Source organism: Aequorivita sp. IT1282, assembly GCF_058068205.1.
In genome coordinates this window covers 403,700-461,370 of record NZ_JBYRHR010000002.1, presented here as the reverse complement: position 1 = coordinate 461,370, position 57,671 = coordinate 403,700, and the positions used below count along the sequence as shown (strand labels likewise).

At 37.4% G+C, this 57,671-nt stretch carries 57 protein-coding genes (2 of these 57 running past the window's edge); 28 read left to right on the top strand and 29 right to left on the bottom strand.

Features of this window, described 5'->3' with window-relative positions:
- Window positions 1–833: the 5' portion of a tryptophan--tRNA ligase gene (gene trpS / locus AC3RVG_RS05995; protein ID WP_489690531.1), read on the bottom strand. It extends 136 nt beyond the left edge of the window; the window shows 833 of its 969 coding nt (coding positions 1–833); it begins with the start codon at window positions 831–833; its stop codon lies off the left edge, out of view.
- Between the two features lie 74 nt (window positions 834–907).
- Here trpS and AC3RVG_RS05990 point away from each other — a divergent pair, with 74 nt between their 5' ends.
- Window positions 908–1,648 carry a lysophospholipid acyltransferase family protein gene (locus AC3RVG_RS05990; protein ID WP_489690530.1) on the top strand — a complete coding sequence of 247 codons (741 nt, stop codon included), beginning with the start codon at window positions 908–910 and terminating at the stop codon, window positions 1,646–1,648.
- A 212-nt stretch (window positions 1,649–1,860) separates the two neighbouring features.
- Here AC3RVG_RS05990 and AC3RVG_RS05985 read toward each other — a convergent pair whose 3' ends face one another.
- The 5 genes from AC3RVG_RS05985 to AC3RVG_RS05965 form a co-directional block, all read right to left on the bottom strand.
- Complete coding sequence (locus tag AC3RVG_RS05985; protein ID WP_489690529.1) at window positions 1,861–3,423, bottom strand: outer membrane beta-barrel protein; 1,563 nt, start codon at window positions 3,421–3,423, stop codon at window positions 1,861–1,863.
- Window positions 3,424–3,513: 90 nt separating this feature from the next.
- Window positions 3,514–4,053: an RNA polymerase sigma factor gene (locus AC3RVG_RS05980; protein WP_489690528.1), complete on the bottom strand. Its 540-nt coding sequence runs from the start codon at window positions 4,051–4,053 to the stop codon at window positions 3,514–3,516.
- Between the two features lie 126 nt (window positions 4,054–4,179).
- The gene (gene recA, locus AC3RVG_RS05975; protein WP_489690527.1) at window positions 4,180–5,187 is read right to left on the bottom strand and encodes a recombinase RecA; all 1,008 of its coding nucleotides are present in this window, start codon (window positions 5,185–5,187) and stop codon (window positions 4,180–4,182) included.
- Between the two features lie 376 nt (window positions 5,188–5,563).
- Window positions 5,564–6,433, bottom strand: a complete 870-nt coding sequence (locus tag AC3RVG_RS05970; protein WP_489690526.1) for a T9SS type A sorting domain-containing protein — start codon at window positions 6,431–6,433, stop codon at window positions 5,564–5,566.
- Window positions 6,434–6,550 (bottom strand): T9SS type A sorting domain-containing protein, encoded by a 117-nt coding sequence (locus AC3RVG_RS05965; RefSeq protein WP_489690525.1) that lies wholly within the window; start codon window positions 6,548–6,550, stop codon window positions 6,434–6,436.
- Window positions 6,551–6,876: 326 nt separating this feature from the next.
- On the opposite strand from AC3RVG_RS05965, the gene trhO reads away from it, so the two are divergent.
- The 6 genes from trhO (at window position 6,877) to AC3RVG_RS05935 (ending at window position 13,624) form a co-directional block, all read left to right on the top strand.
- Window positions 6,877–7,908, top strand: a complete 1,032-nt coding sequence (trhO, locus tag AC3RVG_RS05960) for an oxygen-dependent tRNA uridine(34) hydroxylase TrhO (RefSeq protein ID WP_489690524.1) — start codon at window positions 6,877–6,879, stop codon at window positions 7,906–7,908.
- A gap of 202 nt (window positions 7,909–8,110) precedes the next feature.
- Window positions 8,111–9,370 (top strand): PSP1 domain-containing protein, encoded by a 1,260-nt coding sequence (locus AC3RVG_RS05955; protein ID WP_489690523.1) that lies wholly within the window; start codon window positions 8,111–8,113, stop codon window positions 9,368–9,370.
- Complete coding sequence (locus AC3RVG_RS05950) at window positions 9,363–9,845, top strand: gliding motility lipoprotein GldH (RefSeq protein WP_489690522.1); 483 nt, start codon at window positions 9,363–9,365, stop codon at window positions 9,843–9,845. The genes AC3RVG_RS05955 and AC3RVG_RS05950 overlap by 8 nt, the downstream gene beginning before the upstream one ends.
- Window positions 9,846–9,854: 9 nt before the next feature.
- Window positions 9,855–12,167 carry a penicillin-binding protein 1A gene (locus AC3RVG_RS05945; protein WP_489690521.1) on the top strand — a complete coding sequence of 771 codons (2,313 nt, stop codon included), beginning with the start codon at window positions 9,855–9,857 and terminating at the stop codon, window positions 12,165–12,167.
- Between the two features lie 99 nt (window positions 12,168–12,266).
- Complete coding sequence (locus AC3RVG_RS05940) at window positions 12,267–12,968, top strand: CoA transferase subunit A (RefSeq protein ID WP_489690520.1); 702 nt, start codon at window positions 12,267–12,269, stop codon at window positions 12,966–12,968.
- Window positions 12,968–13,624 carry a CoA transferase subunit B gene (locus AC3RVG_RS05935; RefSeq protein ID WP_489690519.1) on the top strand — a complete coding sequence of 219 codons (657 nt, stop codon included), beginning with the start codon at window positions 12,968–12,970 and terminating at the stop codon, window positions 13,622–13,624. The genes AC3RVG_RS05940 and AC3RVG_RS05935 overlap by 1 nt, the downstream gene beginning before the upstream one ends.
- A gap of 904 nt (window positions 13,625–14,528) precedes the next feature.
- Here the strand turns inward: AC3RVG_RS05935 and AC3RVG_RS05930 are convergent.
- Entirely contained in the window at window positions 14,529–16,217 is a 1,689-nt protein-coding gene (locus tag AC3RVG_RS05930; RefSeq protein ID WP_489690518.1) for an ABC transporter ATP-binding protein, read from the bottom strand.
- Window positions 16,218–16,360: 143 nt separating this feature from the next.
- On the opposite strand from AC3RVG_RS05930, the gene AC3RVG_RS05925 reads away from it, so the two are divergent.
- On the top strand, window positions 16,361–19,405 hold the full coding sequence (locus AC3RVG_RS05925) for a M4 family metallopeptidase (RefSeq protein WP_489690517.1): 3,045 nt from the start codon (window positions 16,361–16,363) through the stop codon (window positions 19,403–19,405).
- 72 nt (window positions 19,406–19,477) lie between these two features.
- Here AC3RVG_RS05925 and AC3RVG_RS05920 read toward each other — a convergent pair whose 3' ends face one another.
- The 16 genes from AC3RVG_RS05920 to hemA all read right to left on the bottom strand — a co-directional run bounded on the left by AC3RVG_RS05920 (window position 19,478) and on the right by hemA (window position 32,338).
- Window positions 19,478–19,888, bottom strand: a complete 411-nt coding sequence (locus tag AC3RVG_RS05920) for a hypothetical protein (protein WP_489690516.1) — start codon at window positions 19,886–19,888, stop codon at window positions 19,478–19,480.
- An 83-nt stretch (window positions 19,889–19,971) separates the two neighbouring features.
- Window positions 19,972–20,685, bottom strand: coding sequence for a 3'-5' exonuclease (locus AC3RVG_RS05915; protein ID WP_489690515.1), 714 nt, complete (start codon window positions 20,683–20,685; stop codon window positions 19,972–19,974).
- Between the two features lie 44 nt (window positions 20,686–20,729).
- Entirely contained in the window at window positions 20,730–21,887 is a 1,158-nt protein-coding gene (locus tag AC3RVG_RS05910) for a serine hydrolase domain-containing protein (RefSeq protein WP_489690514.1), read from the bottom strand.
- Window positions 21,888–22,364 (bottom strand): methylated-DNA--[protein]-cysteine S-methyltransferase, encoded by a 477-nt coding sequence (locus AC3RVG_RS05905; RefSeq protein ID WP_489690513.1) that lies wholly within the window; start codon window positions 22,362–22,364, stop codon window positions 21,888–21,890. It abuts the gene before it with no gap.
- Window positions 22,364–23,464, bottom strand: coding sequence for a CNNM domain-containing protein (locus AC3RVG_RS05900; protein ID WP_489690512.1), 1,101 nt, complete (start codon window positions 23,462–23,464; stop codon window positions 22,364–22,366). The genes AC3RVG_RS05905 and AC3RVG_RS05900 overlap by 1 nt, the downstream gene beginning before the upstream one ends.
- Before the next feature lie 120 nt (window positions 23,465–23,584).
- Complete coding sequence (locus tag AC3RVG_RS05895; protein ID WP_489690511.1) at window positions 23,585–24,055, bottom strand: hypothetical protein; 471 nt, start codon at window positions 24,053–24,055, stop codon at window positions 23,585–23,587.
- Between the two features lie 84 nt (window positions 24,056–24,139).
- Entirely contained in the window at window positions 24,140–24,517 is a 378-nt protein-coding gene (locus AC3RVG_RS05890) for a hypothetical protein (RefSeq protein WP_489690510.1), read from the bottom strand.
- A gap of 48 nt (window positions 24,518–24,565) precedes the next feature.
- Complete coding sequence (locus AC3RVG_RS05885; RefSeq protein WP_489690509.1) at window positions 24,566–25,069, bottom strand: DinB family protein; 504 nt, start codon at window positions 25,067–25,069, stop codon at window positions 24,566–24,568.
- A 7-nt stretch (window positions 25,070–25,076) separates the two neighbouring features.
- Complete coding sequence (gene hemB / locus AC3RVG_RS05880; RefSeq protein ID WP_489690508.1) at window positions 25,077–26,066, bottom strand: porphobilinogen synthase; 990 nt, start codon at window positions 26,064–26,066, stop codon at window positions 25,077–25,079.
- Window positions 26,067–26,162: 96 nt separating this feature from the next.
- Complete coding sequence (hemF, locus tag AC3RVG_RS05875) at window positions 26,163–27,065, bottom strand: oxygen-dependent coproporphyrinogen oxidase (RefSeq protein ID WP_489690507.1); 903 nt, start codon at window positions 27,063–27,065, stop codon at window positions 26,163–26,165.
- A 27-nt stretch (window positions 27,066–27,092) separates the two neighbouring features.
- A complete protein-coding gene (locus tag AC3RVG_RS05870) occupies window positions 27,093–27,863 on the bottom strand; it encodes an EI24 domain-containing protein (protein ID WP_489690506.1) in 771 nt (256 codons plus the stop codon).
- 35 nt (window positions 27,864–27,898) lie between these two features.
- The gene (locus AC3RVG_RS05865) at window positions 27,899–28,384 is read right to left on the bottom strand and encodes a DUF6973 domain-containing protein (protein WP_489690505.1); all 486 of its coding nucleotides are present in this window, start codon (window positions 28,382–28,384) and stop codon (window positions 27,899–27,901) included.
- On the bottom strand, window positions 28,385–29,413 hold the full coding sequence (gene hemE, locus AC3RVG_RS05860) for a uroporphyrinogen decarboxylase (protein ID WP_489690709.1): 1,029 nt from the start codon (window positions 29,411–29,413) through the stop codon (window positions 28,385–28,387).
- Between the two features lie 47 nt (window positions 29,414–29,460).
- On the bottom strand, window positions 29,461–30,114 hold the full coding sequence (locus tag AC3RVG_RS05855; RefSeq protein WP_489690504.1) for a uroporphyrinogen-III synthase: 654 nt from the start codon (window positions 30,112–30,114) through the stop codon (window positions 29,461–29,463).
- A gap of 11 nt (window positions 30,115–30,125) precedes the next feature.
- Window positions 30,126–31,073 carry a hydroxymethylbilane synthase gene (gene hemC / locus AC3RVG_RS05850; RefSeq protein ID WP_489690503.1) on the bottom strand — a complete coding sequence of 316 codons (948 nt, stop codon included), beginning with the start codon at window positions 31,071–31,073 and terminating at the stop codon, window positions 30,126–30,128.
- A gap of 2 nt (window positions 31,074–31,075) precedes the next feature.
- Complete coding sequence (gene hemA, locus AC3RVG_RS05845) at window positions 31,076–32,338, bottom strand: glutamyl-tRNA reductase (RefSeq protein WP_489690502.1); 1,263 nt, start codon at window positions 32,336–32,338, stop codon at window positions 31,076–31,078.
- 299 nt (window positions 32,339–32,637) lie between these two features.
- On the opposite strand from hemA, the gene AC3RVG_RS05840 reads away from it, so the two are divergent.
- The 17 genes from AC3RVG_RS05840 to AC3RVG_RS05760 all read left to right on the top strand — a co-directional run bounded on the left by AC3RVG_RS05840 (window position 32,638) and on the right by AC3RVG_RS05760 (window position 51,658).
- A complete protein-coding gene (locus AC3RVG_RS05840) occupies window positions 32,638–33,528 on the top strand; it encodes an AraC family transcriptional regulator (protein ID WP_489690501.1) in 891 nt (296 codons plus the stop codon).
- A gap of 68 nt (window positions 33,529–33,596) precedes the next feature.
- Window positions 33,597–34,181, top strand: coding sequence for a Crp/Fnr family transcriptional regulator (locus AC3RVG_RS05835; protein WP_489690500.1), 585 nt, complete (start codon window positions 33,597–33,599; stop codon window positions 34,179–34,181).
- 127 nt (window positions 34,182–34,308) lie between these two features.
- The gene (locus AC3RVG_RS05830; RefSeq protein ID WP_489690499.1) at window positions 34,309–35,115 is read left to right on the top strand and encodes a type 1 glutamine amidotransferase domain-containing protein; all 807 of its coding nucleotides are present in this window, start codon (window positions 34,309–34,311) and stop codon (window positions 35,113–35,115) included.
- 11 nt (window positions 35,116–35,126) lie between these two features.
- Entirely contained in the window at window positions 35,127–35,759 is a 633-nt protein-coding gene (locus AC3RVG_RS05825) for a nitroreductase family protein (protein WP_489690498.1), read from the top strand.
- Between the two features lie 263 nt (window positions 35,760–36,022).
- Window positions 36,023–37,060, top strand: coding sequence for a ferrochelatase (hemH, locus tag AC3RVG_RS05820; RefSeq protein WP_489690497.1), 1,038 nt, complete (start codon window positions 36,023–36,025; stop codon window positions 37,058–37,060).
- Window positions 37,061–37,136: 76 nt separating this feature from the next.
- A complete protein-coding gene (locus AC3RVG_RS05815; RefSeq protein ID WP_489690496.1) occupies window positions 37,137–38,474 on the top strand; it encodes an MATE family efflux transporter in 1,338 nt (445 codons plus the stop codon).
- A gap of 125 nt (window positions 38,475–38,599) precedes the next feature.
- Window positions 38,600–39,499, top strand: a complete 900-nt coding sequence (locus tag AC3RVG_RS05810) for a DUF6252 domain-containing protein (protein ID WP_489690495.1) — start codon at window positions 38,600–38,602, stop codon at window positions 39,497–39,499.
- A gap of 141 nt (window positions 39,500–39,640) precedes the next feature.
- On the top strand, window positions 39,641–40,723 hold the full coding sequence (locus AC3RVG_RS05805) for a T9SS type A sorting domain-containing protein (protein WP_489690494.1): 1,083 nt from the start codon (window positions 39,641–39,643) through the stop codon (window positions 40,721–40,723).
- A gap of 29 nt (window positions 40,724–40,752) precedes the next feature.
- Window positions 40,753–41,037: a hypothetical protein gene (locus AC3RVG_RS05800; RefSeq protein ID WP_489690493.1), complete on the top strand. Its 285-nt coding sequence runs from the start codon at window positions 40,753–40,755 to the stop codon at window positions 41,035–41,037.
- Complete coding sequence (locus AC3RVG_RS05795; protein WP_489690492.1) at window positions 40,982–41,317, top strand: type II toxin-antitoxin system RelE/ParE family toxin; 336 nt, start codon at window positions 40,982–40,984, stop codon at window positions 41,315–41,317. The genes AC3RVG_RS05800 and AC3RVG_RS05795 overlap by 56 nt, the downstream gene beginning before the upstream one ends.
- A gap of 17 nt (window positions 41,318–41,334) precedes the next feature.
- Window positions 41,335–41,883: a CopD family protein gene (locus tag AC3RVG_RS05790; protein WP_489690491.1), complete on the top strand. Its 549-nt coding sequence runs from the start codon at window positions 41,335–41,337 to the stop codon at window positions 41,881–41,883.
- Between the two features lie 69 nt (window positions 41,884–41,952).
- On the top strand, window positions 41,953–43,410 hold the full coding sequence (locus AC3RVG_RS05785) for a sensor histidine kinase (RefSeq protein WP_489690490.1): 1,458 nt from the start codon (window positions 41,953–41,955) through the stop codon (window positions 43,408–43,410).
- Between the two features lie 159 nt (window positions 43,411–43,569).
- Window positions 43,570–44,352 (top strand): enoyl-CoA hydratase/isomerase family protein, encoded by a 783-nt coding sequence (locus tag AC3RVG_RS05780; RefSeq protein WP_489690489.1) that lies wholly within the window; start codon window positions 43,570–43,572, stop codon window positions 44,350–44,352.
- Between the two features lie 67 nt (window positions 44,353–44,419).
- Entirely contained in the window at window positions 44,420–45,997 is a 1,578-nt protein-coding gene (locus AC3RVG_RS05775) for a hypothetical protein (protein WP_489690488.1), read from the top strand.
- Between the two features lie 236 nt (window positions 45,998–46,233).
- Window positions 46,234–48,057: a Xaa-Pro dipeptidyl-peptidase gene (locus tag AC3RVG_RS05770; RefSeq protein ID WP_489690487.1), complete on the top strand. Its 1,824-nt coding sequence runs from the start codon at window positions 46,234–46,236 to the stop codon at window positions 48,055–48,057.
- A gap of 80 nt (window positions 48,058–48,137) precedes the next feature.
- Entirely contained in the window at window positions 48,138–49,208 is a 1,071-nt protein-coding gene (locus tag AC3RVG_RS05765; RefSeq protein ID WP_489690486.1) for a PA0069 family radical SAM protein, read from the top strand.
- 152 nt (window positions 49,209–49,360) lie between these two features.
- Window positions 49,361–51,658, top strand: a complete 2,298-nt coding sequence (locus AC3RVG_RS05760) for a S9 family peptidase (protein ID WP_489690485.1) — start codon at window positions 49,361–49,363, stop codon at window positions 51,656–51,658.
- Between the two features lie 77 nt (window positions 51,659–51,735).
- Here the strand turns inward: AC3RVG_RS05760 and AC3RVG_RS05755 are convergent, their stop codons facing one another.
- The 6 genes from AC3RVG_RS05755 to AC3RVG_RS05730 form a co-directional block, all read right to left on the bottom strand.
- A complete protein-coding gene (locus AC3RVG_RS05755; protein WP_489690484.1) occupies window positions 51,736–52,914 on the bottom strand; it encodes an RDD family protein in 1,179 nt (392 codons plus the stop codon).
- A 68-nt stretch (window positions 52,915–52,982) separates the two neighbouring features.
- A complete protein-coding gene (locus tag AC3RVG_RS05750; protein WP_489690483.1) occupies window positions 52,983–53,450 on the bottom strand; it encodes a toll/interleukin-1 receptor domain-containing protein in 468 nt (155 codons plus the stop codon).
- 224 nt (window positions 53,451–53,674) lie between these two features.
- Entirely contained in the window at window positions 53,675–54,355 is a 681-nt protein-coding gene (locus AC3RVG_RS05745) for an HD domain-containing protein (protein WP_489690482.1), read from the bottom strand.
- Window positions 54,355–55,098: a lysophospholipid acyltransferase family protein gene (locus AC3RVG_RS05740; RefSeq protein ID WP_489690481.1), complete on the bottom strand. Its 744-nt coding sequence runs from the start codon at window positions 55,096–55,098 to the stop codon at window positions 54,355–54,357. Before AC3RVG_RS05740 ends, AC3RVG_RS05745 begins: the two co-directional genes overlap by 1 nt.
- A 79-nt stretch (window positions 55,099–55,177) precedes the next feature.
- Entirely contained in the window at window positions 55,178–55,417 is a 240-nt protein-coding gene (locus AC3RVG_RS05735; RefSeq protein ID WP_489690480.1) for a hypothetical protein, read from the bottom strand.
- A 19-nt stretch (window positions 55,418–55,436) separates the two neighbouring features.
- On the bottom strand, window positions 55,437–55,847 hold the full coding sequence (locus AC3RVG_RS05730) for a BrxA/BrxB family bacilliredoxin (RefSeq protein ID WP_489690479.1): 411 nt from the start codon (window positions 55,845–55,847) through the stop codon (window positions 55,437–55,439).
- Between the two features lie 202 nt (window positions 55,848–56,049).
- Between AC3RVG_RS05730 and AC3RVG_RS05725 the strand changes: the two genes are divergently transcribed.
- The 3 genes from AC3RVG_RS05725 to AC3RVG_RS05715 form a co-directional block, all read left to right on the top strand.
- Window positions 56,050–56,781 (top strand): TerB family tellurite resistance protein, encoded by a 732-nt coding sequence (locus AC3RVG_RS05725; RefSeq protein WP_489690478.1) that lies wholly within the window; start codon window positions 56,050–56,052, stop codon window positions 56,779–56,781.
- Between the two features lie 170 nt (window positions 56,782–56,951).
- Window positions 56,952–57,608, top strand: a complete 657-nt coding sequence (locus AC3RVG_RS05720; RefSeq protein ID WP_489690477.1) for a metal-dependent transcriptional regulator — start codon at window positions 56,952–56,954, stop codon at window positions 57,606–57,608.
- Window positions 57,609–57,648: 40 nt separating this feature from the next.
- Window positions 57,649–57,671, top strand: partial view of a metal ABC transporter solute-binding protein, Zn/Mn family gene (locus AC3RVG_RS05715; RefSeq protein ID WP_489690476.1) — the 5' portion only. Its footprint extends 883 nt past the window's final position; the window shows 23 of its 906 coding nt (coding positions 1–23); the start codon lies at window positions 57,649–57,651; the stop codon falls past the right edge of the window.

Sequence of the window (57,671 nt, the reverse complement as noted above, 5' to 3'; positions counted from 1 at the left end):
GAATATTTTTCGACTATTAATTCAAATAAAGCTTGTTTTGCATGGCCGTAGCCGTAATTTCCAGCTTCGTAGTTTTTTCGCATTTGCGCAATTTCTTCTTTTGAAGCCAGTAATTTATAAATACCAAAAACATTGCAAGTATCTGGATTTTTTGGTTCTTCGAGCGGTGTGCTATCGGTTTCAATACTCAAGACTTGCTTCCGTAGCTGTTTGTCGTTCAAAAATAAATTAATAATATTCCCTTTCGATTTACTCATTTTGGCACCATCTGTTCCAGGAATATACATAGTTTCTTCCTGAACTTTTCCAGAAGGCAAAACGAAAGTTTCGCCCATCTGCGCGTGAAAACGAGAGGCGACATCGCGGGTTATTTCAATATGCTGCATTTGATCTTTCCCGACGGGAACAATTTCGGCATCATACAAAAGTATATCCGCAGCCATCAACATGGGATACGAAAAAAGTCCTGCGTTTACATCTTCCAAACGATCTGCTTTATCCTTAAAGGAATGTGCCAACGTTAATCGCTGAAACGGGAAAAAGCAACTTAAATACCAAGAAAGCTCCGCTGTTTGTGGCACATCACTTTGGCGGTAGAAAACAGCACGTTTAATATCTAATCCGAATGCTAACCAAGTGGCAGCAACACTATAGGTATTTGCGCGAAGGGTTTCTGCATTCTTTATTTGCGTTAGCGAGTGCATATCTGCAATAAAAAGAAAAGAATCGTTCTTTGCGTTGTTTGCCATCTCAATGGCGGGAACGATTGCCCCTAAAAGGTTTCCGAGGTGTGGGGTTCCGGTGCTTTGTATTCCTGTAAGTATTCTGGACATTGTTCTAAAAAATTTCAGCAAAGGTACTTTATTTGATTTATTTGCATCGTTCAAATCGTTACTTTTGACCCTCAATGAAACTATTTCAACAAATTTTCGCGACCTTTTATCGCATCTGGTTCTATTTAATAATAGCCTTGGCAACCATATTGCTTTTCCCCTTTCTTATTATCAGTATTTTAAAACGTTCATGGTATCCCCTTTTCTTTAAGGTTGCACGAACTTGGTCTGTATTTATAATCTACGGAATTGGTTGCTACCCAATAATTAAACACGAAGTTGAATACGAAAAAGGCAAGAGTTATATGTTTGTGGCTAATCACACTTCGATGACCGATATTATGTTGATGTTTTATGCAACCAAAAATCCCTTCGTTTTTGTCGGAAAAAAGGAATTAGCGAAAATTCCGCTTTTCGGATATATTTATAAACGCACTTGTATTTTGGTAGATCGCGGCAACACAAAAAGTCGCGTTGAAGCTTTCCGTCGAGCCGAAATACGTTTGAGCGAAGGTTTGAGTGTTTGCATTTTTCCGGAAGGTGGTGTGCCCGAAGATCTTTCGATGATTTTAGACGAATTTAAAGATGGTGCTTTTAGGCTTGCAATTGAGCATAAAATACCGATTGCTCCTATGACATTTCACGACAATAAAAAACGTTTTCCATATTCATTTTTTAGGGGCAGGCCTGGAAAAATGCGGGTGAAGATTCATAAACTAATCCCGACTGAAGGTTTAACTTTAGAAAACCGAAAGGAGTTAAAAAAGGAAACGAGAGAAGTGATTTTGAATGAATTGTTGGAACCAACGGTTTGAAATAGTTCATTGCCTCATCCTAATGGACTGCGCAATACTACGCTGTTTTTTGAAGTTAAATTTCCAGCCATTAGTTTACCATTAGTTCTGAAACAGACTCTTGAGATTCCTGCCTTCGCAGCAATAAAAAAACCGTCCTATGGCGCAGAACGGTTTCTTCTCTCAATCATTTTGTCTGAAGTATAATCAAACAAGTTCAACTAAAAACTAACCTAAAATTTAAAACTCAATCCGCTATAAACACCCAAGTAATAGGGTTTGAAATCTACAGACGAATCGGTATAAGGGTTGAGCTGGTATTTAAACATGGGTTCAATATTAAACGTAAATTTTTTGGACAATTTGTAGTCCAAACCCAGCCCAACGTTAGTTGAAAAACTTACTGTGGAGAGATTATTAGCTTCTCCCAACACACTATTAAAATCATCAGCTTTTACTGAAATTTCGTTATTGCCTAAAAACAGAGTACTTACACCGCCAATTACATTTACCCCAAATTTACTGTCAATTACCGCGTATTTAAGTTCCACCGGCACTTCGTAATAATTTATATTTTGAATAAGTCTTGCATCTCCTTGGGTAGATTTCAGCCTAATATCTCCGAAACCATTAGACGGACTAGCATTTGCCAGCGCCCCTTTGTCTACCGCAGTAATTACTATAGCTCTACCGCCATAATCTACAGATTGCAGCGCTAAAGCTACTGGCCCTGTTCCCACATCTATACCTGCAGTGCTGTAACTTAAATCTACATTATTTACACCAGTACGAACACTCAATCGATTGTTTAAAGCATAACTAACCTGCACTCCATAACTCATATTTACATCGCCTTCCTGCGGATTATCGCCAAAATTTGGGTCTATAGAAGAACCATTGCCAAGACTGCTATAATATACTGGCGCTATATTTGGCGCTACATTCCAGCGGTGCTCTGGTTTTTGTTTTATTTTCTTTTCGGAAACTGTTTCATCCTCATTTTCTGCTATAGCTTCGAAAATTGATTTTTTATTTTTGTTTTCTTTAGCTATTTGCTCCTCGGTTTTAACCAAGCTTTTTTCAGAATTTTCCTTTTTTGAATTTTCATTTATAGCAACGCTCTCCTTTTTGGAGTCGAAAATAGTTGCGTCCTTATTTATAATATTCTCGTTGGTTTTTTCTTCGTTATTATTCGAAATAATCTTTTCAGATATATTTTTCGAAGTAGCTACACCTTCTTTTAAAGTATTCTTTGAAGTTTTTTCTTGAATCAAATTTTTATTCGAATTCGCATTCGATTGTGAAGCCTTCTTTTCAGTACTATTGGAAGCAACAACAGAATTATTTACGTTTTCAGAAGAATTTTTGAAAGCTTTATTTGAGGTTTTTGTTTCACCTTTATTATTTGAAGATTGATCTTCAGAGGTATTTGAAACCTGTGTAGCATCATTCTGAAGCATTTTATCTTCCGAAGCTACTTTAATATCGTTCGATTGATTTTCAATTTCAGATTTATTTTCTTGAAGTTGCTTTTCAGCTCCTTCAATATTCTGATCAGTAATTTCAGTGCCAACAATGGTATTGGAAGAATTGTGAAGTGAATTACCAACCGTCAATAACAAAGCAACTAACGCAGCAACACCGCCAAGTTTAATCCACAGTGGAATAACCTTACGATCTTTTTTCTCCTCTTTCAACGACGCTTGGATATTTTCCCAAATGCGCGGCGAAGGAGTAGCTTCAAAATTCTTGAAACCTTCGTTAAAAATGTTGTCTATGTTTTTCTTTTCTTTCATTCGTATTCCTATAAAAGGAAAATTTTTTGAAAATCCCCTACCCTAAAGCAGGGGGTTTTCTTTTTTCAATCTAAACAATCATACAATGCTTTAAGTGTTATAATTTGTAGCATTATAATCTTCAATTTTATTTTTCAAAATCGTTCTGGCGCGTGCCAGGTTTGACTTAGACGTACCATCGCTGATTCCTAACAATTCTGCTATTTCTTTGTGCTGATAGCCATCCATAACATACATACTAAAAACTAATCTGTATCTTTCTGGCAGCTCTTGCACAATTTTCAGTAAAAAATCCAGCGGAATTTCTTCGCTTTCAATTTCAACCTCAGCTTCATCTTCAATTTGGCCCTCATCAACTATTTGAAAAGTGCGTTGTTTTCGGTATTTCTGAAGAACGGTATTTACGGTAACCCGTTTCATCCAACCTTCAAAAGAACCTTTGCCATTATACTGCTCAATCTTTTTAAAAATTGTTATAAAAGCATCCTGCAAATTGTCTTCCGCCTCTGAGTAATTAGGCGAATAGCGAAGACAAATAGCGAAAAGAACTCCGTTGTACTTTTTGTACAATTCGCCCTGCGCCGTTGCATTCTGCTTTTTGCATTCTATTATGAGCTCGTCTAATGTCAAATGCGGTACCTTGAGTTATCGTTCCGTTGTAAATACCTCTTTATTTAGAGGGCAACCGTACTAATCAAGGTTCCTACATTTTGTAGATACCAGAGTATCAAAAGGGTTGCGTGGTTGGCTGAAAAATTATTGATTTAACGCTGCAATGGCGTCCTTAATTTTCTTTTCCAGTTCGTCCATTAATTCTGGATTGTCTAGAAGAAGTGCTTTTACAGCGTCGCGACCCTGACCAAGTTTTGTATCGTCGTAGCTAAACCATGAACCTGCTTTTTTGATGATTTCAAAATCGACACCCAAGTCAATTATTTCGCCAACTTTAGAAATTCCTTCGCCGTACATTATGTCGAATTCAACTTGTTTGAAAGGTGGCGCTACTTTATTCTTTACAACCTTTACTCGGGTTTTGTTACCCATTGCGTTGCTATTGGTGTCTTTTATCTGTGTGGAACGACGAATATCTAAACGTACCGAAGCGTAAAATTTTAATGCGTTACCACCCGTTGTAGTTTCCGGATTTCCGAACATCACCCCAATTTTTTCACGCAATTGGTTAATAAAGATTACCGTACATTTTGTTTTGCTGATTGAACCCGTAAGTTTTCTAAGTGCTTGACTCATTAAACGTGCGTGAAGCCCCATTTTGCTATCACCCATTTCGCCTTCAATTTCGCTTTTTGGCGTTAAGGCAGCAACAGAGTCAATTACAACGATGTCTATTGCCCCACTGCGTATTAAGTTATCGGCAATTTCTAGCGCTTGTTCCCCATTGTCGGGTTGCGAAATAATAAGGTTTTCTACATCTACGCCAAGTTTTTCAGCATAGCCACGGTCAAAAGCGTGTTCTGCGTCAATAAATGCCGCAATTCCACCTTTTTTCTGCGCTTCAGCCATGGCGTGAAGCGTAAGAGTAGTTTTACCCGAAGATTCTGGGCCGTATATTTCAATAACTCTTCCGCGCGGATAACCGCCAACGCCGAGTGCTACATCTAAGCCAAGTGAACCGGACGGAATTACTTCTACATCTTCAACAGCGCGATCGCCCATTTTCATTACAGTTCCCTTCCCGTATGTCTTGTCTAATTTATCGAGAGTAAGCTTTAAAGCTTTCAGTTTTGCGTCTTTTTCAGTGCTCATTTTCAGTGTGTTTTATAATAGAATTTTAGTTAGCTAAGATACTATTTCTTTGCGCTTGAGGCAAAATTTAAATCTAAAGGGGGAAGGATTTTTGTTAACAAAAATGACGGCTTGAACCATAGCTTGTCCCGACACTTTATCGGGAACGGTTTGAAACACGACTTTTTGAAATATGATGTTTTGAGGTTCTATACTAAATTTGACAAAGATGCGAAAAGTAAAAGAAGCTTTCTAAAAAGTAGTTTTGATGGTCAGTTCGAGCGCAGTCGAGAACTTAAAGTTTCTGACTTATAATTAGGACTCGACTGCGCTCGACCAGACAAAACGATCGATTTTACTTTTCAGACAGCCTCTTCCTTGTCTTTTGTTATCGCTTTTATTCCTTTATAAATTTTTTAATTGTTGAATTACCGCTTCCATCTTCAATATCCAAAAAATAAATTCCACTGGAAAGATTGGAAACATCGACAGAAACCTGTTTTTCAAACTCCAAGGTTTGGGTGCTTAACAGTTTGCCTTCTATATTGAAGATTTTTACTTTTAGGTTTCCTGTGCTGCTTTTTGAAGTTAAAAACAGTTCGTTTTTGGCGGGGTTGGGATGGATTAAAAAAACACTTTCTTCTTCGGTAGAAATACCCAATATGCAATCTTCTGAATAAACAAAATCTGCAGCTATGACCCAGCTATCGTAAGGAGGTGCGTGATTTGTTGCAGCCGTCTCATCATCTACTTTTACACAATCCAGCTCTGTAAGTTCGCAGGGCTCCCCTTCAAACTCACAAGGGAGGGTTATATTGAGTATGGCATTGTTGCCGTTTTTTGCATCGAGGGTTTCCAAAAAGATTAAATTTTCACCAAATAATATTTCTAAAAGGCTATTATTGGATAAGTTTAAAGAGCTAATAAGCATATTAAAACCTGCCGAATCACTACTACAGTAGAGTTCTTTTAGCTGAAGATTATCACTAACATCCAAAACCGATAAGTAGTTTCCCGTGACATCTAAAATTTCCAATGCAACAAAGTCTTCAATACCGGTAATGTCATTTATCCCTTTGTGATTAAGATTAAGGGATATGACCATTGCTACATCACTCGTCAAAACTTGTCCATTTACAATGCCGTCACTGTCAATGCCTAAATCAATCAGAGCTTGTTCAAAATTGGGGTCTGGGATATTTGTGGTTTGTGCAAAAGATATTGAGCTGATGCTGAAAAGCAGAATGTATAGCAGTTTTATCATCATCTATTGTTTTACAAATTTTTTAATTGTTGAATTGCCGTTTCCATCTTCAATATCCAAAAAATAAATACCGCTGGAAAGATTGGAAACATCGACAGAAACCTGTTTTTCAGAATCCAAGTTTTGGGCGGTGTTCCACAAAAATCATCTGTCTGGGAAAATCCCTTTCCATAAAATATAATAAAGAACAATAAAATAACCCAATAAAATTTAAAGGCGTGTGGGCGTGTGGGCGTGTGGGCGTGTGGGCGTGTATTTTCATATTTTGGTCGATTAAAGCTAGTCGATCTGTTAAATCTAGCCTAATATTTTATGATATAAAACAGGATTTTTCCTGTTTTTTTAAGGGGATTTTCCCTGTTTTTGCATGGGATTTCCCCTATTCCCCAAAAACCTGTACTTTTGCAACTTTAAAAATCAAATCTTTTCACCTAAAAAAGTATAGCATGCAACTGTACAATAAATTAAGTGCAAAAGAGAGGGAAACACTTTTGGAACAGGCCGGCGAAGAACGGCTTACCCTTTCTTTTTATCAATATGCCAAGATTGGCAATCCACATCTTTTTAGAAATCATCTTTTTGTAACCTGGCACGAGCAGGATGTTTTGGGTCGCATTTATGTGGCGCACGAAGGTATTAATGCCCAACTATCCGTTCCGGCGAAACGTTTTAAGGAATTTAAGGAATTTCTGGACGGAATTTATTTTCTGAAAGATGTGCGTTTGAACATTGCTATTGAGCAGGATTTAAAATCGTTTTTAAAACTGAAAGTAAAAGTGCGCGATAAGATTGTGGCGGATGGTTTGAACGATGAAACTTTTGATGTTACAAATAAAGGAATACACGTTGACGCCCTAAAATTCAACGAGCTTATTGAAGATCCAAACGTTGTTTTGGTAGATATGCGAAACCATTACGAAAGTGAGATTGGTCATTTTAAAAACGCTGTTACGCCAGATGTGGATACGTTTCGTGATTCTTTAGATATTATTGAAGCAGATTTAAAAGACCATAAAGAAGATAAAAAACTGGTTATGTATTGTACCGGAGGCATTCGTTGCGAAAAAGCTAGCGCTTACTACAAACACAAAGGTTTTAAAAATGTGTTTCAGCTTGAGGGCGGTATTATTGAATATGCACGCCAAGTAGAAAACCAAGGTTTGGAAAATAAATTCATCGGGAAAAATTTCGTTTTCGATCACCGTCGTGGCGAACGAATTACCGAAGACGTTATTTCGCACTGCCACCAATGCGGCGAGGCCTGCGACGAGCATACAAACTGTGCAAACGAAGCCTGCCACTTGCTTTTTATTCAGTGCAAAAAGTGTGCGATAGCCATGGAAAACTGTTGTTCCGAAGAATGTGTTTCAATAATTCAATTATCAGAAGAAGAACAAAAAAGACTGCGTCAGGGCATCCCGAACAGCAACAAAATTTTTAAGAAGGGAAGATCGGAGAAGTTGAAGTTCAAAAAGTGAGACGGAAGACAGATGACGGATGCGATTATGCCAAGCTTCAAAACGTCCTGTTTCCTTTTAGTCTTGGTTCCAATCGTCCTGTTTCAAAAATCTAAAATCGTCAATCTAAAATCGAAAATTTTATTGGTATCTTTACTGATTCATTTATTTGTTTAATTTTCGTCCCTTTTCAATTGGAAAAAGGGCTTTATATATAAAAAATATGGGCTGTACCAGCTGTGCCACGGGTGCCAACGGACAGCCAAAGGGATGCAAGAACAATGGTACTTGCGGAACCGATGGCTGTAATAAACTGACGGTGTTCGATTGGCTTTCAAATATGCAACTTCCTGCCAATATGGAACCGTTTAATGCGGTGGAAGTACGCTTTAAAAACGGAAGAAAAGAATTTTTCCAAAATCCTGAAAATCTTACTCTCAGCATTGGCGATGTTATTGCTACTGAAGCTTCACCCGGCCACGATATAGGCATTGTAACGCTTACCGGTGAATTGGTTCGGGTGCAAATGAAGAAGAAAAGGGTGCCAATAAAAATTGAAACACTCTTAAAAGTTTACCGAAAAGCTTCGCAAAAAGATATTGATATCTGGCAAGGCGTTCGCGACAAAGAGGCCGATGTACAAAAACGTTCGCGCGAAATTGCTATCCGCCACGGGTTGCATATGAAAATTAGCGATGTAGAATTTCAGGGCGATGCTTCAAAAGTTATTTTTTATTACACCGCCGAAGAACGCGTAGATTTCCGTGAATTGATAAAAGAATTCGCTCGTACTTTCAACACGCGTATTGAAATGAAACAAGTTGGTTTTCGTCAGGAAGCTGCTCGTTTGGGTGGAATTGGAAGTTGTGGCCGCGAACTTTGCTGTTCTACTTGGTTAACAGATTTTCGTTCGGTAAATACTTCCGCAGCGCGTTATCAGCAGCTTTCACTAAATCCGCAAAAACTTGCCGGACAATGTGGTAAGTTGAAGTGTTGCTTAAATTATGAGTTAGACACTTATATGGAAGCGTTGGATTCTTTCCCAAGTACAGAAATAAAACTTCAGACTGAAAAAGGAACTGCGACTTGCCAGAAGATAGATATTTTCAAAGGCTTGCTATGGTATGCCTATGAAAAGGAGTTTATGAATTGGCACGAATTAACTGCAGAAAAGGCCAATGAAATAATAGAACTCAACAAAAAAGGTAATAAACCTTTGGCACTAGAGGAATTTATTATTGAAGTGCCAAAAGAGGAAAAAGAACCATACAGCAACGTTGTAGGTCAAGATAGTTTGACCCGTTTTGACAAACCTAAACAAACAACTAAAAAACGCCGAAATAAAAGCAGGAACAAGAAAGAGAAGACTGAAGCTACTACCGGCAATGCTCCTAAAACCAACCAAAGAAATAAACCTACAAAAAAACCAGGAAATAGACCGAGCAATAAAAACAGAAATTCCAAGCCAAAAAAAGATGAATAAATTACTGGCTATTTTATTGACTGTTGTTCTTTTCGCTTCTTGCGAGTCTGACACGGTTTTTAGTGAAATCCGCGCTATGGACGATCATTGGGGCGCTAATGAAGTGGTGGCATTTACGCTACCACAGATGGATTCACTAAAGCAGTATAATCTCTTTGTAAATATTAGAAACACGAACGAATATAAATTCAATAATATATTTTTGATTGTTTCAATAAATTTTCCCCACGGAAAAACGGTTACCGACACCCTTGAATACCGCATGGCAAATCCCGATGGTTCGTGGATGGGCCAAGGAATTGGCAATGTGAAAGAAAACAAATTATTGTACAAAGAACACGTACAGTTTTCTGAAGAAGGCAATTATACAGTAGATATTGCCCAAGCAATGCGCAATAATGGCGAAGTGGAAGGCGTTACAAAACTCGAAGGCATTACAGATGTTGGTTTCAGCATTGAAGAAGCTATCAAATAGTAAACAAATATGGCAACAAAAAAGGCAAGTCCTAAAAAAAAGAAACAGAACGATGTAGGTCGTCACATTAAAACTTTTTGGAAAATTTTCGCAGGGTTTATACTCGTGATTATATTGTTCTTCTTATTTGCATCTTGGGGGCTTTTTGGAAGCATTCCTGATGAAACCAGCCTCGAAAATCCAGAAAAAAATCTCGCTACGGAGATTATTTCTTCAGACGGAAAAACAATCGGTAAGTTTTATAAAGAAAACAGAACACCAGTTCCGTTCGATTCTTTGCCCGATCATTTAATAAAGGCTTTAATAGCTACTGAAGATGTTCGTTTTTACGACCATTCCGGTATTGACGGAAGAGGAACTGTTCGCGCCTTTGCATTTTTGGGTACTCGTGGTGGTGCAAGTACTATCACCCAACAATTGGCAAAATTATTTTTTACAGACCAAAGAGCATCTAATAAACTAGAAAGAGTTCTTCAAAAAATAAAAGAATGGATTATTGCTACCCGTTTAGAGCGTCGTTATACCAAAGAGGAAATAATTACAATGTACTTTAACGAGTACGATTTCCTAAATCAAGCCGTAGGAATTGAAAGTGCATCACATATTTATTTTGATAAGCCACCTTCGCAATTATCAACTGCAGAAGCTGCAATGTTAGTTGGAATGTTCAAAAATTCCTCTCTTTTTAATCCTAACCGACGTCCAGAAATGGTTCTCGAAAGAAGAAATGTTGTTTTGGCTCAAATGGAGAAATACAGTTATATTTCTGAAAAGGTAATGGATTCGCTGCAAGCCCTTCCGCTAAACCTAAAGTTTACACCACAAGGTCACGATGAAGGAAGTGCAACTTATTTCCGCGAATATGCGCGTCAATTTATGGAAGACTGGATAAAGGAGCATCCAAAAGCAGACGGCACCAAATACAATATTTATGAAGATGGTTTAAAGGTTTATGTAACGATAGACAGCAAAATGCAGGAATATGCAGAACAGGCAGTAAAAACCCATATGGCGCGACTGCAAGAAACTTTTGACGAGCAAAACATAAAGAACAAAACGGCACCATTTCGCGATATTACTGAAGAAGAAACCGAAAGCATTTTAAATTCCGCAATGCGAAAAAGCGATCGTTGGCGCGAAATGAAAAAGCAAGGAAAAGATGAAAAAGAAATCATAAAAAGCTTTAAAAAGAAAGTCGCGATGCGCGTTTTTTCCTGGAAAGGCGATATTGATACTATTATGACGCCGCTGGATTCCATCCGTTATCACAAATCATTTTTGCAAGCAGCAATGATGTCCATGACTCCACAAACTGGCGAAGTAAAAGCCTGGGTTGGTGGCATTGATTACAAACATTATAAATACGATATGGTGAAAAAAGGAAAACGCCAAATAGGTTCCACCTTTAAACCTTTTGTTTATGCTACTGCAATGGACCAAATGCATATGTCTCCATGCGATACTTTGCCAAATACCATTTATACTATTCCAGCAGGTAAACACCATTTATTACAATCGTGGACCCCTAAAAACGCAGGTGGCGGATATGGTGGAATGGTGACACTTAAATACGCACTAGCAAATTCCATAAATACAATTTCAGCAAGATTAATAGACCGTGTTGGTCCAGAAACCGTGATAGATTTGGTGAAAAAGATGGGTGTAGATACATCAAACATGCCCGCTGTACCTTCAATAGCACTGGGAACTCCAGACGTTTCAGTATATGAAATGGTGGGTGCATATAGCACTTTTGCAAATGAAGGGGTCTATATAGAACCTATATTAATTCAAAGAATTGAAGATAAAAACGGAACAGTATTATATCAAAACGTACCAAAAACGAAAGACGTTATTAGTAATGAAACGGCATATGTAACTGTTAGTTTAATGGAAGGTGTAACGCAATCTGGAACCGGCGCCCGTTTACGAGGCACTTGGGCAAAAGACAACGCCTATTATAAAAGTGTAATAACAGGATATCCGTATGATTTCAAAAACCCTATAGCCGGTAAAACTGGTACAACCCAAAACAATAGTGATGGTTGGTTTATGGGAATGGTTCCAAACCTCGTTACAGGCGTTTGGGTTGGTGGAGACGACCGAGCAACACACTTTAGCTCCACACGTTATGGCCAAGGCGCAACTATGGCATTGCCTATTTGGGGAAGCTATATGAAAAGCTGCTATGCAGATGAAGATTTGGGCGTTTCAACGGGCGATTTTAAACGTCCTGCGAATCTCTCTATTGAAACCAATTGTTCCAAATGGCGCGAAGGAGACCCAGACGTAGAAGAAATTCCAGATGAATTCGATTTCTAGAAAAATATCTCTTTAATAAACTGAAACCTCGCATGTATTTGAAAACCTGTGAGGTTTTTTTATAGAATGGAATTTCGTAATTTTCAGAAAATTTTAAAAATGATAAAAAAGACAGTTTCAAACGTTCGCGAAGCCTGTGAAGGCATTCAGGACGGAATGACTTTTATGCTCGGTGGCTTCGGTCTATGCGGCATTCCCGAAAATATTATTTCTGAATTGGTTCGAAAGAATATCCAAAATGTTACCTGTATTTCAAACAATGCTGGCGTGGATGATTTTGGACTCGGCCTCTTACTGAAAAAACATCAAATAAAGAAAATGATTTCTTCCTATGTGGGTGAAAACGCTGAATTTGAGCGACAAATGCTCAGTGGCGAAATGGAAGTTGAGCTGTTGCCGCAAGGCACTTTGGCGCAACGATGCGAAGCTGCGCGAAGCGGAATTCCTGCGTTTTATACTCCCGCAGGTTACGGAACCGAAGTTGCCGAAGGAAAAGAAACTCGCGAATTCCACGGAAAAATGTATGTAATGGAAAAAGCATTTGAAGCAGATTTCTCCTTTGTTAAAGCTTGGAAAGGCGACGAAGCCGGAAATCTTATCTTTAAAGGAACCGCCAGAAATTTCAACCCTGCAATGTGCGGTGCTGGAAAAATTACTGTCGCCGAAGTGGAGGAATTGGTTCCTGCTGGCGAATTAGATCCAAATCATATTCATATTCCAGGAATATTTGTCCAACGTATTTTTCAAGGAGAGAAGTACGAAAAAAGAATTGAGCAACTAACGGTTAGAAAAAGAAACTAATGGCACTTTCAAAAGAACAAATAGCACAACGAATTGCAAAAGAGGTTAAAGACGGCTACTATGTAAACTTAGGAATCGGTATCCCGACACTCGTAGCCAACTTTGTACGAGACGACATTAATGTAGAGTTTCAAAGCGAAAACGGAATATTAGGCATGGGACCTTTCCCTTTTGAAGGAGAAGAAGATCCAGATTTAATTAATGCGGGAAAACAAACCATTACTGCCCTACCCGGCGCTTCGTTTTTCGATTCTGCGATGAGTTTTGGAATGATACGCGGGCAACATGTTGATTTAACAATCCTAGGTGCAATGGAAGTTTCGCAAACTGGAGACATCGCAAACTGGAAAATTCCAGGGAAAATGGTGAAAGGAATGGGCGGCGCTATGGATTTAGTTGCATCTGCAGAAAACATTATTGTGGCAATGATGCATACTAATCGCGAAGGTGAATCTAAACTATTAAAGGAATGCAGTTTGCCACTCACTGGTGTAAAATGTGTGAAAAAAATAGTGACCAATCTTGCAGTACTCGAAATAATTGACGGACAATTTCATTTACTTGAACGTGCTCCAGGAGTTTCTGTTGAGGAAATTCAAAATGCAACTGAGGGAGATTTAATTATAAAAGGAGATATTTCAGAGATGAAATTTTAAGAATTAAACGATTCTTTGCTTTCCTAAAACCATGATTTTCATGGTTTTTTTACGTCAAAAAAACACGAAAAAGCTGTTAAATGTTAAAATATAGTGCACTTCATCGAGTTTATATGCTTTTAGTCGTTTTAATCAAACATTGTATCTATATTCGTCATCCCAAATCTTACCAACTTAACCTCACATGGAGAAAGTAATCAGATCATTAAATAGCACTAAAGAATTGTTACGCAATGTGCTTTTCATTTTAAAAAAAGTGTTTTTATTGAACTGATCTTTTTCTTATGGTTTTTGCCCCAAATCTGTCATAGGCAGAGATATAATTAAACCCGTTCCTTCGTGAGGTTAGAACGGGTTTTTTGTTTTTAAGATTTTCTTCTAAATAGCTTTTTGCTTTCAAAGGCCTAAAAATTCCAGATTTTATTAATTCGAAAAACATCCAAACAATATTGTGTGTGATGCCTACATAATATTTCACCGGAAACCATAATATTTCAAAATTCTACAAAAAGGAAATTTAGCTAAGCAAGTAGATTTAAAGGAAAACAGAGTTCAGTAAATCTAAATTTTCACATATATTTTGGATAACGAACCACCAAATTATAAGCAAAAGTTAAAGTTTTATGCGCTTTATCGATTAATTGTGCATTTAGTCGTTTTGTATTGATAAAGTTCTCATATTTGAAGTCCCAAATCTTACCAACTTAACCTCATATGGAGAAAGTAATCAGATCATTAAAAAGCACCAACGAATTGTTACACAATGTGCTTTTCATTTTCAAAAAAGTGTATTTATTGATCTGATCTTTTTCTTATGGTTTTTGCCCCAAATCTGTCATAGACAGATACTATTAAACCCGTTCCATCGTAAGATTAGAACGGGTTTTTTTTTAAAGATTTTCTTCTAAATGCCTTTCGGAATAGCAGCAATTAATTTTTTTGAATATTCAGTTTGCGGATTTTCATAAATCTCATCGGCATCGCCCAATTCTTCTATTTTGCCTTTATTCATAACCAAAAGTTGGTCCGACATATATTTTACCACCGCCAAATCATGTGATATAAAAATATAGGTAAATCCAAAATCGGTTTTTAGCTCATTCAACAGGTTTAAAACCTGGGCTTGTACCGAAATATCTAAAGCAGAGACAGACTCATCGCAAATAACAAGTTTAGGTTCCACAACGATGGTACGTGCAATGCCAACACGCTGTCGCTGCCCACCGGAAAGTTCATGTGGATAACGATAAAAGTAGGTTTCATCCAACCCAACCCTTTCAAGCAATGTAAGCACCCGCTCCTTTCTTTCCTTTTTAGATTTGCCCAAGCCGTGAACCTCCATGGGTTCCATTAATGCTTGACCAATCATCAATCGTGGATTTAATGACGAGTATGGATCCTGAAAAATAATCTGTATTTCCTTCCGAAGGTTTCGAATTTCTGTTTTGGAAAGTGTAGTGAGCTCCTTTCCTCTATATTTTATGCTGCCCGCTGTGGCTTTTTCGAGCTGGAGAATAGCTCTTCCCAAAGTAGATTTTCCACAACCAGATTCACCAACAAGCCCCAGAGTTTCACCTTCAAAAACTGAAAAGCTAATATTGTCAACTGCTTTTATCGTTTTCTTTTTAGAAAAGAATCCAACGCTGCTAAAATAATATTTATCTAAATTGGAAACCTCTAAAATTGGTTTCTGAGTATAAATTTGTTTGTGTCTTTTGGCGCGTTCCACCGGTTTTACTTCCCTAGGTTTAAAACTTTTATCGGCGATGGAGGCGATGGTTGGTAATTTTGCTAAACGAACATTTAACGAAGGTCGCGATGCCAAAAGCGCCTTGGTATATTCCGCCTTCGGGTTTTTGAAAATTTCAATAGTCGTTGCTTTTTCAACAATGGCACCTTTATACATTACCACTACGCTGTCAGCAATTTCGGAAACCAAACTTAAATCGTGCGAAATAAAGAGCATCGCCATTTTAGTTTCCTTTTGAATACTTTTTAATAGTGAAAGTATTTCCTTTTGAACCGTTACATCAAGCGCCGTAGTAGGTTCATCTGCAATTAGTAGTTTAGGTTTGCAGGCAATGGCCATTGCAATCATAACCCGTTGCATTTGTCCGCCACTTATTTGGTGCGGATAGCTATTAAATATTTCCGTTGGTCGCGGTAGTTTAACCTTTTCAAAAAGTGAAATGGTTTCCTTTTTTGCTTCCGAAGAATTCATTTTTAAATGAAGTTGGAGTATTTCAGCAACTTGAACACCGCATTGCAGCGATGGATTTAAAGCACTCATGGGTTCTTGAAAAATCATTGCAATTTCACTACCTCTTATTTTTCTCAAATCCTTTTCTGAATTTTTCAATAAATCTTTTCCATTAAAAAGTATACTCCCAGTAAGTGTAGTTTGCTTTTTGGGTAGCAACCCCATAATGGAAAGGGAGGTAACAGATTTCCCCGAACCAGATTCACCCACAATCCCGACAATTTCATTTTCAGAAATGTTGAAAGATATGTTATGTAAAACAGCAACGTTTTTGTCTTTATTTCCGAATGAAACAGATAAATCTTGAACTGAAAGTAGGGGTGAAATTTTCATAGTTTTCAAAGATAGGACAAACGAAAGAAATAAAACTTTAACTGCAGTTCGTCGAATAAAATTGCATTTCATCAATTATTGTTGTTCTTTTAAATGTTTTTAATAATAAATCGAACCTTTTTATTCACTTAATTTATATTATTATGAAAAAAATTAACAAGTTCGTTTTTCTTTTCACACTAGCAATTTTTGCCTTTTCTACGGTGGTTACCGCTCAAGACAAAAAAGATGAGAAGAGGAACGTTAAGCAACCACCAAGTCTAATAGTTTTTGACGCTTCACAATCGTACTCGCTTCAAAATTCTACTCAAATTTTTAAAGAAGTTTTAAATCCCTCACCACAAACTTCGTTCACATCGCTAAAACAAGAAAACGATCCTTTAGGATTTACGCACCAAAAAATGCAACAGTATTATAATGGTGTAAAAGTAGAATTCGCAACGGTAACACTTAGCAGCAAAAACGGAACGGTACAAGCATTAAATTCTGCGTATTCCCCAATTGCTGAAGATTTTAATGTAACTCCTTCAATTAACAAATCGCAAGCTTTTAACAGTGCTATGGCACATGTTGGAGCTTCAAAATACTTATGGCAAAATACTGCCGAAGCAACTTTGGCAGATTACCAAGAACCAACGGGCGAATTAGTAATATTTCCTAAAATGGAAAATATTACTGAAACTAATCGTCTTGCCTACAAATTCGATATTTATGCCACCGCGCCTCTTTACAGAGCCGATGTTTATATTGATGCCAAAACAGGGCAGTTTATTATGGAAAACAAAAAAATCCACCACGCAAATGTGCCAGCAACCGGAACCAGCCTTTATAATGGTAACGTTTCCTTTACAGCAGATAATGCCTCTGGACCTTACCGTCTGCGCCAAACGGCCGATGGGAGTGGAATCCAAACTTTTGATTTAAATAATGGTACCAACTATAACAACGCTTCTGATGTTACTAGCGGTTCAACTAATTTCACATCGAACGCAACGGGTGTTCAGGCTCACTTTGGTGCTGAACGCACACATAAATATTTCAGCCAAAAGCACGGCAGAAATTCTTACAACAACGCTGGAGCGGTTATAAAATCGTACGTTAGCTACTCTTCTAATTATGTGAATGCTTTCTGGGATGGAAGCCGCATGACTTATGGCGATGGCGATGGTACCAACTACGGACCATTAGTATCATTAGATATTTGCGGTCATGAAATTTCACACGGTGTAACTGAATATTCTGCAAATCTTGTGTACAGCTACCAATCTGGCGCATTAAACGAATCATTTTCTGACATTTTCGGAGAATCTATTGAAAAATTTGCTTCAGGAACTAACGACTGGTTAATGGGAGATGACATTGGTGCTGGCGGTAGCGGTGGAGCTTTACGTTCTATGAGCAATCCAAATGCATATGGCGACCCAGACACCTATCAAGGAACAAATTGGTATGCCGGTTCTGGAGATTCTGGAGGAGTTCACACAAATTCTGGGGTGCAAAACTTTTGGTTTTATATTCTGAGTGTTGGTAAAACCGGCACTAATGATAAAGGAGACAGCTACAACGTTACCGGTTTAGGGATGGATAAAGCAGCTGCAATTGCTTACAGAAATCTTACCGTTTATTTAAATACTAACTCGCAATACAGCGATGCCCGAAATGGTGCTATTCAAGCAGCAAAAGATTTATATGGTGCAGATAGCCCAGAAGAAATAGCAACTACAAATGCGTGGTACGCAGTAGGTGTTGGTGCAGCATACGGTGGTGGTGGCGGAAGCGGTTATTGTGCTTCACAAGGAAACAGTGTTAGCGACGAATATATTAGCCATGTACAATTAAACACTATTAACAATGCTTCGGGCGCGCAGCTTTATTCAGACTTTACAAGTATTTCTACTTCATTGAATGAAAGCGCTACTTACACTATTACTGTTACTCCAACTTGGACCGGAACAGTTTACAGCGAAGGTTACGCAGTATGGATTGACTATAACGGTGATGGCGATTTTAACGATGCAGGTGAATTGGTTTGGTCTAAAGCCGCATCAACAAATACCCCAAATAGCGGAACGTTCACAGTACCTTCGGGAACAATGGGCGGAGAAACTAGAATGCGGGTTTCTATGAAGTACAACGGAATTCCAACTTCTTGTGAAACCTTTAGTTATGGTGAAGTGGAAGACTATACAATCAATTTAGGAGGTGCAGGACCAGATACTCAGGCTCCGACAGCACCATCAAGTTTGGTTGCATCAAACGTTGCAAAAACTACACTTACACTTTCGTGGAATGCTTCCACAGATAATATAGGAGTTACAGGTTATGAAGTTTTCCAAGGTAGCACAAGCTTAGGAACTGTAACAGGGACATCGGCTAATATTACTGGACTTACCGCTTCAACTGCATATTCATTTAAAGTTCGTGCAAAAGATGCGGCTGGCAATAATTCGCCTTATAGCAATACCGTAAATGTAACAACACTTTCAAACACGGTAACATATTGCTCATCGCAAGGAAACAATACAAACGACGAATATATAGATCGAGTTCAACTAGGAAGTATTAATAATCTTTCTGGCAACAATGGAGGTTATGCAAATTTCACGAGCATTTCTACTACCTTAACAAAAGGAAGCAGTAACACGATTACCATTACTCCAAAATGGACTGGAAGAACATATAATGAGGCATACAGAGTATGGATTGACTATAACCAAGATGGTGATTTTGATGATTCAGGAGAACAGGTTTATTCACGTTCAAAAACTACAGCTTCTTCTATCTCTGGAAGTTTTACAGTACCGTCATCTGCACTTTCGGGAGCAACAAGAATGCGTATTTCTATGAAATACAATGCAAACTCTTCTCCTTGTGAAACATTCACCTATGGCGAAGTGGAGGATTATACTGTAAATATTAGCAGCTCTGTTAATCAAGGTATTACTGGAGAAACTAGATTTAACAGTACGGATATGTCTATCTATCCAAACCCTGTTAAACACACGCTAAACGTTGCGTTGATTGACGCATTAGGTACAGATTACGTAATTTACAATGTAATAGGCCAGATTGTTAGCAAAGGAATGTTTACTGAAAGTTTAGATGTTACATCATTGCAAAGCGGTGTTTACATCATTGAAGTAAATACTGAAAACAATAAACTTATGAAACGATTTGTAAAAGAATAAGTATAGTTAGTTGAATGTAAAACGGCCCGCTTCTTAGTTGAAACGGGCCGTTTTTTTAGTGTGGAATATTTTTTAAAGTGGGTCGCCTACTTTAATATCGCATCTGTGTCCCGGTTGTCCGTGAGCTGGATTTATGCCATTTCCAGAACCTGTAATTGGCACAGCATTCGTATTATTTATTACTGGTGCTTCGTTAGTACTTCCCGCAGCAGCGTTCAATGGCGCACCTACAGGAATATCACAACGGTGACCAGGCTGACCGTGAGCTGGATTTATTCCGTCTGCGGTAGTTGTAGTTGTATTATTTGAATTTGGAACTACATTTTGTAGCGCCTGTTTCTTTTGGTCTAGTGTTGCTTCCTGCACTGTGGCAGCTGCATTTTCTTCAGTGGTGGTCTTTTTGTCATTACATGAAATAGAGAACATTGAAACAGCGAACATCGGGATCAAAAATAATTTTGTGTTGAATCTTAGAATTTTCATAGAAGTATATTTTGAATATGGCTGGTAAAGCTACTAAATTTTCGATAGAACTCCCACCGAAAGGTTTAGCTTCAAAAAAAAATCTAAACAGAAAGTATTTCGTCCTGTACTAGAAGCGCTTCATTCCGAAGTTTTAAGAAGATTTGTGCAACGGTAATGGTGTCTTTTTCGCAGTATAAAATAATTCTGTCAATATCCTTTTCTACATAAAACACACTGCGCACTTGGCTCCCGTCAATATCGTCTTTTGGCGAAGGAATGCCTAAAACGTGCGCCATCAATTTAAGAGAAGTAAAGGTTTTGTAATCACCAAATTTCCAAAGTTCTAGCGTATCTAAATGCGGAACCTCCCAAGGCTTTTTCCCGAAAAGATCAAGTTTAAAGGGAATATCTACACCATTAATAATCATCCTTCGGGCAATGTAGGGAAAGTCAAATTCCTTCCCGTTGTGTGCACAAAGTAAATGATGCGGCTTGTTGAAATGTGTTTCGAGCAGGGTTTTAAAATCCTTCAGTATTTTTACTTCATCGCCGTGAAAACTGGTTACACGAAAATTACGAATATCGCCTTTCATCACAAAGTAGCCTACCGAAATGCAGACTATTAAACCAAACTCTGCCCAAATACCTGCACGTTCGTAAAAGTCTTCGGCAGAAATATCATCTTTTCGTTGATATTTGCTTTTCAACTCCCAAAGTGTTTTTGAAGTGTCGTCCAATTCGGCATAATGTTCGTACTGCGGAACTGTTTCAATATCCAGGAAAAGGATATGTTCCAAATTTATACGCTTAATCATAATTCGAAAATTTCAATCGGGGAGAAGTTTAAAGCTACGGAAAATTATTGATTTTCACCAAGCATTTTATATACCTCATCAACGTAAACATAAAAATCGGAACTAAAAGGCATTCCAGTTTTACCTCCACGCTGATGCCCCAACCTTACAATAATCAAATCATCCTCGGGAATTACAATTACATATTGCCCGAGAATTCCTCGCATCACAAAAATATCTTTCCCCAAAAAGTCGCTTAACCAAAACCCATAACCGTATTCGGGGCTTTTCGCAAAACGAGGCTTTATTGATTTCGCCACAAAAGCAGAATCCAAAATTTGCTGGCCGTTCCATTTACCGTAATCTTTATACAATTTTCCGAAACGCGCAAAATCCCTCGCGTTGCTGCCAATACAGCAATAGGCCTTAACCAACCTGTTCTTTTCATCATCAATTTGCCACAGTGCTGGTTGTTCAAAACCCATCGGTTTCCAAAAACTTTCGTGTAAATAGTCACTCAAATCAACACCTTCGTTTTGAAGCGATTTTTGAATCACCATCGCCAAAAGTTGTGTGTTTCCGCTTAAATATTTAAAACTTTCGCCTGGTTTTTCAACAACTTTTAATTTCAAAATGATTTCTGCCAAATCAGCGTCATAATACGCCCGTGCGGTCATTCCAAAGGGATTGGAATACGATTCATCCCAATCTAAGCCCGAAGCCATAGAAGAGAGATCGCCAACTGTCAAACCCGTTTCGGCGTATTGTGGGTAAAAATCGCTAACGGGTTGATCCAAAGCTTTTATAAATCCATCGTCAATGGCTTTCCCCAGCAATGCAGAAGTAATACTTTTCGCCATTGAAAAAGAATTAGTCTGCGAGTTTTTTCCAAAGCCATCAAAATACTTTTCAAACCAAATACTATCATTCTTAATAACTAAAAAAGCAATTGTCCCCAACGTATCGTTCCTTTCAGAAAGCGTTTCGGTAGCTTCTACGGAGTTATAATTTTTATGAATAGGCCAAGGCTGCAGTTTGGTACTCGCAGGAATTTCTTCGTTTTCGAAAAATCCAAAGTCATTAATATAGGCAGTGGTGTGCCCGTGCAGATAAACCACCCAAACGCCTTTCAAAATATAGCCGTAGCCCGAAATATAAAGCCCGATTACCGAAACGATTAGCAGTATAAAGATCCATTTGAAAAATTTCGCAAGTCTTTTCATCTAAAACAAAGATTGCTGCGGCGAAGGATTTTCGTGCTCCAACAACCACTTTTTTCGGTGTAAGCCACCGGCATAACCCGTGAGTGATCCATCGCTACCAATAACGCGATGACAGGGAATGATAATTGAAATTGGGTTTTTTCCATTAGCAGATGCTGCAGCGCGAATTACTTTTGGATCGCCCAATTGGTTCGCCATTTGCTGATAGCTAGTAGTTTTTCCAAAAGGAATTTCCTGTAATTGGTTCCAAACTCGTTTCTGAAAATCGGTTCCATTCGGTGAAAGTTTTAAATTGAATTCCTTCCGCTTCCCCTCAAAATATTCATTAAGTTGGGTAACCGCATCTTTCAACTCTTCCGGAATTATTTCAGAAATAGTATCCGTTTCAGCATCCTTAAAAAGCACGGATGAAAGTCCTTCCGCATCTCCTTTTAGTTCCAAAACACCTACTGGAGTTTGTATAAAAATTGTTTCCATTATTCATTATTCTCGTTAGGTTCGGAGTCTTCATTTATTTGAATTCCCATGCGTTTTGCACGTTTTTCCCAGTTTTTACGGGCTTGCAGTTGCATATCTTCAACATTATCACTCTCGTCCATTATTTCGAGGCCTAATAATGTTTCAATAATATCTTCCATTGTAACTACTCCAATGGTATTTCCAAAATCATCAACAACAGAGGCAATATGCATTCTATGTTTTATAAAAGTCTCAAAGAGTTCCGGAATAGGTTTTTCGGCAGAAACAACAAAAATTTCTCGTCTAATATCGCTCAAAAGTTTATCTCCTCGTTCTTCTATAATTTCTTCCAAAACATCATCGCGTAACACAAAACCGGTAATATTATGTGTTTTGCCTTTATAAACAGGAATACGTGAAAATCGTAGATTTTTATGCAATTGATGAAATTCTTGCAGGCTTGTGCTCTCATCTTCTTGGGTAACCACAGTAAAGGGTGTCATTACATCCATCGCTTTTACAGATTTAAAGACGAGTAGATTTTTAATTACCGTTGTTTCGTTTTCCTCAAAAACCCCTTCCTCTTCCGCAGCATCGGTTATAGCCATAAACTCTTCGCGACTCATGGAACTTACATGCGCAGATTTACCAACCATGCGCGTAACGAGCATCAATACCCAAATTATACCTGTATATTTTAAAGGGAAAATTATAATTTTTAAAAAAAGTGCGGTAAAGGATCCTAATTTTTTCCAATAGGTAGCACCTATTGTTTTAGGTATAATTTCTGAAATCACTAAAATAAGCATCGTCATTATGGCTGAAACAACCCCAACGATATTCATCCCAAAAAATTCAACTTTATAAGGCAATTTTTCGGCTTCAACACCTACCAGTATCGCACCAACTGTGTGTGCCACTGTGTTTAGCGTTAATATTGCGATTAATGGTTTGTCAATGTCTTTTTTAAAGTTGGTAAGTGTTTTTGCGTAGCTTTTACCTTCTTGGGTTTTCATCCGCAAATAAGTGGGCGTGAAGCTTAGCAGCGCCGCTTCCATTATAGAGCATAAAAACGAGACAAATATTGAAATAAACGCATAGACTAATAGTAAGGTCATAGTTGGTTTTAATTTTCAACTAAAATAAAGATTTATAATACGCTCTACGTGTAACACTTTGTTAATACATAAAAAAAACCGCCAAGTGTGGCGGTTTTTCAATTTTCATTGCGAATTTAATTATGAAGCTTTCAACAACGGTTTTAGCGTACTTTCCCAACGCTTGGCGTCTTGCAGGCATACAAACGGGTCTCTAGTGTACTCTTCGTCATTAGACTCTATGTAAAATGGTATTTCACGACGACCCGTTTTTTCTACAAATTCTAGTCCCACCCAATCAAGTGTTTTTTTGTTTTGATTAATACTTTTAGCGCGACAATCCTGCACTTCTTCCATATTAATAATCTTAAAATCGCCAGTGGGATTTGTCTTTGAAGAATAGACCAGTTTTTTTGAAACCTCATCTACTGCTATAATGCAGTTACCAATAAAGTCGATATTTTTTAATTGAATTCCGTTGTTTTGAGAAAGTTGCGAAATAGTTTTTCGTATTTTCTTTTCTTTGCCACCTGCAGTTATTATTAAATAAATTACAGGCACAACTATTAATAGCATTAGGACTACCCCAACAAGGGTTATGTTTATTTCCATGATGAAAAAATTTTTAGGTGAAATATTTGATTGAAAAAATGGCTTGAAAATCAATTCAAACGAGCTGAATAAATTAATTCAGAATCACCAAAAAAAATGGAAAGGAAATATATGACGGAAGATAAGCTCCCGTTTGTCTTTTGAAGAATAAAAGCTATTATCAGTTGAAGAAACACTGGCTAAAGAAAAATTTTGATTCGAGACATATCCTCGTACAAAATCCAAGCCCAAGTATTCATTCTGCGAAACAGTTTGTGAAACCTCACCTGTGGCTAAATCATTAAAAACAAAAGGCTTGCCGTGATTTTTTTCCTGAAGACCAGACACAACTGCCGACTTATCGCTGAGGTGTAAATTTTCTCCAGCAGTTGCAACATTGCCGAAAACCAAAAATATGGCAGCGGCAACCAACAAATTATTTATATGTTTTTCAACATGTTTCACGGGGCAAATGTATGTCAATTTTGAATTGACAAAGCTAAAATTTTGCTAATTATTTATTCTTAAATATTACCAACCTACATACTTAGGTGGTTCTATGTTTTTAAGATTTAGATAAACTATTAATTGCCCACGATGGTGCGTAACGTGATCTTGCAGAAGATTCAAAATTTGAAGTTTGCTTTTGGAACCCGCAAAAAATTCGACGGTTTCTTTCAACTCAGAAACATCTGTTTTTTCAAATGCTTGATAGGCGTTGTTAAATGAATTTTTTAAGTTCTGGATAATTCGCTGTTTTTCATTTTCAAATGTTGAGATTTCAGCTTCTTCCTTTTTAAAATATGTAGCTGCCAGCCAATCTATATTACTTTGAATATGGATTAGCTGTTCCGCAAAACTCATTTGACGCTCTGTAGGTTTAAAAGCATAATCCTCTTCGGGCATTGCCTCGGCAATAGCTACCAGATAATCTCTTGAGTTTTGCCATTTTTCAAGAAAAGCTTCTTTCACATCACTTTGCTGCGAAAAACCAAAACTTGAAGTAAGTAATAAAAAGATTAGCGAATATTTCATAGCTTGATTATGATATCAGTTTTACAGCATCCTTTGCGAAGTAACTTGCAATCATTGAAGCACCAGCACGCTTTATGGCGGTTAACTGCTCTAACATTACCGCATCATGGTCCAACCATCCTTTTTCGGCAGCGGCTTTCAGCATTGCATATTCGCCACTAACTTGATAAACTGCCACGGGAACATTTACCGCTTCTTTTATATCGCGCACAATATCTAAATAGCAAAGTCCTGGCTTAACCATAACAATATCTGCCCCTTCATCAATATCCATCAGCGTTTCTCTTACTGCTTCATCGCGGTTTGCATAATCCATTTGGTACGTTTTCTTATCCTTCGGAATATTCTTCGCATCCACCGGTGCAGAGTCTAAAGCATCGCGAAATGGTCCGTAAAATGCAGAAGCATATTTAGCACTGTAAGCCATAATTCCAGTATCAAAGAAGCCTTCGTCTTCTAAAAGTGTTCTAATTTCAAAAATGCGGCCGTCCATCATATCGCTAGGAGCAACAATATCTGCTCCAGCTTGGGCGTGGCTTAAAGCCATTTCGGCCAAAACCATATTAGAGTCGTCGTTCATTACTTTTCCATCAGAAATAATTCCGTCGTGTCCGTAACAAGAAAATGGGTCCAAAGCAACATCCGTCATTACAACCATTTCTGGCACTGCATTTTTTACGGTCTTTATAGCACGCTGCATCAATCCATCAGCATTTAGAGCTTCTTTACCACTATTATCTTTTAATTTTTCATCAACCTTCACAAAAAGTAACACAGACTTGAGACCGAGGTTCCAAATTTCCTTTACTTCCTTTTCAAGTATGTCTAAACTAAGCCTGTAATAATTTGGCATGGAAGCAATTTCTTCTTTCACACCCTTACCTTCCACCACAAAAAGTGGTACAATAAAATCATTTGGACTAATAATAGTTTCTCGAACCAAGCTTCGCAAACTTTCATTGGTTCTCAATCTTCGGTTTCTTCTTAATGGGTACATAATCTTAATTTTTCTGTCAGGTCGAGCGCAGACGAGACCTATTTATTTCTCAATATTTTATAAAAACCTCTCGACTGCGCTCGAGGGGACAAATCTTTAAATCCAGTTTTTTGGCTTTCTTAATACTTCAACCAATTTCTCTTCCTCGCTTCCAGGCTCGGGATGATGGTCGTATTTCCACTGGACATGTGGTGGCAAACTCATTAAAATACTTTCGATTCGTCCATTGGTTCTCAATCCGAAAAGCGTCCCTTTATCGTGTACCAAGTTGAATTCAACGTAACGACCACGGCGTATTTCCTGCCAATTTTTGTTTTCTTCGGTGTAAGAAAGATCTTTCCTTTTTTGAACAATTGGCAGGTAGCTTTCAATAAAACTATTACCCACTTCGGTTACAAAATTATACCAATTTTGCATTGTCATTGAATCTGTTTCTTTTAAATAATCAAAAAATAATCCTCCAATGCCTCGTTCTTCTTCGCGATGCGTGTTCCAAAAATATTCGTCACAACGCTTTTTATAGGTCTCATAAAACGCTGGATTGTGTTTGTCGCACGCGGATTTACAAACTTGGTGAAAATGTTTTGCGTCCTCTTCAAATAAATAATAGGGCGTTAAATCTTGTCCGCCGCCAAACCAACTATCTACAATGTTTCCTTCGGAATCGTACATTTCAAAATAGCGCCAGTTCGCATGAACTGTTGGCACCATTGGGTTTTTTGGGTGAAGCACCAAACTAAGGCCGCAAGCAAAGAAATCGGCATCTTTTACACCAAAATATTGCTGCATGCTTTCCGGCAGTTTTCCGAAAACTTCGCTGATGTTTACGCCGCCTTTTTCAAAAACGTTACCATTTTCAATTACACGCGTTTGACCGCCACCACCTTCTGGACGTTTCCAAAGGTCTTCTCTGAATTTTGCTTTTCCGTCAATTTCTTCCAAAGAGGAAGTGATTTCGTTTTGCAAATTTTTTATATATGTTACAAATTGTTCTTTCATTTTCATGCCCGCGAAGGCGGGTATCTTTTAATTCGAATCTAATTCGTTATTGATAATTTTTCGTTTTGATGTTTCCAAAACCTTTAAAGTCTCCGTGCTTGCCGCAGTAACCGATAATGGTAAAACCAAAATTATCCCAATCACAGGAATCAAAAGCATTAGCATAAAAATCATTCCGTTACCAATAGCCAAACCTTTATTCCTTTTCACAAACTGAATGCTTTCCGAATATTTATAATGCCGTTCCAGCGTGTAATCCATATTTCCGAAACCTGCATAATAGCTTTGTACCAAAAACAATAAAACCGAAGAAATAATGCCTATTACTGGTATAAAACCTATCAAAATTATCGGAATTGTTAGTAATAGTTCCATCACTAAATTCCGAACGTTTATCCGAACTCCGCGCCAAAGTTGTGATGCGTTTGAAGTCTTTCTGTGCACGTGGTTTATTCCAAAAAGATGCTTTTCAATTTTTTCTGAAACAGGACTCATAAACGGGGCGCTCAATGCCATAACAATATGACGGTAAAGAATAAGCCCCAAAACAATAATTATAAGCGCACCAATAAACTCGCTGATGGTTCTAAAAGTTTCTGCGCCCCATTCCCAAAACCAAATTTTTGAAATGAAAGCGCCAAGATTATCACTCAGCCCCCAAGCAGAAAAACCAATGGCAACCGCGGTGAAAAAACTGATGGCCATAGGCACCATAAAGTATTTCCAAAGCCCAAGTTCATTGATGAGCTTGAAAGTTCCTGTGTATGCCTTTATGCCTTTTAGTATGTTTTTAATCATATCCCATTCCCGCGATATCGGGAATCTTTTAATTGTTATTTTGCTATATATACAAGCTTCAATTCCACACTTCCAACTTCACCAACACTTTCAATTTTCACAGCTTCTGAAGCCTTTTGTTTTAAATATGAAATGGTTCCCACTTCATTTTCATCCTTTACATTTTCGTAAAGAAAGATTCCCACTTTATTATTGTGCAAATCCATTGCTCTTTCTAAAGCTTCGTTAGGTGAAAAATCTTCGTGCCAATCGGTAAATTTCTTTGCCCACTCTTTTGCCAATTCTTCGTTATTGCGCCATTTTAAACATCTTTTGATTATTAAAATTACCCAAAGCGCATGTCTAAAAGCGTTCGCTGGATTGCTTAAATGGTGTTTGCTGCCGTATTCTTTATAGGCAATATTCATACATTTCCGTGTTGCTAAAATAGTTGGAAACGCGTAAATAGGATTTTTCAGAAATAACCACAGCAACCCAAAAAGTTGCTTAAAATCCAGCCTCTTTAAAATCCGCCAAAGCATCTAATCTTGTTTGTATTCCTTAACCGCATCAATAAACGCACCTGCGTTTTCCAAGGGAATATTTGGCAAAATACCGTGACCTAAATTTACAATATATCGGTCTTTTCCAAATTCATCTATCATCTGTTTTACCATCTTTTTTATTTCTGATGGCGGACTAAATAGACGCGTGGGATCAAAATTTCCTTGAAGGGTAATTTTTCCGCCAGTTAAATAACGTGCGTTTTTAGGCGAACAAGTCCAATCTACACCTAATGCAGACGCACCACTCTTCGCCATTGTATCTAAAGCAAACCAGCATCCTTTTCCGAAAGCAATTACATGCGTTTCATCTTTTAAGGCATCAATAATTTGCTGCATATACTGCCAACTAAATTCTTGATAATCTGTTGGCGAAAGCATTCCGCCCCAACTGTCAAAAACTTGTACCGCATTTACGCCAGCTTTTACTTTTTCTTTTAAATATAAAATAGTGGTATCGGTAATTTTCTGAAGTAATTGGTGTGCGGCAACAGGTTGTGTAAAACAAAATTCCTTCGCTAAATCGAAGTTTTTACTTCCCTGACCTTGCACGCAATAACACAAAATAGTCCACGGACTTCCTGCAAAACCAATCAACGGTATTTCGTCATTCAGTTTTTCTTTGGTCATTTTTATGGCCTCCATTACGTAACCAAGAGTTTCGTCAATGTCTGGCACAATTACGCGATCCAAATCTTTTAATGTGCGAATTGGATCTGGTACCCAAGGACCAATCCCCGGTTTCATCTCCACGTGAATATTCATAGCCTGTGGAATTACCAATATATCGCTAAACAAAATTGCCGCATCCATTCCGTATCTACGGATTGGTTGCACGGTAATTTCACTTGCAAGTTCTGGTGTTTGGCAGCGGGTGAAAAAGTCGTATTTCGCTTTTATTTCTTGAAATTCTGGCAAATATCTTCCAGCTTGGCGCATCATCCAAACGGGTGGTCGTTCCACGGTTTCACCGCGGAGGGCTTTTAAGAATAAATCGTTTTTAATCATAAGTTCTCGTTCCAAACCTGACAGGTTTTTAAAACCTGTCAGGTTTATTAATTTACATTATTCAATATTTTAACCGTTTTGGCAATTACGCTTTCCACGGTTGTGGTATTTGCAATTTGTACGTTGATTGTATATTTTTTTGCTTCCTCGGCAGTTGTGGTGCCTATGCAAATTGCTGCGCTCGTAATAATTTTGTTTTCTGAAAAAAAGCTTCGCACGCCGCTCGGGCTGTAAAACAAAACCGCATCGAAGGGTCTTTCAAATTTTTTCGGATTTAAGCTAGTTCTATAAACTACGATTTCCTTAAAAGAAATATTATTTTCTTTCAGTTTTGAAGGTATTTCATCGCTGCGAATATTTCCGCAGAAAAAATGAAACGTATCATTTTTATGATTTTCCACCAAATACTCCGATAATTCTGAAGCATATTCGGTCATTTTAATCACGTTTAGGCCATTTTCTTCCAAAAGAGATTTTGTTTTTTCGCCCACGCAATAGCAATTCTGAATTTTGGATTTTGAATTCTGAATGGATAAAACAGCATTTTGACTGGTGAAAATGGCGTTTTTAACATTTTCGGGAACTTTAAATGGCTCGAAATCAATTTTTATGGCATTATAATCCAATAAGGAAACAGCAGCATTTATCAACAATTCTCTTTGAGAAGGACTCAATTTTTTAGTTGAAAGAACGCTTTTCATTTAAAGTGAAATTAGTTGCTGATCTGCGATTTAATTTGCGCCATCAATTCACTCCCGCCCCTTTTTAGAATTTGCAAGGCACAATCCTTCCCGAAACCTTTGTAATTTGAAGTTAAAACTGTCTTTTCAATTTCTAGTTTTGTCTGCCCATCTAAAGAGAAAAGACATCCTTTAAAGAGGATCTCATCGCCTATTATTTCGGCGAAAGCGCCAATAGGTGCAGAGCATCCGCCTTCTAAGGTTCTCAAGAATTCACGCTCAATATGGGTGCAAATTTCGGCAGTAAAAATATTTAATTTTAAAGTGGCTTCTTTGCAGAAATCATCATTTTCTAAAGCTACAATTACCATTGCGCCCTGTGCTGGCGCTGGAAGCATCCAGTTTAAAATAGTTGCTTTACCTTCAAAATCGGAGCTTTTAATATACTCCCCGTCTATAAAACCTAAGCGTTCCATTCCGGCTTTTGCAAAAATTGCTCCAGCCCAGTCATTATCTTTTAACTTCTGTAGTCGCGTGTTAACGTTTCCGCGTAAATCCACAACTTTATGATTTGGATATCTATGAAGCCATTGCGCCTGTCGTCTTAAGCTACCCGTGGCAATAGTGTTTGGCATTTCATAATCCATTTCTTCGCTGCTGCTTACTAAAATATCTTCTGAAGAAGCGCGTTCCAAAACTGCCGTTTGTACAATTCCATTTGGCAATTGCGTAGGCACATCTTTCATGCTGTGAACAGCTATGTCTACTGTGCCATTGATCATTGCCACATCTAAGGTTTTGGTGAAAATACCAGTGATGCCCATTTCATATAAGGGCGTATCTAGCACTAAATCGCCAACAGATTTTACGGGCACGAGTTGCGTGTTATACCCTAAATCTTCAAGTTTTGATTTTACAGTGTTAGCTTGCCAAAGTGCAAGTTGACTATCGCGAGTACCAATTCTAATTGTTCTTTTCAAGATTAGGCTGTTTGAAGTTGGAAAACTCTTCTTATGAGTTCTATACTTTCGGCGGAACCTTCTTCGCCCTTTAAGTGATTAGCGAAGTGAGTAGTAATTTTTTGAATAAGGCGGTCGCTAATTATTTCGGCTTGCTCCTCATTAAAACCATCAATTTTTTTACGTTGATAGTCTATTTCACCTGCTTTAATTTCAACAAGTTTATTCTTTAATGCATTTATGGTTGGCGCATATTTTCTGTGATCTGCCCATTGGTTGAATTCCTTTTCAATTTCAGCAATAATTTTTTTCGCTAAAGGCAATTGCGCCGCACGTTGTTCTAACGTTTGGTCTGTTACCGCAGAAAGATGATCCATATGTACTAATGTCACCAATTCATTCTCCAAAACATCTTCAGAAACGTTTTTAGGAATTGAAAGATCTATAATTAGCAATGGTCTTTTTAGATACAGTAATTCTTTTGAAATAGTAGGTTGCTGCGCTCCAGTTGCTACTATTAGCACATCAGATTGTGCAATTTCACTTTGAATATCGGCGTAGTCTTTAACGATTAAGTTAAATTTACCCGCAACTTTTTCAGCCTTTTCTTTGGTGCGGTTTATTAAAGTAATATGGTCGTTTTTAGTGTGCTTAATTAAATTTTCGCAAGTATTTCTGCCAATTTTCCCAGTTCCGAAAAGCAAGATATTTTTTTCAGAAATGTAAGGCACACGAGCCATAATGTATTGTACGGCAGCAAAACTCACCGAAGTTGCACCCGAAGAAATTCCAGTTTCATTTTTTATTCGCTTGCTAGCCTGAATAACCGCATTTGCAAGTCTCTCCATAAATGGATTGATAATATCGTGCTTTTTAGATTCGCGAAAAGCATTTCGCAACTGACTAATAATTTCAAAATCGCCTAAAATCTGACTGTCAAGTCCGGTGCCTACAGTAAAAAGATGCGACACAGCGTCGTGGTTTTTATAAATATAAGCTACTTTTTCAAACTCTTCAACGGTGCCGTTGGTGTGTTCGCAAAGTAATTTTATAAGTTGGTATGGATGCTGTGCAAAACCGTATAATTCTGTACGGTTGCAAGTGGAAATTACAGATAGGGTTGGAATTCCATCTGCCTTAGCTTGCAATAATATTTTTTCTTTTGCTATATCATTAATACTGAAATGACCACGAATTTCAGCATCGGCCTTTTTGTAGTTGAGCCCGATGGCATAAAAATTACCTTCGAGTGATTCCCCAGAATATGACTTCAAGTTATTTTTCATCAACAATATATTTGAGAAATGAGAATGCTTTTCAGACGTTCTAATTCGGAATGCAATGTCTAAAACACTCCTTTTGGTTAATTTATAATTTATTGGTTGACATTATATTTAAAAACTGAGCAAATGTAAGCGCATTGTTTTTTAAAAAATAACGCCAGCGGTATCTTTTATGTCGGTGTTAGTTAAAAATGGTCGAAAACTGATATTTATCATACATATGCCCTAAATTCGCGGTTCCCGACCTACAAAAGTTATGTTTTATTTAGAACTATTCTAAATAAAATCAATTTAAATGCACTATGGAATTACATAAAAATGTCGCTCAAAGTTTTTACGAAGAAACCAAAATTGAACCAGGGTTTTTTATCTTAAAATTCAACAACGAAAGTGATGAAAATCAAACTTTTATGCGCGAGGTGAGCTCTACTTTCATTCAGTTTCACTTTTGTATAAAAGGAGCCGCATCCTTTCTTTTTAATGAAGGCAGTTACACGCTTCCAATTACTGAAGAAAACTCGCTACTACTCTATAATCCACAGCGCGATTTGCCCATGAACATTATGCTGGAAAAGCATTCTTGGGTGATTTCTGTTTTGCTTCCTATCAATAAATTTCACAGTCTTTTTTCTACTGAAGCAAATTATATTACTTTTTTAAGTGAAGAAAACAAAGACCGGAAATATTATAAAGATGGTCGCATTTCGCCATCTATGGCAATTGTGCTCAACCAATTGATGAATTACAACCTGCATCCAACAATAAAACCACTGTATTTTAAAGCGAAAGCCTACGAATTACTGAGTTTGTATTTCAACCGGCCCGCAGATGCAGATGTGGAACAATGTCCGTTTTTAGCAGACGAAGACAATGTGGTTAAAATAAAAAAGGCAAAAGAAATAATGATTGCGAGAATGGCAGAACCACCCACGCTGCAAGAATTAGCAGACGAAATAAACTTGCCTATAAACCGCCTAAAAGAAGGTTTTAAACAAATTTATGGCGATTCCGTTTTCAGTTTTTTATTCGATTATAAAATGGAAGTGGCGCGCCAACTTTTAGCAACAGGATCGCACAATGTAAACGAAGTGGGATTAAAAGTGGGCTATAGCACCTCGAGCCATTTTATTGCTGCATTTAAAAAGAGGTTTGGCACTACGCCCAAAAAGTTTTTGATGGGGTTGAATGCATAGTATTTACAAAGTACTACCAATTACTCATGTCTCATCTTTAGCGTATTTTTACATTTCCAACTCCATTCATGACACCCGAAACTGAAATTATATCCATCATTTTTAAAGACCTTACCTTCACCCCCGAAGAAAGCCAGCTTTTAGCGCGCACTTTTAAAAAATTACAACTTCCCAAACACAGCCTTCTTTTAGAAGCAGGACAGCAGGTTTATGATCAATATTTTGTGGTTAGTGGATGTATGCGTACATATTATATAGATCCAGAAGGAAAAGAACACACCGTGCAATTCGCGATTGCAGATTGGTGGATTAGCGATTATACCGCCTTCTTTAACAGCAGCACTGCCGTAATGCATATTGAGTGCATTCAAGATGCAACTCTATTCAAAATTTCAAAACAAGACATGGAAATGCTTTATGATGCCATGCCGCATCTTGAATCCTACTTCCGTAAAAAGATGGAGCGCGCCTTCGCTTCTTTTCAAAAAAGAATTATTTCCAACTTAGCGCAATCTGCCTCCGAGCGTTATTTAAATTTCATTCACACCTACCCCAACATTGAGCAAAACGTTAAAAACTACCATATTGCTTCCTATCTGGGCATAACAACTCAAAGTCTTAGCCGTATTCGTAAAGAACTGGTTCAAGGGTAGTTTATTACCATAGGTCAATTTTTTTGTGGTTTATACAGCGTAACTTTGTTTCAATTAAAAAAGGCATTGCAAAAGCAGCATGTTATACGCTGCACTACTAGAAAAATTGCACGCTAAACTATTCAGTATGAAACAAAAATTGATATTTCTAACGGTGATAATCGCCGCTTTGGTTGCTTCTTGTGGAAACTCACAAGAAAACAAACCTACAGATGAAGAAACAAAAACATTAAAAGAAGAAAAGATGAAAAAGGTATTATTTGTATTAACAAGCCATTCAGAATTAGGAAACACGGGTGAAAAAACAGGATTTTGGATAGAAGAATTTGCTGCACCTTATTACTTATTAAAGGATAAAGGTGTTGAAATTACTATTGCTTCGCCTAAAGGAGGGCAACCACCGATAGATCCAAATAGTGAAACAGAAGATGCACAAACACCAGCAACTGAACGTTATAATAATGACAAAGAAACTCAAAAAATTCTTGCCAATACCGTAAAGTTAGAAACGGTTGATCAAGCAGATTTCGACGCAGTTTTCTACCCAGGAGGTCACGGTCCGTTGTGGGATTTAGCAGAAGACAAAAACTCCATTGCACTTATTGAATCTTTCTATAAAAATAACAAGCCAGTTGCAGCAGTTTGTCACGCTCCAGCAGTGTTTAAAAACACAAAAAATACAGATGGTACTCCATTAGTAAAAGGCAAAAAAGTTACAGGTTTCACTAATAGTGAAGAAGAAGCCGTGCAACTAACAGATGTTGTTCCATTTTTAGTAGAAGATATGCTGAAAGAAAATGGCGGTATTTATTCTAAAGGTGATGATTGGGCAGTGTACGCCGTAGAAGATGGTCTATTAATTACTGGTCAAAACCCAGCTTCTTCTGAACTGGTTGCCGAAAAATTATTAGAAAAATTAAATAACCAACAATAGAAAATTCACTTATGAATTTAATAGAAGATTTAAAGTGGCGTTACGCCGCAAAGAAGATGAATGGCAAAACCATTCCGCAAGATAAATTAGATTATATATTGGAAGCTGCACGATTAGCTCCTTCCTCCTCTGGGCTTCAGCCTTATAAAATATTTGTAATCACAAACAAAGACCTTCTGCAGAAAATTAAACCTGTGGCTTGGGATCAAAGTCAGATTTTGGATGCTTCGCACGTATTGGTGTTTGCAGCTTGGGACGGGTATACTTTAGACAGAATAGAATCTGTTTTCGAATACACTTTGGAACAACGCGGCTTACCTCCAGAAACAATGGATGCTTACAAGGAAAAACTTTGGGGCTTGTATGAACCATTAAGTGATGACTGGCATGCAAATCACGCTGCAAAACAGGCTTACATTTCTTTCGCGATGGCAATTGCAGCAGCAGCCGAGCAAAAAGTAGATGCAACGCCGATGGAAGGATTTACTCCCGAAGCAGTAGATGAATTATTAGGCTTAAAAGAACAAGGATTGAAAAGTGCTTTAATTTTAACTCTGGGCTATCGCGATGAAGCGGAAGACTGGTTGGTAAATATGAAAAAAGTGCGCACTCCGAAAGCCGATTTTATTACAGAATTAAATTAGAGTTGAGTTAATAATTAGTTTAGGTTGAGTACGATTGAATTTTTGATTAGATACATTTTTAGTTAATAGATTTATTAGATTGTTCCTTCGTGAAACCCCCGCTTTTCCTTGAGAAAGAAAATGTTGGGGGTTTTGTTTGTTCTAGAAAATAATAGATTACAAAATATAAATTTTAACAATACGCTTATAGTTTTAAATACCGCTTCACCTTTTGAAGGTTCAACTTTAAAAGAGTAATTTTGTTTCTTTAAAATTTTGCCCTTATGAAAGGAGTACTCCTAGTAAATCTCGGCTCGCCAGACAGCACCGATCCTAAAGATGTTAAAAAATATTTAGATGAATTTTTGATGGACCCTCGGGTAATCGACGTGCCGTTTATGCTTCGTGCTTTTATCGTTCGCGGAATTATCTTAAATACGCGCCCTAAAAAATCTGCCGAAGCTTACCAAAAAATCTGGTGGGACGAAGGCTCGCCATTAATTGTACTTTCAGAAAGACTTCAGAAAAAAATTCAAGAAAAAACAACTGTACCCGTTGCTTTGGCAATGCGTTATGGCAGCATGACTCTTAAAAAAGGGTTGCAGGAATTGGTGGATCAAGGCGTAGATGAAGTGTTAACTATTCCATTGTATCCGCAGTTCGCAATGGCAACTACCGAAACTATTGATGTGAGAGTTGAAGAACTTAAAAATGAATTTTTTCCTCAGCTTAAAATTACTTCGCTTACCGCTTTTTACAACAAACCAGAATACATTGAAGTACTTTCCAAAAGTATTGGAGAAAAACTAGAAGGCCTGGACTACGAACATCTTTTGTTTAGTTATCACGGTGTTCCAGAAAGACACATTTATAAGCGCGACATTACAAAAAGTCATTGTAAAATTGACGGCAGCTGCTGTATCACGGAATCTCCGGCACACGAGTTTTGCTATCGCCATCAATGTTTAAAAACCACTGAATTAGTTGCAGCAAAGTTGAATTTACAAGCTGGAACCTACTCCACTTCCTTTCAATCGCGTTTAGGTTTTGACCCATGGTTAAAGCCGCCAACAGATAGAACTATTGAACGTATGGGATTAACCGGCGTTAAGAAAATGGCAATTGTAACCCCAGCTTTTGTAAGCGATTGCTTAGAAACTTTGGAAGAAATTGCGATGGAAGGTCAAGAAATTTTTCACGAAGCAGGCGGTAAAGATTTTACAGTAATCCCGTGTTTAAACGACCGCGATGACTGGGCACAAGTTGTAACTGGCTGGATAGATCAATGGCGCATCGTGGATGTAAAAACTGCAATTGCTTAATTATTAAGAATTATCTATTGTTATTTTTTATTAGGGTAAAATTTAATTTGAAAGAAATAGAAAATAATAATAAACAATGAATAATAAATCAGCGGCCCTCGGCACCGAACCCATCGGTAGCCTTTTGATAAAACAAGCTGTACCAGCTTCCATTGGTATTTTAGTGATGTCGCTGAATATTTTGGTGGACACCATTTTTGTGGGCAACTGGATTGGTTCCATCGCTATTGCCGCAATCAATGTGGTTTTGCCGGTTTCATTCTTTATTGCTGCGCTGGGAATGGCTATTGGTATTGGTGGTTCTTCTATGATTTCGCGAGCATTGGGTGCTGGTAATAAAGATCGCGCTTTAAAAACCTTCGGAAATCAAATTACTTTAACGCTGTTGCTTTCTACGGCAATGGTAGTTTTCGGTTTAATATTTATAAACGAACTTATTCCTGCCTTTGGTGGAAAGGGCGACATCTTTGAACCCGCAAAAATTTATTACCGTATTGTACTTTATGGAGTGCCACTTTTGGCACTTTGTATGATGGGCAACAATGTAATTCGCGCCGAAGGGAAACCAAAGTTCGCGATGATTGCCATGATTATTCCGTCGGTAGGGAACCTTATTTTAGATTACATTCTTATATATCATTTTGATATGGGAATGGCCGGCGCCGCTTGGGCTACGACTGTTTCTTACGGTCTGTGTTTTCTGTATGTGCTTTACTTCTTTTTAAGCGGTAAGTCTGAACTGCAAATACGACTGCCACATTTCGGACTCGATTTACCCATTTTAAAGGAAATGTCTGCCCTCGGTTTTGTAACCCTTGCCAGACAAGCTGTAGTGAGTGTTACTTATCTTTTAATGAATAATATTTTGTTCGATATTGGTGGAGAATCTTCCGTAGCATCTTATGGAATTATCGCCCGAATGTTGATGTTTGCACTCTTTCCTGTTTTAGGTGTTACCCAAGGATTTTTACCGATTGCAGGTTACAATTACGGCGCACACCAGTTTACTCGCGTTCGCGAAAGCATCAACAAAGCAATTCTATACGCAGGTGGTTTGGGACTTGTTATTTTTATTGTAATTATGAGTTTCCCCGAAGCCATTGTATCAATATTTACTAATGATCCCGCCATCCTTTCTGAAACACCCCATTATATGCGTTGGGTATTTGCAGCAACCCCGGTTATTGCAATTCAGTTAATTGGCTCGGCGTATTTTCAGGCTATTGGGAAAGCTGTTCCCGCGTTGCTGCTCACTTTAACGCGACAAGGATTTTTCTTTATTCCGTTAATTTTTATTCTTCCGTATTATTTTGGTGAATTGGGTGTTTGGATTTCTTTTCCGGCGGCCGATATTCTTTCAACCATTGTAACCGGTTATTTTTTGAATAAGGAAATTCGAAAGACGTTGGTATAACTTGCTATTTCTAGCATTTAAATTAACTTTCCTCTATTCATTTTTAGCAACAATCTTATATAGGATAAAATACTATATTTATCGATTCGTAAAAACCTTAAAAATAAATCATGAAAAAACAATTGATGAAATTTAGCCTTATTGCCTTCATAACTTTACTAGCCGTTGCTTGTAGTAGTGATGATGATTCTAGCGATAATAATGGTGCAGCAAACGGAGAATTGGTTGCAAAAGTTGATGGCAACGAATTTAAAGCTTCAACCCAAGTGGGCGCCACTCTTTATAATGGAACATTTAATATTACCGCAATAAAGCCTTCAACTGGAGAAACCATCGTGATATCCGTGTCTAATGCTGAAGAAGGTACTTTTGATTTGGGCCCAGATGGAAATGCCCAAAGTGGTGCTGTTTATATGATAGCTGGTGAAAACGCTTATGGTTCGGTTGCCGAAGGAGGAAGTGGAACAATCAATATTACCAATATAGATTTAGACAATGAAACCGTTAGTGGCACATTTAGTTTTAGAGCTATTCGCGATTCAGTAGATGGTAATGGTGTAATTATTACTGAAACTGTTGAAATCACTGATGGGGCATTCAATAATATTACACTTGCAACTACAATTGCTGGCGGCAACAGTACGCTTGTAGCAAAAGTTGACGGGAATGATTTGAATGCTGACAGTGTTACTGCCTTGGAAATTACTTTTGGAGGAGATACAAACATCGTTATATCTGCAAACAACAATACCACACATCAAAATCTTTCATTAAGTTTTTCAGACCAATTAACTGTCGGGACGTATAGTGCTGCTTCAGACTTTGTGGGTATGTATAACCCAAGTTTGGGAGGAGCAACAAACAATTATGCCGCAGAAACTGGCACTTTGACTATCACGGCCATCGACCTTAATGCAGGAACCGTTGAGGGTACATTCAGTTTTACTGCAAAACGTTTGGATCCAAATGACCCAGACGTTACGTATGAAATAACCGCTGGAAGTTTTTCTGCAGAAATTCAATAAAAAAATAACTGTCTATTTTTTAAAAAGCAATGGGACTTCCCATTGCTTTTTTATTTGCACGAAATCTGAAAAAACAGATACGGAAATCACTTGTCGAGTAAAGGTGAAATTTTAGTATATTTAATTACTAATCTTTCAGTTATGAAAAATGTTTTACTTCTCTTCACTATTGGTTTTTCAGTCCTGACTTCATTTGCCCAGCCTACTGGCATGTTGAATGAGACTTTCAATCTTAAATTTATTGAAACCGACGATCTTTATTTTACCCCAAATGGAGAATCCCCGAATCTAACCATTTATGATACTTCCGGCGATTATTATGTGGAAGCTAGTGGAATATTTAATATGTTGAATGCTGAAGCAAATTTTAACGGTAATTCATTGACACTACATTCCAGTGGCGTTACCCTACATGAATGCGTAGAACCTAATTGTTATTATGAAGACCTTTATTTCTATGAAATTTTAACCACTCCAACCCATGAACCCAAAACCTTCACATATAATTATAACGAGAGAAACGGTTATAAATACTTATCACTAAGGGATGCAGATTTTAATTGGGCATATTTTAGTACAGAACCAGCCCCAGTACCGGATGCAAGGTTATTTAAAACTTGGTATCTGTATATGACGGAAGCAGATTTAGGCGATCGGGTTTATTATAGTGGTCCTAATCCGCCACAATTTACCATAAACCCAGATTTTACCTATACGGGCATTGAAAGTTGTGCCTTAATAAGCGGGGATCTTATTTTGGGAAATGGGGAAGATTATGAGTTTAAATTACAATCTCAAAACTACCAACAAGATGAGAGCAATTGCCCACCGGGACCAGTGGAATATGCATTGTTTGATCTGATGTATAGAAATCCACCTATGGGTTGTACTTTATATACGGGCACCGATGGGGTAGAATATTTTGAGTATGAAACCTATGCAGGTTTTATTTCCTATTTCTCCAATCAATTATTATCGGTCAATGAAAATAGTTTGGCCAATTTGAAGATTTATCCAAATCCAGCCCAAAATAAATTGATTCTTCAATCGGCTACTAATGATTTCGAATCTTTTTCAATTTCAGATATTAACGGAAGAATAATAAATTCAACGAAAAATATGATTTCGAATGAAATAGACGTTTCAGCATTAAAAGCGGGAATGTATTTTATAACTATTACTTCTTCCGAAGGAAACATCACCAAAAAATTCATTAAAAAATAGTTCTTTTGTAAATCGAAAAGGAAAATGCCATGAAAACCGAAGACCTAAAAAAAGCGCTGATTTCAGAAATTGAAAATTGCCAAAACAACGATTTATTGTTGGAAGCATTGCTGCTTTTAGTGGGGCCACCACCTTCGCAATACGATAATTCAAAAGTAAATGAGGCTGACACTGGATACAAAACAGAATATACTTCTAATGTCCCCCAAGAGCATTATGATTTGCTGAAAGCTGAATTGGAAGATTTCTTAAAAGGAAATGCAACAGCGGTTTCTTGGGAAGAATTTAAAAAGGAATTGTTTGAAGAGTTATAAAATAGTACTGCTTCTTCGAGCAAGAAGAGAAATTTTGGAAGTCAAGAAATTTTACGAAGTCCGTAGAAAAGGTTTTGGAAGGCTTTTCTCCTTAGAATTGCAAAACGAAATAGAACGAATTAAGCAAAACCCATATTTGTTTAAAAAGAATAAAAATGGTTTTTATGAAATAGTAATGAAACGTTTTCCGCATCTGATAATTTATTCTTGCATTGAAGAATTAATAATTATTTCCTCTATTTTCCACACTAACCGAAATCCAAACCAGAAACCAAAATAAGTTTACCTTTACCATTTATGGAAGCATACTATCCCTATATAAAATCTCTTCATTTAATATTTGTAATCACATGGTTTGCCGGGCTTTTTTATATTGTCCGCCTTTTCGTCTATCAAATTGAAGCCTCCCAAAAACCTTCTCCCGACAAAGAAATTTTGGGCGCCCAACTTAAAATAATGGCTTCTCGTTTATGGAATATCATTACATGGCCAAGTATGATTTTGGCGCTTATTTTTGGAATTTGGCTGCTTGGCATGCGCACTTTTTTTCTTGCCGATGCTTGGATGCAAGTAAAACTGGTTTTCGTTGTGGTGTTAGTAATCTACCAATTTAAGTGTCACCAAATTTTTAAAGAACTTCAAAACGGTGTGGTGAAACATACATCAAACTATATGCGTCTTTTTAACGAAGTGCCCACTATCATTCTATTTGCCGTGGTTTTTTTAGTGATTCTAAAAGATGGAACAAACTGGATTTATGGAACAGTCGGAATTATCGTTTTTGCCATCTTACTGATGATGGGTTATAAAATCTATAAAAGAATTCGAGAGAAAAAAAATTCATAATTCTGAATTCAGAATTCAGAATTAAAGCGGTTTAATTATTGCTATCTTTCTTTCTTCAAAATCATGTAAATGTACTTTTACAAAAAATCACTTCGCACTCGTATATTTTTATCCCTGTTCCTTTTAGTTTTAGGAGCATCGGTGCTTATTGCTATTGTTACCGTTTATCAATATAAAGAAGAAGCGCAAGATTATCACCGCGATCGCTTGTTACGGAAAGAAGCCGCTATTCGCGAAAACATAAATTACATATTAAAAACAACGACATATCCAGTTGAAACGGAGCAAATACCGCTAATATTTAAGGATAAAATCTACGAAATAAAAGATATTCACGGTCTCGAAATTTTTCTTTACGATCTTAACGGTAATCTTTTAAAATCATCAAAACCTTCGTTTTTTAAGGAACCCGCTTCGCCAAAGATAAACGAGAACGCGCTTAGCGAACTTCAAAATTCGCCTACAAAAAGCTATATAAAAGAGTTTGAGGAAGATGGGCAAGAATACCAATCGTCTTACACTTACATTACGGATAGCTATTTTAAACCGTTGGCAATACTCAATTTGCCGTATATTGAAGATGACGGTTTTATTACCAAAGAACTTACCGAATACATGTATAGGCTTGGTATAGCTTACTTTTTTATGTTGCTAGTTGCAACCATAATGTCCTATTTTCTTTCAAAATACATTACTCGTTCGTTAAAGGAAATAAGCGATAAACTTTCTGAAACCCGTTTTGACACTCGCAATAAGAAAATCTACATTAGCGATACACCCCAAGAAATAGCTGTTTTGATAAATAGTTATAATCAGATGATAGACGAGCTCGAAAAAAGTGCCGCCCAACTTGCAGTCAGCGAGCGCGAAACAGCATGGCGCGAAATGGCAAAACAAGTGGCGCACGAAATTAAAAATCCATTGACGCCAATGCGACTTACGGTACAAAGTTTTCAACGAAAATTTGATTGTGCCGATGCCGATATCGATAATAAAATGGCGGAATATACAAGTACGCTGCTTCAGCAAATAGATACTTTAAGCTCTATTGCATCAGCATTTTCTACCTATGCAAAAATGCCGGCACAGCAGGATGAAACGCTAAATGTGGTTAAAATAAGCAAGCTGGCGCTAGATATTTTTAATGAAGATTATATTTATTTCTTTTCGGAAGAAGACACGATTCGCGCTCGTTTTGACAGAACGCAGTTAATTCGTGTGGTAACCAATTTGGTGAAAAATAGTATTCAATCTATTGAACAGAAAAACCCTACAGAACCAAGAATTGATGTAATCGTAAAAATTGAAAATACGATGATACATATTTCAGTTACCGATAATGGTATTGGGGTTCCCGAAGAAAATAGGACGAGTATTTTTGAACCGCAATTCACAACAAAAAATAGTGGAATGGGACTTGGTCTTGGAATGGTAAAAAATATTGTTGAAACTTACGGCGGCTCAATAACACTTGATTCATCAGAAGAAAAAACCACTTTTAAAGTTTCATTTCCTACAATACTTTAAGGTTTTTAGTAGCTTTGTGAAGTTACCACTCACGAAACGGCGAAGCATCAATTTCTTTGAACTTCATATAATATATTAGGTCTCGACTGCGCTCGACTTGACATATTATTCGAGTATTCGTGGTAAAAAGAGCACATAAAATATCAAAAAAAATACAAAATGAAATACGAAAATATACTTTCTGAAACAAACGGTGCAATTACTACAATTACCATTAACCGTCCCTCAAAACTAAACGCACTAAACCGCGATACAATCAAGGAATTGCGCGATGCATTTGAAGAAGCAGACGATTCTTCGAAAACAAAAGTGATTATCATTACCGGGAGCGGCGAAAAAGCTTTTGTTGCTGGCGCAGATATTAGCGAATTTGCAGATTTTTCGGAAGAAGAAGGTGCGAAACTAGCGGCAAAAGGACAAGAATTACTTTTCGATTTTGTAGCTCATCTTTCTACACCCGTTATTGCAGCTGTAAATGGTTTTGCGCTTGGTGGCGGATTGGAATTGGCAATGGCGGCTCACTTCCGTATTGCTTCCGATAACGCAAAAATGGGACTTCCCGAAGTTTCGCTAGGCGTTATTCCTGGTTACGGAGGCACTCAACGTTTACCCCAATTGGTAGGCAAAGGCCGCGCCATGGAAATGATTATGACCGCCGGAATGATAGATGCAAATCAAGCACTTCAGTATGGTTTAGTAAACCACGTTACAAAGCAAGAGGAACTTCTTGAATTTGCAGAAAAATTAGCAGGAAAAATCATGAAAAACTCTTCCGTTGCTATCGCTTCAGCAATAAAAGCCATCAATGCAAATTATGAAGATGGCGAAAACGGATTTAATATTGAGATTGAAGAATTTGGCAATTGCTTTGGTACTGAGGATTTTAAAGAAGGAACTCAGGCGTTTCTTCATAAAAGGAAGGCTGATTTCCCTGGGCGATAGAACTTTTTAGTTGGTAATCTGATTTGGTTTTGTACTTTGGCAATCTTTTAACCAAATCTAACCATCAATGAAAAAAATACTACTTCTTTTAATTTTTATAGGTTCATCTCTTACCTACGCCCAAGATATTTCAATAAAGGCAATTACAAGCGATATTTTTAAGGACGATAAGAAAAACACCACGCTCCTTTACTCCGAAAGCGATGGGCAGGGAGGCTTCATTACAATTCGTCAATACAGAGGTGGCATGCTTCAAATGCCAAAAGGGTACTATATTGACCATTATGACGCTAATTTAAATCAAGTAAAGGAAACGGAGCTTGAAATTGACAATAACGAAATAAAAGGTCTCATGATAAATAATGGGACTGTATTTATTTTAGAAACCTTGCACGATAAAAAGGCAGACACTTTTAATTTCAATATTCTTGAAAGTTCGCTGAGCAGTTTCGATTTTCAAAAAAGAACGCTTTTTTATTTGAGTGAAGACGAAGTGAAAAAATATTTTGGTATTGGTCTCAGCGTTTTTTTTATCAGTAATGGTTTCGACCAAATGGATTCCAATCCTTTTGGCGAAGTTACTTTTTCAGCGAAAAAGAATTTCTTTTGTGTGAATTTCGACATAAAAGATAAAGAAGCCCAAACACAGCGGCTGTATGTTTACGACAAAGATTTTAATCCGGTTTTTGATCGGGAATTTAAAAGAGATATAAAAGACAGGCTTTTTCAGTACGAAAATATAGACGTTGACGATGAAACGGGAAATATTTATTTACTGGGAAAAGTGTTTGAAAATAATTCTACCAGATCAAAAAAGAAAGGCAAGGCAAACTATAACTACGAACTTCACAAAATTACAGCTACAGATGAAAAAAGCGTGAGTTTTTCACCCGATGAAAACTTTATCGGCTCCCTATTCACCGTGCGTGGCAAAAATAGCATTAGCTGTGCGGGTTTTTATTCCGAAAAAAATGATCATCGCTACAAAGGAGTTTGTCGTTTTAATTTAGATCCTGAAACCCTTGCAATTACGAAGCAAAGTTATATGCCATTTTCTGAAGATTTTATTAAAGATAAATACGGGAAAGTAAAAGACAAGGAACTTAAAGACCTAAGCTTTAGAAGTGCATTTATTAACGATAAAGAAGATATCGTGCTGAACGCAGAGGAGTTTTACATCACCGTACATACGCATTCAAGTCCTAATGGAGGAATGAGTACTACTACAGTTTACCATTTTAATGATATTGTTTCCGTAAAAATGAGCCGCGATGGCGAGTTGTTGTGGGCACGAAACATCAATAAACGGCAATCAACCTCGGGTGCAGTAATTGAATATTTGTCGTTCACCTCTTCTGTAATCGGTGACGACACCTATCTTTTTATCAATTGTTCAGATAAAATAAGAAAGATTAGCAACGACCGTATCGAGTTTAAACAAGGCAATATGAAAAAAGCCAATCTGTACGCTATAAAAATTGATAAAGACGGAAATTACACCTTTAAGAATATTGTAGATTCGGATGATTCTGATGTTTCTTATTTCGTGAAACAGGGTATTCATACTGCCTTAGATGGTAGCGAAATGGTTTTTATAGGAAGAAAAAAATCTAAAAAGCAATTTCTGAAATTAAATATTCAGTAAAATAAATTCTTTGAATACTGTTTTTTACAAATACAGTCTGAGTATAAATATTAAAGCAAAAGAGCCTTTCGAGAATTCGAAGGGCTCTTTTATTTCTTGAAATGCCGAAAGCAATAACAAACTAATGATGGTGAAATTAGCTTTTTAATTCTAAATTGTTTCATTTAAAGCTCTTTAGCTTTCAGTAAGATTCTTAACTTTAGAGATTTCTATTCAGAAATTCTATTTTAAAAATTATGAAACAATACTTTCTATTATTTGCCGCTTTTTTATTGACTATTTCTTCAATAGCCCAAGAAAAAGCCGAGCCTTGGTTTAAAGATGGCGAAGCACAAATTGTTCCAGCTTTTGAAAATGCTTCAGACTGGATTCGTACAGATTTATGGGTTGAAACCACTTTTGACACTGATGGTGACAACAAGCCAGACCGCATGCACGTTGACGTTACCAGACCGAAACAAACCGAAACTGACGGTTTAAAACTTCCCGTTATTTATGAGTCTAGTCCATATTTTGCGGGGGTTGCACCAGAAACAGAAGGAGCATTTTACGATGTGCATCACGAATTAGGCGAACAAAGTAAGGAGATAGTTCATCCGTCTGTAACTAGACGCGAAGAACGGCCCATAATTTCTAACTCTCAGATTCATACTTGGGTGCCGCGTGGCTTTATAGTTGTTCATTCTTCTTCACCGGGAACGGGACTATCGCAGGGCTCTCCAACTGTAGGTGGCGATAACGAATCTTTAGCGCCAAAGGCAGTAATCGATTGGCTAAACGGCCGTGCAAAAGGCTACACTACACCCGACGGAAACGAAGAAGTTAAAGCATATTGGGCTACTGGAAAAGTAGGAATGACGGGTACTTCGTATAACGGTACAATTCCGTTGGCGGCCGCAACCACAGGTGTTGAAGGGCTTGAAGCAATTATTCCGATTGCACCAAATACTTCATATTATCACTATTATCGTTCCAATGGATTGGTGCGTTCGCCGGGCGGATATTTAGGCGAAGATGTTGATGTGCTATACGATTTTATCCACAGCGGCGACGAATCTAAACGAGCACACAACAATGCGAAATACCGCGATGACGAAATAATAAATGGCATTGATCGCGTAACAGGCGATTACAACGAGTTTTGGGCAGGACGTGATTATTTAAACGATATGAAACCAATGAAAGCCGCATTATTTATGGCGCACGGTTTTAACGATTGGAACGTAATGCCGGAACACAGTTATAGAATTTACAAAGCAGCCGAAGAAATGGGCCTTCCGGTAAAAATCTATTACCATCAAAGAGGTCACGGCGGACCACCACCGTTATCGATGATGAACAAATGGTTTACAAAATATCTTTTCGGAATTGACAACGGGATTGAAAATGGGCCAAAAGCTTGGATTGTACGCGAAGATGACGATAATGACAATCCAACCGCATACACCAATTACCCAAATCCGGAGGCTGAAAAAGTTTCGCTTCATCTAAATTCTACAGCCCCAAATGAAGGGGTTTTGGCTATCAAAAAGAAGAGTACAGTTCAACTACAAGCTATGTTGAGAGATGACTATCATTTTTCTGGAGATTCACTCGCGCAACTTCCAAATTCTATTCACAGATTATTATTTGTAACGCCCGTTTTAAAAGAAGATTTACATCTTTCAGGTCTTTCAAAACTGAATATAAAATTGGCGAGTAGCAAACCAGCCGCTAACCTCTCTGTTTGGATGGTTTCCTTGCCTTGGAACAAAGATCCAAACGCAAAAATAACAGATAATATTATCACTCGCGGTTGGGCAGACCCTCAGAATTATAAATCCATAACCGAGAGTGCTCCTTTAAAACCTAGGAAATTTTACGAAATGTCTTTCGACTTAATTCCCGACGATCAAGTAATACCAGCTGGGCAACAAATAGGTTTAATGATTTTTTCGAGCGATAATCAATTCACATTATTGCCAAAACCGGGAACTATTCTAACTGTTGATCTTGACGAAACCACAATTGAAATTCCAGTTGTTGGAGGTGAAAAGGCGTTTAAAAAAGCTATTGAATAATCAGGATTATTTCCAAATTAAAATGGATTATTTCCATTATATAATTAACTTTGAGGATTCAAAACCTTCAAAGTTTTTTTATGTCTGATAATGTTTTAAAAGGCCGTGGCGCACAGAAAAATGTACACAACCGTTTCTTCGAAAACAGCCACGAAGTTTTGGATGAATATTTAAATTTCTGTGAAGCTGAAGGTGAAGAAGCAGACAAAAACAAAACAAGCTACATTGAAGTTTTTCCGAAAACCTTTGTAAATAAAGTAAATAGCCCAGATGTTGGAATGGGCTATTCTGCAAATCCGTATCAAGGTTGCGAGCACGGCTGTGTGTATTGCTACGCCCGAAATAGCCACGAATATTGGGGTTATGGCGCAGGATTAGATTTTGAACGAAAGATCCTCTTCAAAAGAAATGCGCCACAACTTTTAAAAGAAAAAATAACGTCGAAGAATTGGGTAGGAGAAACTATCATTTTTTCTGGAAATACAGATTGTTACCAACCTTTGGAACGCAAAATGGAAATAACCCGAAAATGTTTGGAAGTAATGCTTAAGTGGAAGCACCCAACGGGCATCATTACAAAAAATTCACTGATACTTCGTGATCTGGATATTTTGAAAGAAATGGCGAAGTTGAATATTATTTCAGTCAACATTTCTATTACTTCCCTTTCCGAAGACACACGCAGATTGCTGGAGCCGCGAACAGCGAGCATTAAGCAACGTCTTAAAACTGTTGAAATTCTTTCAGAAAATGGCATTCCTGTTCGGGTGATGATGGCGCCAATTATTCCTTCGTTGAACAGCCACGAAATTCTTCCTTTGGTAAAAAAAGTGGCAGAACTTGGAGCGGTAGATGTAAGCTACGCCATTGTAAGATTAAACGGACAGATTGCAGAAATTTTTAAAGATTGGGCGCATAAAACTATCCCCGATAAAGCGGAGCGTATCTTAAACCAAATTGCGGAATGCCATGGTGGAAACCTCAACGATAGCAATTGGGGACGCCGGATGAAAGGCGAAGGTACTATTAGCGAGCAGGTAAAAAATACGATGGCAATTGCCAAGAAAAAGTATTTAAAAGATCGAAAAACCTTGCCGTTGGATACATCGCACTTTCTTCAGCTTAAAAATCCACAGATGAAATTGTTTTAATATTCTCTGTTATATATCTGCGGTTCCCCGCCTAATAGTGCTTGCTAAAAATAACGGCAGAACTATTTCAAACATTAATTTTTACCATGGGAAATATATAAAAATGTAACATTTCACCAATTTTTGAAACTAATGTTTAAAACCAGACAATTATGAATAAACTAATCAGAGTATCTTTTGTAACAATGTTGTTTTTTCTAGCAGGATCAATAAACGCTCAAGAATTAAACGGTTCCTACAGCGGAACTTTGGAAGTACAGGGCATGCAAATGGAACTTATTTTTAATATTACTCCAACTGCCGATGGTTATAGCGCAACGCTCGATGTTCCTGCTCAAGGAGCAAGTGGAATAGAACTCGATTCTGTAGTTTTGCAGGATAAAAATGTTACCATTTCTTCGGCCAAAATGGGATTGACCTATACAGGTTCAGTTTCTGGGGAACTTATAGAAGGAACCTACGAACAAATGGGACAGAAATATCCACTTACATTGAAGAAAACCATAAAATCAAAACCCGGAAATACAGCCTTACCATCAACCGATGAACAATTGGCGAAATTAGTCGCAAAAGCAAAAGGCGATTATAAATACAACGTTGCCGATTACTTTAAAACACCAGAAGCTTACTCCTTCCAACTTTCCCCAGACGGCAAGTTTATAAGCTATATGAAAAGAAGAGAAACTGGCGAACGCGATTTGTATTTAAAGGAAACCGCAACCCAAAAAGAAACGCTACTTATTGAGCAAAAAGAAGATGTAATCCGCGGCTATTTTTGGGCAAACAATAGCAGAATCTTGTACTTGCAAGACAAAGGAGGTAACGAAAATCATCACGTATTTGGCGTAGATGTTACAGGCCAAAATAAAAAAGAGTTAACTCCATACGAAGGCGTTAAAGTAAATATTATTGAGTCTTTAAAAGAAGACGACGACCACGTAATTGTACAGATGAACAAAGATAATCTGCAACAAGAAGAACCGTATTTGCTCAACATAAATACAGGTGATGTCACCAAATTATATACTGTAAAAGCTGGCGATCCACCAGTAAGCTCGTACGATTTTGACCGAAAAGGAAATCTTCGTGCCATTAACCGAATTGTTGACGGTATAAATATGGAATTGTTATATAAAATTGATGGAGAATTTAAGCGTGTAAAGCTTACTGAGTTTGGAGATACTTTTGGAATTACTTCTTTCAATCCAAATACCGAAAACCCAGATGATGCCTATGTTATTTCGAATTTAGACGACGATAAAATTGAAATTCAATTGTATGATTTAAAGACGAATAAAAAAATTAAAACGCTTTTCAGCAATGATACTTTTGATGTTTCGGGCGTATCACTTTCCAGAAAGAGAAATTACGAAATAGATTATTTCAGCTATACGGGAGAGAAAACTGAAATTGTTCCAGTTAGCGATACTTACAAAAAAATCTATGCGCGTTTGCAAAAGGAATTTGGAGATAAGCAATTCTTCACCTTAGGCAAAACGGACGATGAGTCTCAATATATGGTTGCTGTAACGAGCGATAAAATTGTGGGCGAATATTATTTATATAATGTTGAAAAAAACACAGTAACCTTACTTTACAAGTTATTGCCACATTTAAAAGCTGAAGATATGGCTACAATGAAGCCTATCAAATTTAAAAGTCGCGATGGGTTAACTATATACGGTTACATTACGTTGCCAGCCAATTATAAAGAAGGACAGCGAGTGCCACTAATCGTAAATCCACACGGCGGACCGCAGGGTATAAGAGACACTTGGGGATTCAATCCGGAGGCGCAGTTATTTGCAAGTCGCGGTTATGCTACTTTACACGTAAACTTTAGAGTTTCGGGTGGTTACGGAAAAGCATTTTTAAAAGCAGGTTTTGGTGAAATTGGCCGTAAAGCAATGGACGACGTTGAAGACGGAGTAGATTATGCAATAGCGCAAGGCTGGGCAGATAAAGACAATGTTGCAATATACGGAGGTAGTCACGGAGGTTATGCCGTTTTACGCGGAATGACCAAAACGCCAGAAAAATATGCTTGTGGAGTAGATTATGTTGGCGTAAGCAACTTGCATACATTTATGGGTACAATTCCTCCATATTGGGAAAAGTATCGTGAATTGCTTTACAAAATTTGGTACAACCCAAATATCCCTGAACAAAAGATTATTATGGACGAGATCTCACCAGCATTACATGTTGATAAAATAACGAAACCATTATTTGTAGTGCAAGGTGCAAACGATCCCCGAGTTAACATTAACGAGGCAGATCAAATAGTTGAAACACTCCGGGTAAAAGGCGTAGAAGTACCATATATGGTTAAATACGACGAAGGTCACGGTTTTGCAAAAGAAGAAAACCAATTAGCTCTATATAACGCGATGATGGGCTTCTTTGCTGAACATCTTAAAGTAGAAAAAGTAGGTTCAGTTAAAAAGTAAGACATTCAAATCCTCTTTAAATTAAGTAATGCCGATGCATAAAGCATCGGCATTACTATTTATAGTATACAGATATTTCAGCTCTTTATTTTTTCACCAACCACAGTAAATGAAATCTGATCGTGAAACAACTTTCGAGTTTTCATAAAAGTAAAAATTTGAATAATTAACGGGATAACCAAAATATACGAATAGGCTGTCAACAAACGGAAGATATTTCTCCAAAAGGCTTTAAAAAAAGAAACTCGGTGTCCGCTTCTATCTGTAATTTCGAGCTTTAAAATTTGCTTGCCAAATGTGCCTCGATATTTCGACGATTCGAAAAAAGCGCAAATAATAAAGTAGAAAAATAGACTGAATATAAGCATAAATATTGCTTCAGTGTCTGACACGTCTTCAGGGTTATCAGGATAAAGCGATACCGAAACAATTGCCCATAATACAAAGGCTAATAACACAGCGGGAATAGCGGTAATTATATTGTCTAGAAAATACGCTAGGGCTCGTTTCCACAGTACGTTTTTGTAATATTTCTGCCGCCATTCTACGTCCATGGCTACATTGTTAATATTCTTAGGTTTTGCTTTAGAGGATTTCTGTTTAGCATTTGTGAATTCTCCTTTCGCTCTAGTTTCTTCAACAATCGGGTTTTCCCCTCTATTTACTGGCTCAACGTTTTCATTTTCATTGGACGCCTTATTTATATGCACATCGTCCCCTACCTCAGTTGCATTTTGATCAGCTTGTTCTAATTCTAACTGACTTTCATAGGTAAAATTCTCAATAGACTCATAAATATCTGTCACCACTGCAGTAAGTGCGTCGTCCTCACTATTCCAAAATTGTTTGTTATTTAAAGGCTGGTAATTTTTAGGTAATAGGGCGAGATTTACAAAGGGCGTAGATTTCCACATACAGTTGCGCACCAGAATAGGAAGCATAATAGTTTCGTTTCTATTGTATCTTTCTATTACCTTTTGCGTACGGGAATATATTTTATCGTCATTAATAAAATCTGAGCTTATAAAGGCTATAACGATTTCTGCTTCGTATAATTTCTGTTTGTACTCTTCTACATCTTGGCCGGGTGGAATTTCAAAATCGTTTTCAATTTCAATAGGTCTTTTTGAACTTCTTATAACAGGCGTAAGATATTTTTTAATTGCCATAACCTGTTTTTCATCTTCGGGCGCGGCTAAAAAATAGATATTTATTGCATCTATTTCCATGGTTGTTTCAGATTTATTGGTTGCCATTTTCAATTACATTAATGGTTAGTAGTTAGATATTTAATATGAATTAAAAAGTAAACTTGAACAATCAATTAATTTGCAATAATGTGGTCTACAAGCCTTTCTATTCCTTCTGCTACTTCGGTAAAAGCGACATCGCGATCTGGATAATCTAAAATTGGGCGGGCGTTTCGAGGCAGCGCTTGCAGTTTTGCGTAAGGCAAAGAAGTCCACTTACAGTTTCTAAGAATGATAGGCACCACATATGCGCTACCCTCTTCGTGACGACGCATGGCTTCTGCTAACTCTTTGTCCCAAATAAAATCTGAAGCATTAAAATCAACACTAATTAAGAGTAGAATTACATTGGCTTTCCGCAGTTCATCCATAATACCTGCATTCCATTCCTGCCCAGGAATAAGTGCTCTGTCGTTCCAATCTTCAATTTTTCCGGAGCGTTTTAATACCTTTAGGTATTTGTCCATTTCATTTTTTAGCTCCTCATCTTCGTGTGCATACGAAGTGAAAATGCGAACCTTTTCTGGTGAAGTATCTGCCATAATCCAAACTTTATACAATTTAATTATCCTCCAAAGAGTGGAGTTTTTAATTTGTCAAGTGAGGAGACTGATTTGTTTAATAAATAATATTGAAAGACTAAATTTAAGTAAATTATTACAAATAGAATTACTTAATGTTTTTTTAAATCGTTTGGAATAAGTGAAGTATAGCCGCTAAAACGATAAAAATATTTTGAAAATGATAAGAAAAAAGAAAATATCTATCAATTTTTACCTTCCCATTCTGCATAAAACTGTTCCAGAAATTCTTCCATAAACGTATGCCTATCTGCGGCAATTCGCTTTCCAGTTTCAGTATTCATACGGTCTTTTAAAAGAAGTAGTTTTTCGTAGAAATGATTAAGAGTTGGATTATTTGAAGCTTTATATTCGGCAGGAGTCATCTTCAAATTCGGCTTAATATCTGGATCGTAAAGCTTCCGATTTTTAAAGCCGCCATAGTTGAAAGTACGAGCAATACCAACAGCGCCCAACGCATCTAATCTGTCTGCATCCTGCACTACGTCTAATTCTATAGAATGAAATTCCTGCTCTTTATTCCCTCCTTTAAAAGAAATATTTTCAATAATTTTTATAACGTGTTCAATAATTTCTTCGGCCTCCGCTTCGTGGCTAGAAAGATTTTGTGTTTTCAGAAATTCACGGGCTTTCTTTGGGCCAACAGTTTCGTCGCCAGCGTGAAATTTTGAATCGGCTATATCGTGAAGCAACGCGCCTAAGGCAACAACTGTTTTATCTACTTTTTCGCTTTCGGAAATGAGCAATGCATTTTTATAAACCCGTTCAATATGAAACCAATCGTGGCCTCCTTCGGCGTTTTGCAATTCATTTTTAACGAAAGCAATTGTATTCTGAATTATTTCTTCAGCAGTAAATGACACCATTATTTATGAACTTTTGATGTAACTGTTTCTTCCACTTTATCAATTAATATTTCCAAATCGTAATCTGCAATTTTTATGGCGGGATGCGCAATCATTTCTAACCGCACGCCCATTTGTATGGGAAACATGCCATGGCGCTGCAGCCTCCACGAATTATTTATGGTAACGGGCACCACATATCCGTCCGGGATCTTTTTGAAAAGTGTTTGCAACCCACTTTTGCGAAAAGGTTTTGGAACGCCAGTTTTACTTCGGGTTCCTTCAGGAAAAATAACCCCACTCCTTTTAAAAGTTTGAAGATATTTTGAAAATTTAACCAATTCAACTATTGCTTGTCGCGGGTTTTTGCGATCTATTAAAATGGAACCGCCGTGACGTAGATTGAAGGAAACAGAAGGAATGCCCTTGCCTAATTCTACTTTCGAAATAAATTTGGGATGAAATTTCCGCAGGTACCAGCTTAAAGGTGAAATATCCCACATGCTTTGGTGATTTGAAACAAATACAATAGGCACATTCTCTGGAATATTGGCGTTTATATCTACGTGAAAAGTGGTTCCTAAAACGTTTAAACACCGCAACAGCGTCCAGTTAAAACAATCAACTGTCTTTTTGTGAGCATTGTAACCAAACCAGTTAAAACTAATCCACTGAATAGGATGAAAAACCAAGATTGTTAAACCAAAAAGTAGGTAAAACAATACTGAAAAAGGATAGCTTATAATTTTTGAGAGTGCCTTCATTATTGTTCAAAAGTAAGAAAACCGCCTTAAAAAAGACGGTTTTTCCATTTGCTTATTTCAATCTCTAGTTTTGAAAACTTTAATTTTTCAATTTAGTTTTTGACTTCGATTTCGATTTGTTCTTTAAGGTATTGTTATCTATTTGAATGTAATTGTAAACGCATAATGCAACAATTAACATCCAAAACGCTCTATACAACCAATCACTGATTTCTTTTCCGAACAAATAAGAAACTTTCGGATTTTCGTAAAAATTATAACCTAAAGCTCCTAATGCCAAGATACCTACAATTACAACCAGCGGTTTACTCAACTTCATAACAAATTAGCTTAACAGCTTAACAATATTCGTTATAGGCTCCTTTCAAGTTTTCGGCTATCATTTGTGCTGGGCGGCCTTCAATATGATGGCGCTCTAACATATGCACCAATTCGCCATTTTTGAACAACGCCATAGACGGTGAACTTGGAGGAAAAGGAACCATACTCGCTCTTGCAGCATCAACAGCTTCGCGATCAACTCCTGCAAAAACGGTTACTAAATGATCTGGTTTTTTATTATTGTCTAGAGACATTGCTGCTCCCGGACGCGCATTTGCAGCTGCACAACCGCAAACAGAATTTACAACCACTAAAGTTGTTCCTTCATTTTTTAATGCTGTTGCAACGTCAGCTGCTGTATGTAGTTCGGAAAAACCTACATTCGTAAGGTCTTCGCGCATTGGTTTTACTAGTTCTGGTGGATACATAATATTATATATTTAAAGTGTAATAAAATTTGACTGCAAAGATACTAATTTTGAGAAGGATAAAATTTCAAATATTTCCCAAATAACACGGGGTAAATGCCAAAAAACGACAAAACATTTTCCTTTTTAGAATTCCTCATTTGAAAATTAGCACTTTAAATGGTTACCTTTGTCGCCGCTTAAAAAGAAAAATTACAAATTTATGATTCGTTGGTTATTAGCCGTTCTTGGTTATTTTATATATCGATTTCCAGGTGCTGTCGCTGGTTTTATTATAGGCAGTTTACTAGACAACATTAGCGTAAAAGGTAAAACCTTCCAAACTTCATTCGGGTCTTCGCAACAGCAAGTTACGCCTGCAGATTTTGAATTGAACCTACTATCGCTAGCTTCTTTAGTGATTAAGGCAGACGGGCAAGTAAGCCAGACCGAACTAGATTACGTACGTCAGTATTTTGTGCAAGCCTATGGACGGGAGCGCGCGAATGCAACTTTCAAAGTTTTTAATGAAGTAATTAAGAATCGTGAAATTTCTGCGCAAACCATTTGCACCATTTTGAGCCAGAGAACGCGTTACGAAAGCCGTTTGCAAATTCTTCACTTTTTATTCAGTATTGCAAATGCCGATGGCAGCGTTTCGACCGCCGAAGTAAATGAAATAAACCGCATCGCTGGATTTTTAGGAGTTTATGCCCGCGATTTTGAAAGTATAAAAGCGATGTTTTTCAAAAATCCGGACAGCGCCTACAAAATTTTGGAGATTGACAGAACAGCAACGACTTCTGAAATAAAAACAGCGTACCGAACAATGGTCAAAAAATACCATCCAGATAAACTACAGCATATGGACGAAGCGCATCAAAAAGGAGGCGAAGAAAAGTTCAATAAAGTGCAGGAAGCTTACGAGCAACTTCAGAAAGAGCGCGGGTTCTAGCTTCAGTATCTCTCAGCTTCCGAGTATTCGGTAAATTCAAACAAAACCTAACGGGTCTCAATGACTTGTTAGGTTTTTTTTTGCAAATATCTTTCAGCTAAACACAAATATTTAGACTTGCCTAAAAATAAAATATAGGTATGTGTAAAAATATTTTTACCTTTGTACTTATGTTTACATTAGCTGAAGAAAATTACTTAAAAGCAATATTTCATTTAGAACATGAAAGTGCCGGTGATATTAGTACGAATGCAATTGCTGTAAGCATGGAGACAAAACCATCTTCGGTTACAGATATGGTACAAAAACTGGCCGAGAAAAAACTGCTTGTTTATAAACGCTACAAAGGCGCGAAATTAACCGAGAAGGGTAGAAAAATTGCGGCTAATGTTATAAGAAAACACCGTTTATGGGAAGTGTTTTTAGTTGAAAAACTAAATTTTCACTGGGATGAAGTTCACGAAATAGCCGAACAATTAGAGCATATTAAATCTGACGAGCTTATAACCCGTCTCGACAAATTTTTGGGCAGTCCAGATTTTGATCCACATGGCGATCCAATTCCTGATAAGCACGGCGTATTAAAGCGCACCGAAAAGAAATTACTTTCCGAAATAGAAAAAAATCAAAAAGGCGTGTGTGTGGGTGTAAAAGAATCTAGCGCAGAATTTTTGCAATATCTCGATAAAAAGAAAATTAGCATCGGCACCAAAATTACAGTTCTTGGCAAGGAATTTTTCGACGGTTCTATGGTGATTTTAGTTGGAAAGGATCAGTCTTTCATATCGAAAACCGTGGCAGATAATTTATATGTTCAAACGCTTTAAACATGCTGATATTAGCACGTTCCCCTCAAAAAAAATAAAAATGAAAAAATTTATATTCTTAAT

Excerpts from the sequence above, each read along its gene's own strand:
- AC3RVG_RS05895 (WP_489690511.1), bottom strand. The coding sequence starts at position 24,055 with ATGGAAATAAACATAACCCTTGTTGGGGTAGTCCTAATGCTATTAATA.
- AC3RVG_RS05920 (WP_489690516.1), bottom strand. The coding sequence starts at position 19,888 with ATGAAAATTCTAAGATTCAACACAAAATTATTTTTGATCCCGATGTTC.
- AC3RVG_RS05985 (WP_489690529.1), bottom strand. The coding sequence starts at position 3,423 with ATGAAAGAAAAGAAAAACATAGACAACATTTTTAACGAAGGTTTCAAG.
- AC3RVG_RS05830 (WP_489690499.1), top strand. The coding sequence starts at position 34,309 with ATGAAACAAAAATTGATATTTCTAACGGTGATAATCGCCGCTTTGGTT.
- AC3RVG_RS05720 (WP_489690477.1), top strand. The coding sequence starts at position 56,952 with ATGTTTACATTAGCTGAAGAAAATTACTTAAAAGCAATATTTCATTTA.
- AC3RVG_RS05780 (WP_489690489.1), top strand. The coding sequence starts at position 43,570 with ATGAAATACGAAAATATACTTTCTGAAACAAACGGTGCAATTACTACA.
- AC3RVG_RS05835 (WP_489690500.1), top strand. The coding sequence starts at position 33,597 with ATGACACCCGAAACTGAAATTATATCCATCATTTTTAAAGACCTTACC.
- AC3RVG_RS05950 (WP_489690522.1), top strand. The coding sequence starts at position 9,363 with ATGAATAAATTACTGGCTATTTTATTGACTGTTGTTCTTTTCGCTTCT.
- AC3RVG_RS05840 (WP_489690501.1), top strand. The coding sequence starts at position 32,638 with ATGGAATTACATAAAAATGTCGCTCAAAGTTTTTACGAAGAAACCAAA.
- AC3RVG_RS05750 (WP_489690483.1), bottom strand. The coding sequence starts at position 53,450 with ATGGCAGATACTTCACCAGAAAAGGTTCGCATTTTCACTTCGTATGCA.
- AC3RVG_RS05745 (WP_489690482.1), bottom strand. The coding sequence starts at position 54,355 with ATGGTGTCATTTACTGCTGAAGAAATAATTCAGAATACAATTGCTTTC.
- AC3RVG_RS05870 (WP_489690506.1), bottom strand. The coding sequence starts at position 27,863 with ATGATTAAAAACATACTAAAAGGCATAAAGGCATACACAGGAACTTTC.
- AC3RVG_RS05905 (WP_489690513.1), bottom strand. The coding sequence starts at position 22,364 with ATGGAAACAATTTTTATACAAACTCCAGTAGGTGTTTTGGAACTAAAA.
- AC3RVG_RS05800 (WP_489690493.1), top strand. The coding sequence starts at position 40,753 with ATGAAAACCGAAGACCTAAAAAAAGCGCTGATTTCAGAAATTGAAAAT.
- AC3RVG_RS05785 (WP_489690490.1), top strand. The coding sequence starts at position 41,953 with ATGTACTTTTACAAAAAATCACTTCGCACTCGTATATTTTTATCCCTG.
- AC3RVG_RS05915 (WP_489690515.1), bottom strand. The coding sequence starts at position 20,685 with ATGATTAAGCGTATAAATTTGGAACATATCCTTTTCCTGGATATTGAA.
- AC3RVG_RS05815 (WP_489690496.1), top strand. The coding sequence starts at position 37,137 with ATGAATAATAAATCAGCGGCCCTCGGCACCGAACCCATCGGTAGCCTT.
- AC3RVG_RS05935 (WP_489690519.1), top strand. The coding sequence starts at position 12,968 with ATGGCACTTTCAAAAGAACAAATAGCACAACGAATTGCAAAAGAGGTT.
- trhO (WP_489690524.1), top strand. The coding sequence starts at position 6,877 with ATGCAACTGTACAATAAATTAAGTGCAAAAGAGAGGGAAACACTTTTG.
- AC3RVG_RS05900 (WP_489690512.1), bottom strand. The coding sequence starts at position 23,464 with ATGACCTTACTATTAGTCTATGCGTTTATTTCAATATTTGTCTCGTTT.
- hemA (WP_489690502.1), bottom strand. The coding sequence starts at position 32,338 with ATGAAAAATAACTTGAAGTCATATTCTGGGGAATCACTCGAAGGTAAT.
- hemF (WP_489690507.1), bottom strand. The coding sequence starts at position 27,065 with ATGAAAGAACAATTTGTAACATATATAAAAAATTTGCAAAACGAAATC.
- AC3RVG_RS05730 (WP_489690479.1), bottom strand. The coding sequence starts at position 55,847 with ATGTATCCACCAGAACTAGTAAAACCAATGCGCGAAGACCTTACGAAT.
- AC3RVG_RS05775 (WP_489690488.1), top strand. The coding sequence starts at position 44,420 with ATGAAAAAAATACTACTTCTTTTAATTTTTATAGGTTCATCTCTTACC.
- AC3RVG_RS05795 (WP_489690492.1), top strand. The coding sequence starts at position 40,982 with ATGCAACAGCGGTTTCTTGGGAAGAATTTAAAAAGGAATTGTTTGAAG.
- AC3RVG_RS05855 (WP_489690504.1), bottom strand. The coding sequence starts at position 30,114 with ATGAAAAGCGTTCTTTCAACTAAAAAATTGAGTCCTTCTCAAAGAGAA.
- AC3RVG_RS05825 (WP_489690498.1), top strand. The coding sequence starts at position 35,127 with ATGAATTTAATAGAAGATTTAAAGTGGCGTTACGCCGCAAAGAAGATG.
- AC3RVG_RS05760 (WP_489690485.1), top strand. The coding sequence starts at position 49,361 with ATGAATAAACTAATCAGAGTATCTTTTGTAACAATGTTGTTTTTTCTA.
- AC3RVG_RS05765 (WP_489690486.1), top strand. The coding sequence starts at position 48,138 with ATGTCTGATAATGTTTTAAAAGGCCGTGGCGCACAGAAAAATGTACAC.
- AC3RVG_RS05725 (WP_489690478.1), top strand. The coding sequence starts at position 56,050 with ATGATTCGTTGGTTATTAGCCGTTCTTGGTTATTTTATATATCGATTT.
- AC3RVG_RS05925 (WP_489690517.1), top strand. The coding sequence starts at position 16,361 with ATGAAAAAAATTAACAAGTTCGTTTTTCTTTTCACACTAGCAATTTTT.
- hemE (WP_489690709.1), bottom strand. The coding sequence starts at position 29,413 with ATGATTAAAAACGATTTATTCTTAAAAGCCCTCCGCGGTGAAACCGTG.
- hemH (WP_489690497.1), top strand. The coding sequence starts at position 36,023 with ATGAAAGGAGTACTCCTAGTAAATCTCGGCTCGCCAGACAGCACCGAT.
- AC3RVG_RS05810 (WP_489690495.1), top strand. The coding sequence starts at position 38,600 with ATGAAATTTAGCCTTATTGCCTTCATAACTTTACTAGCCGTTGCTTGT.
- AC3RVG_RS05990 (WP_489690530.1), top strand. The coding sequence starts at position 908 with ATGAAACTATTTCAACAAATTTTCGCGACCTTTTATCGCATCTGGTTC.
- recA (WP_489690527.1), bottom strand. The coding sequence starts at position 5,187 with ATGAGCACTGAAAAAGACGCAAAACTGAAAGCTTTAAAGCTTACTCTC.
- AC3RVG_RS05865 (WP_489690505.1), bottom strand. The coding sequence starts at position 28,384 with ATGCTTTGGCGGATTTTAAAGAGGCTGGATTTTAAGCAACTTTTTGGG.
- AC3RVG_RS05955 (WP_489690523.1), top strand. The coding sequence starts at position 8,111 with ATGGGCTGTACCAGCTGTGCCACGGGTGCCAACGGACAGCCAAAGGGA.
- AC3RVG_RS05805 (WP_489690494.1), top strand. The coding sequence starts at position 39,641 with ATGAAAAATGTTTTACTTCTCTTCACTATTGGTTTTTCAGTCCTGACT.
- AC3RVG_RS05930 (WP_489690518.1), bottom strand. The coding sequence starts at position 16,217 with ATGAAAATTTCACCCCTACTTTCAGTTCAAGATTTATCTGTTTCATTC.
- AC3RVG_RS05945 (WP_489690521.1), top strand. The coding sequence starts at position 9,855 with ATGGCAACAAAAAAGGCAAGTCCTAAAAAAAAGAAACAGAACGATGTA.
- AC3RVG_RS05885 (WP_489690509.1), bottom strand. The coding sequence starts at position 25,069 with ATGAAATATTCGCTAATCTTTTTATTACTTACTTCAAGTTTTGGTTTT.
- AC3RVG_RS05970 (WP_489690526.1), bottom strand. The coding sequence starts at position 6,433 with ATGATGATAAAACTGCTATACATTCTGCTTTTCAGCATCAGCTCAATA.
- AC3RVG_RS05770 (WP_489690487.1), top strand. The coding sequence starts at position 46,234 with ATGAAACAATACTTTCTATTATTTGCCGCTTTTTTATTGACTATTTCT.
- AC3RVG_RS05735 (WP_489690480.1), bottom strand. The coding sequence starts at position 55,417 with ATGAAGTTGAGTAAACCGCTGGTTGTAATTGTAGGTATCTTGGCATTA.
- AC3RVG_RS05755 (WP_489690484.1), bottom strand. The coding sequence starts at position 52,914 with ATGGCAACCAATAAATCTGAAACAACCATGGAAATAGATGCAATAAAT.
- AC3RVG_RS05940 (WP_489690520.1), top strand. The coding sequence starts at position 12,267 with ATGATAAAAAAGACAGTTTCAAACGTTCGCGAAGCCTGTGAAGGCATT.
- AC3RVG_RS05910 (WP_489690514.1), bottom strand. The coding sequence starts at position 21,887 with ATGAAAAGACTTGCGAAATTTTTCAAATGGATCTTTATACTGCTAATC.
- AC3RVG_RS05790 (WP_489690491.1), top strand. The coding sequence starts at position 41,335 with ATGGAAGCATACTATCCCTATATAAAATCTCTTCATTTAATATTTGTA.
- AC3RVG_RS05740 (WP_489690481.1), bottom strand. The coding sequence starts at position 55,098 with ATGAAGGCACTCTCAAAAATTATAAGCTATCCTTTTTCAGTATTGTTT.
- hemB (WP_489690508.1), bottom strand. The coding sequence starts at position 26,066 with ATGTACCCATTAAGAAGAAACCGAAGATTGAGAACCAATGAAAGTTTG.